The sequence below is a fragment of the Enterobacter sp. R-1.6.2 genome (assembly GCF_035064085.1).
Classification (GTDB): Bacteria; Pseudomonadota; Gammaproteobacteria; order Enterobacterales; family Enterobacteriaceae; genus Enterobacter; species Enterobacter asburiae_B.
Map to the genome: position 1 here is coordinate 1 of NZ_JASEYI010000022.1, position 56,987 is coordinate 56,987.

At 56.5% G+C, this 56,987-nt stretch carries 53 protein-coding genes and 5 tRNA genes (1 of these 58 running past the window's edge); 42 read left to right on the plus strand and 16 right to left on the minus strand.

Annotation, left to right across the window (positions count from 1 at the left end):
• Positions 1–123: 123 nt before the first annotated feature.
• A tRNA-Trp gene (locus tag QMN93_RS20080) sits at positions 124–199 on the plus strand.
• A gap of 97 nt (positions 200–296) precedes the next feature.
• Here the strand turns inward: QMN93_RS20080 and hdfR are convergent.
• Positions 297–1,118: an HTH-type transcriptional regulator HdfR gene (gene hdfR, locus QMN93_RS20085; protein ID WP_064673099.1), complete on the minus strand. Its 822-nt coding sequence runs from the start codon at positions 1,116–1,118 to the stop codon at positions 297–299.
• Between the two features lie 118 nt (positions 1,119–1,236).
• Here hdfR and QMN93_RS20090 point away from each other — a divergent pair, with 118 nt between their 5' ends.
• Entirely contained in the window at positions 1,237–1,575 is a 339-nt protein-coding gene (locus tag QMN93_RS20090) for a DUF413 domain-containing protein (protein WP_023309658.1), read from the plus strand.
• A gap of 30 nt (positions 1,576–1,605) precedes the next feature.
• Here QMN93_RS20090 and QMN93_RS20095 read toward each other — a convergent pair whose 3' ends face one another.
• Entirely contained in the window at positions 1,606–3,126 is a 1,521-nt protein-coding gene (locus QMN93_RS20095; RefSeq protein ID WP_193140190.1) for a YifB family Mg chelatase-like AAA ATPase, read from the minus strand.
• 341 nt (positions 3,127–3,467) lie between these two features.
• On the opposite strand from QMN93_RS20095, the gene ilvL reads away from it, so the two are divergent.
• From ilvL to ilvA, 7 genes are all read left to right on the plus strand, one after another.
• On the plus strand, positions 3,468–3,566 hold the full coding sequence (gene ilvL, locus QMN93_RS20100) for an ilv operon leader peptide (RefSeq protein WP_001311244.1): 99 nt from the start codon (positions 3,468–3,470) through the stop codon (positions 3,564–3,566).
• 86 nt (positions 3,567–3,652) lie between these two features.
• The gene (gene ilvX / locus QMN93_RS20105) at positions 3,653–3,703 is read left to right on the plus strand and encodes a peptide IlvX (protein ID WP_166792073.1); all 51 of its coding nucleotides are present in this window, start codon (positions 3,653–3,655) and stop codon (positions 3,701–3,703) included.
• 2 nt (positions 3,704–3,705) lie between these two features.
• Positions 3,706–5,352: an acetolactate synthase 2 catalytic subunit gene (gene ilvG, locus QMN93_RS20110; protein WP_323619935.1), complete on the plus strand. Its 1,647-nt coding sequence runs from the start codon at positions 3,706–3,708 to the stop codon at positions 5,350–5,352.
• On the plus strand, positions 5,349–5,612 hold the full coding sequence (ilvM, locus tag QMN93_RS20115; protein ID WP_024907956.1) for an acetolactate synthase 2 small subunit: 264 nt from the start codon (positions 5,349–5,351) through the stop codon (positions 5,610–5,612). The genes ilvG and ilvM overlap by 4 nt, the downstream gene beginning before the upstream one ends.
• Before the next feature lie 18 nt (positions 5,613–5,630).
• Positions 5,631–6,560 (plus strand): branched-chain-amino-acid transaminase, encoded by a 930-nt coding sequence (ilvE, locus tag QMN93_RS20120; protein WP_023309654.1) that lies wholly within the window; start codon positions 5,631–5,633, stop codon positions 6,558–6,560.
• A gap of 60 nt (positions 6,561–6,620) precedes the next feature.
• Positions 6,621–8,471, plus strand: a complete 1,851-nt coding sequence (ilvD, locus tag QMN93_RS20125) for a dihydroxy-acid dehydratase (RefSeq protein ID WP_033146918.1) — start codon at positions 6,621–6,623, stop codon at positions 8,469–8,471.
• Positions 8,472–8,473: 2 nt separating this feature from the next.
• On the plus strand, positions 8,474–10,018 hold the full coding sequence (gene ilvA, locus QMN93_RS20130) for a threonine ammonia-lyase, biosynthetic (RefSeq protein WP_023315026.1): 1,545 nt from the start codon (positions 8,474–8,476) through the stop codon (positions 10,016–10,018).
• A 45-nt stretch (positions 10,019–10,063) separates the two neighbouring features.
• Here the strand turns inward: ilvA and ilvY are convergent, their stop codons facing one another.
• Positions 10,064–10,954 carry an HTH-type transcriptional activator IlvY gene (ilvY, locus tag QMN93_RS20135; protein ID WP_032641403.1) on the minus strand — a complete coding sequence of 297 codons (891 nt, stop codon included), beginning with the start codon at positions 10,952–10,954 and terminating at the stop codon, positions 10,064–10,066.
• Between the two features lie 152 nt (positions 10,955–11,106).
• Between ilvY and ilvC the strand changes: the two genes are divergently transcribed.
• Positions 11,107–12,582 (plus strand): ketol-acid reductoisomerase, encoded by a 1,476-nt coding sequence (gene ilvC / locus QMN93_RS20140; protein WP_023333828.1) that lies wholly within the window; start codon positions 11,107–11,109, stop codon positions 12,580–12,582.
• Positions 12,583–12,674: 92 nt separating this feature from the next.
• On the opposite strand, the gene ppiC (QMN93_RS20145) is transcribed toward ilvC, so the two are convergent.
• Both ppiC (QMN93_RS20145) and ppiC (QMN93_RS20150) read right to left on the minus strand, forming a co-directional pair.
• On the minus strand, positions 12,675–12,956 hold the full coding sequence (gene ppiC / locus QMN93_RS20145; protein ID WP_023309650.1) for a peptidylprolyl isomerase PpiC: 282 nt from the start codon (positions 12,954–12,956) through the stop codon (positions 12,675–12,677).
• Between the two features lie 50 nt (positions 12,957–13,006).
• Positions 13,007–13,288, minus strand: coding sequence for a peptidylprolyl isomerase PpiC (ppiC, locus tag QMN93_RS20150; RefSeq protein ID WP_048979297.1), 282 nt, complete (start codon positions 13,286–13,288; stop codon positions 13,007–13,009).
• A 112-nt stretch (positions 13,289–13,400) separates the two neighbouring features.
• Between ppiC (QMN93_RS20150) and rep the strand changes: the two genes are divergently transcribed.
• A complete protein-coding gene (gene rep, locus QMN93_RS20155) occupies positions 13,401–15,425 on the plus strand; it encodes a DNA helicase Rep (protein ID WP_023309648.1) in 2,025 nt (674 codons plus the stop codon).
• Positions 15,426–15,483: 58 nt separating this feature from the next.
• Here the strand turns inward: rep and gppA are convergent, their stop codons facing one another.
• Positions 15,484–16,968, minus strand: a complete 1,485-nt coding sequence (gene gppA, locus QMN93_RS20160) for a guanosine-5'-triphosphate,3'-diphosphate diphosphatase (protein ID WP_048975637.1) — start codon at positions 16,966–16,968, stop codon at positions 15,484–15,486.
• A 6-nt stretch (positions 16,969–16,974) separates the two neighbouring features.
• Entirely contained in the window at positions 16,975–18,243 is a 1,269-nt protein-coding gene (gene rhlB / locus QMN93_RS20165) for an ATP-dependent RNA helicase RhlB (RefSeq protein ID WP_023309646.1), read from the minus strand.
• 144 nt (positions 18,244–18,387) lie between these two features.
• Here rhlB and trxA point away from each other — a divergent pair, with 144 nt between their 5' ends.
• The 17 genes from trxA (at position 18,388) to QMN93_RS20250 (ending at position 33,548) form a co-directional block, all read left to right on the plus strand.
• Complete coding sequence (trxA, locus tag QMN93_RS20170) at positions 18,388–18,717, plus strand: thioredoxin TrxA (protein ID WP_006179218.1); 330 nt, start codon at positions 18,388–18,390, stop codon at positions 18,715–18,717.
• Positions 18,718–19,062: 345 nt separating this feature from the next.
• Positions 19,063–20,322, plus strand: coding sequence for a transcription termination factor Rho (rho, locus tag QMN93_RS20175; RefSeq protein ID WP_008501566.1), 1,260 nt, complete (start codon positions 19,063–19,065; stop codon positions 20,320–20,322).
• Positions 20,323–20,564: 242 nt separating this feature from the next.
• Positions 20,565–21,668 (plus strand): UDP-N-acetylglucosamine--undecaprenyl-phosphate N-acetylglucosaminephosphotransferase, encoded by a 1,104-nt coding sequence (wecA, locus tag QMN93_RS20180; RefSeq protein WP_023309645.1) that lies wholly within the window; start codon positions 20,565–20,567, stop codon positions 21,666–21,668.
• A 13-nt stretch (positions 21,669–21,681) separates the two neighbouring features.
• Positions 21,682–22,728: an ECA polysaccharide chain length modulation protein gene (wzzE, locus tag QMN93_RS20185; protein ID WP_033146914.1), complete on the plus strand. Its 1,047-nt coding sequence runs from the start codon at positions 21,682–21,684 to the stop codon at positions 22,726–22,728.
• A 56-nt stretch (positions 22,729–22,784) separates the two neighbouring features.
• A complete protein-coding gene (gene wecB, locus QMN93_RS20190; protein WP_039264262.1) occupies positions 22,785–23,915 on the plus strand; it encodes a non-hydrolyzing UDP-N-acetylglucosamine 2-epimerase in 1,131 nt (376 codons plus the stop codon).
• Positions 23,912–25,174 (plus strand): UDP-N-acetyl-D-mannosamine dehydrogenase, encoded by a 1,263-nt coding sequence (wecC, locus tag QMN93_RS20195; protein WP_182382891.1) that lies wholly within the window; start codon positions 23,912–23,914, stop codon positions 25,172–25,174. Before wecB ends, wecC begins: the two co-directional genes overlap by 4 nt.
• Positions 25,171–25,848: a dTDP-4-amino-4,6-dideoxy-D-galactose acyltransferase gene (gene rffC, locus QMN93_RS20200; protein WP_182382892.1), complete on the plus strand. Its 678-nt coding sequence runs from the start codon at positions 25,171–25,173 to the stop codon at positions 25,846–25,848. Before wecC ends, rffC begins: the two co-directional genes overlap by 4 nt.
• A 4-nt stretch (positions 25,849–25,852) precedes the next feature.
• Complete coding sequence (gene rffA, locus QMN93_RS20205; protein WP_182382893.1) at positions 25,853–26,983, plus strand: dTDP-4-amino-4,6-dideoxygalactose transaminase; 1,131 nt, start codon at positions 25,853–25,855, stop codon at positions 26,981–26,983.
• A 1-nt stretch (position 26,984) separates the two neighbouring features.
• Positions 26,985–28,235: a lipid III flippase WzxE gene (wzxE, locus tag QMN93_RS20210; RefSeq protein WP_094935541.1), complete on the plus strand. Its 1,251-nt coding sequence runs from the start codon at positions 26,985–26,987 to the stop codon at positions 28,233–28,235.
• Positions 28,232–29,311, plus strand: coding sequence for a TDP-N-acetylfucosamine:lipid II N-acetylfucosaminyltransferase (locus tag QMN93_RS20215; protein WP_045888449.1), 1,080 nt, complete (start codon positions 28,232–28,234; stop codon positions 29,309–29,311). The genes wzxE and QMN93_RS20215 overlap by 4 nt, the downstream gene beginning before the upstream one ends.
• Positions 29,308–30,660 (plus strand): ECA oligosaccharide polymerase, encoded by a 1,353-nt coding sequence (gene wzyE / locus QMN93_RS20220; RefSeq protein ID WP_033146908.1) that lies wholly within the window; start codon positions 29,308–29,310, stop codon positions 30,658–30,660. The genes QMN93_RS20215 and wzyE overlap by 4 nt, the downstream gene beginning before the upstream one ends.
• A gap of 12 nt (positions 30,661–30,672) precedes the next feature.
• Positions 30,673–31,413, plus strand: a complete 741-nt coding sequence (gene wecG / locus QMN93_RS20225; protein WP_029739560.1) for a lipopolysaccharide N-acetylmannosaminouronosyltransferase — start codon at positions 30,673–30,675, stop codon at positions 31,411–31,413.
• 197 nt (positions 31,414–31,610) lie between these two features.
• Positions 31,611–32,996 carry an amino acid permease gene (locus QMN93_RS20230; RefSeq protein WP_182382894.1) on the plus strand — a complete coding sequence of 462 codons (1,386 nt, stop codon included), beginning with the start codon at positions 31,611–31,613 and terminating at the stop codon, positions 32,994–32,996.
• 102 nt (positions 32,997–33,098) lie between these two features.
• Positions 33,099–33,175, plus strand: a tRNA-Arg gene (locus tag QMN93_RS20235).
• Positions 33,176–33,242: 67 nt separating this feature from the next.
• Positions 33,243–33,318: transfer RNA gene (locus tag QMN93_RS20240), tRNA-His, on the plus strand.
• Positions 33,319–33,340: 22 nt separating this feature from the next.
• Positions 33,341–33,426 (plus strand) — tRNA-Leu (locus QMN93_RS20245).
• A gap of 45 nt (positions 33,427–33,471) precedes the next feature.
• Positions 33,472–33,548: transfer RNA gene (locus QMN93_RS20250), tRNA-Pro, on the plus strand.
• 507 nt (positions 33,549–34,055) lie between these two features.
• Here the strand turns inward: QMN93_RS20250 and QMN93_RS20255 are convergent.
• The 5 genes from QMN93_RS20255 to hemC all read right to left on the minus strand — a co-directional run bounded on the left by QMN93_RS20255 (position 34,056) and on the right by hemC (position 39,537).
• Positions 34,056–35,267, minus strand: coding sequence for an MFS transporter (locus QMN93_RS20255; protein WP_182382895.1), 1,212 nt, complete (start codon positions 35,265–35,267; stop codon positions 34,056–34,058).
• 172 nt (positions 35,268–35,439) lie between these two features.
• Entirely contained in the window at positions 35,440–36,639 is a 1,200-nt protein-coding gene (gene hemY, locus QMN93_RS20260) for a protoheme IX biogenesis protein HemY (RefSeq protein WP_008501551.1), read from the minus strand.
• 2 nt (positions 36,640–36,641) lie between these two features.
• On the minus strand, positions 36,642–37,838 hold the full coding sequence (gene hemX, locus QMN93_RS20265; protein ID WP_033146905.1) for a uroporphyrinogen-III C-methyltransferase: 1,197 nt from the start codon (positions 37,836–37,838) through the stop codon (positions 36,642–36,644).
• A gap of 20 nt (positions 37,839–37,858) precedes the next feature.
• Positions 37,859–38,599 carry a uroporphyrinogen-III synthase gene (gene hemD, locus QMN93_RS20270; RefSeq protein ID WP_193140188.1) on the minus strand — a complete coding sequence of 247 codons (741 nt, stop codon included), beginning with the start codon at positions 38,597–38,599 and terminating at the stop codon, positions 37,859–37,861.
• Positions 38,596–39,537 carry a hydroxymethylbilane synthase gene (gene hemC, locus QMN93_RS20275; RefSeq protein WP_047059116.1) on the minus strand — a complete coding sequence of 314 codons (942 nt, stop codon included), beginning with the start codon at positions 39,535–39,537 and terminating at the stop codon, positions 38,596–38,598. The genes hemD and hemC overlap by 4 nt, the downstream gene beginning before the upstream one ends.
• A 351-nt stretch (positions 39,538–39,888) precedes the next feature.
• Between hemC and cyaA the strand changes: the two genes are divergently transcribed.
• Positions 39,889–42,432, plus strand: a complete 2,544-nt coding sequence (gene cyaA / locus QMN93_RS20280) for a class I adenylate cyclase (protein WP_023309629.1) — start codon at positions 39,889–39,891, stop codon at positions 42,430–42,432.
• A gap of 95 nt (positions 42,433–42,527) precedes the next feature.
• Here cyaA and cyaY read toward each other — a convergent pair whose 3' ends face one another.
• On the minus strand, positions 42,528–42,848 hold the full coding sequence (cyaY, locus tag QMN93_RS20285) for an iron donor protein CyaY (RefSeq protein ID WP_023333807.1): 321 nt from the start codon (positions 42,846–42,848) through the stop codon (positions 42,528–42,530).
• A 135-nt stretch (positions 42,849–42,983) separates the two neighbouring features.
• Between cyaY and QMN93_RS20290 the strand changes: the two genes are divergently transcribed.
• From QMN93_RS20290 to corA, 8 genes are all read left to right on the plus strand, one after another.
• On the plus strand, positions 42,984–43,187 hold the full coding sequence (locus tag QMN93_RS20290) for a lipoprotein (RefSeq protein ID WP_048976899.1): 204 nt from the start codon (positions 42,984–42,986) through the stop codon (positions 43,185–43,187).
• A 35-nt stretch (positions 43,188–43,222) separates the two neighbouring features.
• On the plus strand, positions 43,223–44,047 hold the full coding sequence (dapF, locus tag QMN93_RS20295; protein WP_182383937.1) for a diaminopimelate epimerase: 825 nt from the start codon (positions 43,223–43,225) through the stop codon (positions 44,045–44,047).
• Positions 44,044–44,751 (plus strand): DUF484 domain-containing protein, encoded by a 708-nt coding sequence (locus QMN93_RS20300; RefSeq protein WP_023309626.1) that lies wholly within the window; start codon positions 44,044–44,046, stop codon positions 44,749–44,751. The genes dapF and QMN93_RS20300 overlap by 4 nt, the downstream gene beginning before the upstream one ends.
• Positions 44,748–45,650 carry a tyrosine recombinase XerC gene (xerC, locus tag QMN93_RS20305; RefSeq protein ID WP_064673086.1) on the plus strand — a complete coding sequence of 301 codons (903 nt, stop codon included), beginning with the start codon at positions 44,748–44,750 and terminating at the stop codon, positions 45,648–45,650. The genes QMN93_RS20300 and xerC overlap by 4 nt, the downstream gene beginning before the upstream one ends.
• Complete coding sequence (gene yigB / locus QMN93_RS20310; protein WP_033146900.1) at positions 45,650–46,366, plus strand: 5-amino-6-(5-phospho-D-ribitylamino)uracil phosphatase YigB; 717 nt, start codon at positions 45,650–45,652, stop codon at positions 46,364–46,366. The genes xerC and yigB overlap by 1 nt, the downstream gene beginning before the upstream one ends.
• A gap of 107 nt (positions 46,367–46,473) precedes the next feature.
• Positions 46,474–48,636 (plus strand): DNA helicase II, encoded by a 2,163-nt coding sequence (uvrD, locus tag QMN93_RS20315; protein WP_033146899.1) that lies wholly within the window; start codon positions 46,474–46,476, stop codon positions 48,634–48,636.
• Positions 48,637–48,785: 149 nt separating this feature from the next.
• The gene (gene ysgD, locus QMN93_RS20320; RefSeq protein ID WP_212743980.1) at positions 48,786–48,842 is read left to right on the plus strand and encodes a YsgD/CorL family protein; all 57 of its coding nucleotides are present in this window, start codon (positions 48,786–48,788) and stop codon (positions 48,840–48,842) included.
• Between the two features lie 151 nt (positions 48,843–48,993).
• Entirely contained in the window at positions 48,994–49,944 is a 951-nt protein-coding gene (gene corA, locus QMN93_RS20325) for a magnesium/cobalt transporter CorA (RefSeq protein WP_193140186.1), read from the plus strand.
• Between the two features lie 83 nt (positions 49,945–50,027).
• Here the strand turns inward: corA and rarD are convergent, their stop codons facing one another.
• Positions 50,028–50,924 (minus strand): EamA family transporter RarD, encoded by an 897-nt coding sequence (rarD, locus tag QMN93_RS20330; protein ID WP_023309622.1) that lies wholly within the window; start codon positions 50,922–50,924, stop codon positions 50,028–50,030.
• Positions 50,925–50,975: 51 nt separating this feature from the next.
• Positions 50,976–51,443 (minus strand): acyl-CoA thioesterase YigI, encoded by a 468-nt coding sequence (gene yigI / locus QMN93_RS20335; RefSeq protein WP_008501538.1) that lies wholly within the window; start codon positions 51,441–51,443, stop codon positions 50,976–50,978.
• Positions 51,444–51,606: 163 nt separating this feature from the next.
• Here yigI and pldA point away from each other — a divergent pair, with 163 nt between their 5' ends.
• The 3 genes from pldA to rhtC all read left to right on the plus strand — a co-directional run bounded on the left by pldA (position 51,607) and on the right by rhtC (position 55,078).
• Positions 51,607–52,476: a phospholipase A gene (pldA, locus tag QMN93_RS20340; protein WP_023333803.1), complete on the plus strand. Its 870-nt coding sequence runs from the start codon at positions 51,607–51,609 to the stop codon at positions 52,474–52,476.
• 90 nt (positions 52,477–52,566) lie between these two features.
• Entirely contained in the window at positions 52,567–54,396 is a 1,830-nt protein-coding gene (gene recQ / locus QMN93_RS20345) for an ATP-dependent DNA helicase RecQ (RefSeq protein WP_064673084.1), read from the plus strand.
• Positions 54,397–54,457: 61 nt separating this feature from the next.
• The gene (gene rhtC, locus QMN93_RS20350) at positions 54,458–55,078 is read left to right on the plus strand and encodes a threonine export protein RhtC (RefSeq protein WP_025757538.1); all 621 of its coding nucleotides are present in this window, start codon (positions 54,458–54,460) and stop codon (positions 55,076–55,078) included.
• On the opposite strand, the gene rhtB is transcribed toward rhtC, so the two are convergent.
• Positions 55,075–55,695, minus strand: coding sequence for a homoserine/homoserine lactone efflux protein (gene rhtB / locus QMN93_RS20355; protein ID WP_008501533.1), 621 nt, complete (start codon positions 55,693–55,695; stop codon positions 55,075–55,077). The two genes, rhtC and rhtB, sit on opposite strands and share 4 nt — an antisense overlap.
• A 110-nt stretch (positions 55,696–55,805) precedes the next feature.
• Here rhtB and pldB point away from each other — a divergent pair, with 110 nt between their 5' ends.
• Positions 55,806–56,798, plus strand: coding sequence for a lysophospholipase L2 (pldB, locus tag QMN93_RS20360; protein WP_033146896.1), 993 nt, complete (start codon positions 55,806–55,808; stop codon positions 56,796–56,798).
• Between the two features lie 31 nt (positions 56,799–56,829).
• On the plus strand, positions 56,830–56,987 hold the 5' end (the start) of the coding sequence (yigL, locus tag QMN93_RS20365; protein WP_029741831.1) for a sugar/pyridoxal phosphate phosphatase YigL. The gene runs 643 nt beyond the window's last position; 158 of the gene's 801 nt are visible here — the first part of the coding sequence; it begins with the start codon at positions 56,830–56,832; the stop codon falls past the right edge of the window.

Sequence of the window (56,987 nt, forward strand, 5' to 3'; positions counted from 1 at the left end):
TAGTTCAGTCGGTTAGAATACCTGCCTGTCACGCAGGGGGTCGCGGGTTCGAGTCCCGTCCGTTCCGCCACTTATTAAGACATTAAGCCTGCCTTGTTGGCAGGCTTAATGGCAAAAAACTTTAGGGGCGTAGCTCAGTTGGTAGAGCACCGGTCTCCAAAACCGGGTGTCGCGAGTTCGAGTCTCTCCGCCCCTGCCATATAGAATCCTTTGCTTCGGCAAAGGATTTTTTTTGCCTGAAACACGGCAGATAATTCTCTTCTTAATTTCAGCCAGCATCCCTGCTGGCTGATGCATCAATCCATTACATTGATTTTTAACAGATCTTTTATCTGTGATTGCTTATCACTGTTTTGCAGCCAAATTGCATACAGCGGCCTGGTAAGCGTGGTGGAATCCATCACGGTGTGCAGCCCTGCTTTAGCGTCTGCCCAGCGAACAGGTAACCAGGTACAACCTTTCAGCAGGGGCAGCTGCTGACAGGCGATCTCTGCCGAGCTGGTCGTTAACTGCGGAACATCATCAGGTGCAATCAGTCCCGTCTCGTGCTGCTGAAAATCCGGTCCCCATTCCAGGCGTAAATAGGTCAGGTCTGCCTTCATCATCGAAGGTTCGGACGCATAAAGTGCCAGGCCAAACTGGCCCACAATCTGGCTGCTAAATTCGTCCATCTTGGGGGCTTCGGTTGTGATCAGAAGATCAAGCTGGCGTTCATGAAGTTGCTTAACCAGCGACTGCCGTTGCGCAATCCTGGCTTCAAATTGCAGGTGGCCATGTGAATGATACAGCCGGGTAAGCCACTGACTTAGCATGCATTCCCACAGAGAAGCGCTGGCTCCTATCGAGAACTCATTATGCCTCGAAGTATGTGCCACCTCTTTACGTGCCGCCTGCCAGGTATTCATGAGCGTTTCTGCGTACGGCAGCAGTTTCTCACCGGCAGGCGTTAAGCGAATATTGTTGCGATGGCGGGTAAAAAGATTCACACCCAGTTGATTTTCCAGCTGTCGAATACGAAAACTGACTGCTGACTGCGTCAGGTAAAGGGCTTCAGCTGCTCGCCCAAAGTGACGTGTTCTGCTCACTTCAAGGAAAGTTTTAAGCAATTCCGTATCCACATCTTTCTCCGCAAAATTATTTGTCGTTATGATTTAAATGTTTTGTTTTACACTCTGTCAAGCGTAACTAATACTCCGCGCCATAAATAGCTCGGCCAAAGAATTAGGAGCGTGTAGGATGGCGGAAAGCTTTACGACGACTAATCGTTTTTTCGACAATAAACATTATCCGCGCGGGTTCTCTCGTCACGGCGATTTCACCATCAAAGAAGCTCAACTGCTTGAGCGCCATGGTTATGCCTTTAACGAGCTGGATCTGGGTAAGCGTGAACCTGCAACCGAAGACGAAAAACAGTTTGTTTCTGTTTGCCGTGGTGAGCGTGAGCCGGAGTCTGAAGCTGAACGCGTATGGATCAAGTACATGGCGCGCATTAAGCGTCCTAAGCGCTTCCATACGTTGTCTGGCGGCAAGCCGCAGATGGAAGGTGCAGAAGACTACACCGAGTCTGATGACTAAAATGAAGAGAAGGGGCTACGGCCCCTTTTTTTATGCCAGCAATTTCTGCAAATGCAGCAGCAAACGATCGATAGCGCGGTAGCTCAGCGCCTCCTGCAAATGTTTCCTCTCAATGTCATTGCACCCCTCTACGTCAGCAATGGTTCTGGCCACCTTCAGCAAACGCTGCCACGCACGTATGGACAGCCCGAACCGCGTCAACGTCTCCTCCAGCCATCCCGCATCTTCGACGTTAAGAGAACAAAACTGCCGGATCCCGGCATTATCCAGCCGGGCATTCAGCCTGTTTTGACGAGCGTACTGCCGCGTCTGGGCTGCAATCACCCGTTCGCGTACCTCCGCTGAGCTTTCACCCGTTATGCCCGTTTGCCTGAGGAGACCCGGCGGGGGAAGGGGGATTTCGAGGGATAAATCGAAACGGTCGAGGAACGGGCCGGATAACTTACCCAGATAGCGCAACGTCTGCTCTGGCGTACAGCGGTTATGGTTGCCCTGGTAGTGACCCGTCGGGCTGGGATTCATCGCCGCGATTAACTGAAACTGCGCGGGATAGCTTATTTTCGCTCGTGCGCGTGAGATATGTATCTCACCGGATTCAATGGGCTCTCTCAGTGCATCCAGCACGCGGCGCTCAAACTCAGGCAGCTCATCGAGAAACAGAATGCCATTGTGTGCCAGCGAGATCTCACCCGGCCCGGGGATAGACCCGCCGCCAACCATTGCCGTCAGTGAAGCGCTATGATGCGGCGAACGAAAAGGACGGCGGCGCCACTGTTTTTGCAACGACGTCGAACTGATAAGGCTATATATGGCGGCACTTTCCAGCGCTTCATGATTATTGAGCGGTGGAAGTAACCCACTCAACCTGCTTGCCAGCATGGTTTTACCCGTACCTGGCGGGCCAATTAACAGAAGATTGTGTCCACCTGCCGCCGTAATCTCCAGCGCCCGTTTCCCTTGCTCCTGTCCCATAATCTCGCTGAGATCCTCTGGTGTATCCGCTATAACATCATCACACTCCTCCGGCTCGGACAGTTCATGCCGCCCTTCCAGCCAGGCACAAACTTCCTGTAAATGCCCGGCGATGAGACACCCCTTCTCGGCGATAAGACTCACTTCTGATGCGTTTTCATTGGCGACAATGATTTGCCGCCCTGCTCGTATGGCTTCAAGGGCTCCCGATATCGCACCGGGAACGCCTCTTAACGCGCCTGTGAGCGCGAGTTCGCCAACGAACTCATACGAGCCTAGCCGTGTCGTATTAAGCTGCTCAGAAGCCGCGAGAAGGGCAATTGCGATAGGTAAATCGTATCGTCCCCCCTCTTTAGGCAGATCGGCGGGGGCAAGGTTGATAGTGATCTTCTTCGCGGGGAAGGTATAACCGCTATTTATTATTGCGCTGCGAACGCGATCCCTGGCCTCTTTAACCGTCGTTTCAGGTAACCCGACAAGCGTGAGTCCGGGTAGCCCATTGCTCAAATGAACCTCGACGGAAATAAGCGGTGCCTTTACCCCGAGAGCCGCACGCGTATAAACAACTGACAGTGACATTTGCACTACCTCCTGGTGTGACTATGCCAGCGCCTGTTTTGTCTGTTTAGCGTCATTTTGCGAATTTACGCCGCCTGTTCAGAGATTTTAAACACACAATGAAACCCTTGCATAACCGTGGAAGCCTTCTCGTAGAATGTAAAAAGCCCCGTTTTGACGCTAAGACCGACAGTAAAAAAATGAAAAATATTCATTTTCTAATTTCCGTATATAAAACAACGGTTTTAAGAAATATGATTCGCGGCCTAATCAAATCCGTCATAAATAAATCTTGTGTTTGATTTAAAAACTGTGATAACTCTTTAGGTATTCCTTCGAACAAGATGCAAAAAGAACTGAAAATGACAGCCCTTCTACGAGTGATTAGCCTGGTCGTGATTAGCGTGGTGGTGATTATTATCCCACCGTGCGGGGCTGCACTTGGACGAGGAAAGGCTTAGAAATCAAGCCTTAACGAACTAAGACCCCCGCACCGAAAGGTCCGGGGGTTTTTTTATGACTAAAAAACGTAAATGAGGAGCAGAGAATGACGACTAGCACAAAATTCTGTTTCTCCCGATTTATGACGGGGAACTAACTATGAATGGGGCACAGTGGGTAGTACATGCGTTGCGCGCGCAGGGAGTCGAAACCGTATTCGGTTATCCGGGTGGCGCAATTATGCCGATTTACGATGCACTGTATGACGGCGGCGTGGAACATCTCTTGTGCCGACACGAGCAGGGCGCAGCGATGGCAGCCATCGGTTATGCCCGCGCGACCGGTAAAACCGGCGTGTGTATGGCGACTTCAGGCCCGGGCGCAACGAACCTGATCACCGGCCTGGCTGACGCGCTGCTGGATTCCGTTCCCGTCGTCGCCATCACCGGGCAGGTGGCGTCTCCGTTCATCGGTACCGATGCTTTCCAGGAAGTTGACGTCCTCGGTTTATCGCTGGCCTGCACCAAACACAGCTTCCTCGTCCAGTCTCTGGAAGAGCTGCCGCGCGTAATGGCAGAAGCGTTCGACGTGGCAAACTCCGGTCGTCCCGGTCCGGTTCTGGTTGATATCCCGAAAGATATCCAGGTGGCTCTCGGCGATCTGGAACCGCACTTCTCTACCGTTGAAAGCGACGATGCGTTTCCGGAAGCGGAAGTTGAAGAGGCCCGTCAGATGCTGGCCCAGGCGAAACAGCCGATGCTGTACGTCGGCGGTGGCGTAGGCATGGCGCAGGCCGTTCCAGCCCTGCGCGAATTTATCGCAACAACGCAGATGCCAGCGACCTGCACGCTGAAAGGTCTCGGTGCAGTCGACGCGGACTACCCCTACTATCTGGGCATGCTGGGGATGCACGGCACCAAAGCGTCAAACCTGGCGGTGCAGGAGTGCGATCTGCTCATCGCCGTAGGTGCCCGTTTTGACGACCGCGTCACCGGCAAGCTGAATACCTTTGCGCCGAACGCCAAAGTCATCCATATGGATATCGACCCGGCGGAGATGAACAAGCTGCGTCAGGCGCATGTCGCCTTGCAGGGCGATCTCAACGCGCTGTTACCGGCATTGCAGCAGCCGCTGGATATCAACGCATGGCGTCAGCACACCGCTGATATGCGCGCCGAGCACGCCTGGCGTTACGACCACCCCGGCGAGGCCATCTACGCGCCGCTGCTGTTGAAGCAGTTGTCCGACCGTAAACCGGCTGACAGCGTCGTCACCACCGACGTAGGCCAGCACCAAATGTGGTCCGCGCAGCACATGACCTACACCCGTCCGGAAAACTTCATCACCTCCAGCGGGTTAGGGACGATGGGCTTCGGTCTGCCGGCAGCCGTTGGCGCGCAGGTTGCCCGCCCGAACGACACCGTTATCTGTATCTCCGGTGACGGCTCCTTCATGATGAACGTTCAGGAGCTCGGCACCGTTAAGCGCAAGCAGTTGCCGCTGAAGATCGTGTTGCTCGACAACCAGCGTTTAGGAATGGTTCGCCAGTGGCAACAGCTGTTCTTCCAGGAGCGCTACAGCGAAACGACTCTCACCGATAACCCCGATTTCCTCACCCTGGCCAGCGCCTTCGGCATCCCTGGTCAGCACATCACCCGTAAAGATCAGGTTGAAGCGGCGCTCGACACCATGCTGAACAGCGATGGGCCTTACCTGCTTCATGTCTCAATCGACGAACTCGAGAACGTCTGGCCGTTGGTACCGCCTGGTGCCAGCAACTCACAAATGATGGAGAAATTATCATGATGCAGCATCAGGTCGCCGTACAGGCTCGCTTCAACCCGGAAACCTTAGAACGCGTTTTGCGTGTGGTGCGTCATCGTGGTTTTCAGATTTGCTCTATGAATATGGAGACGGCCACTGACGCCCGGAATATCAGTATCGAATTAACCGTTGCCAGCCCGCGGTCGGTCGACTTACTGTTTAGTCAGTTATCAAAGCTGGTAGACGTTGCCCATGTTGCCATCTGCCAGAGCACAACCACATCACAACAAATCCGCGCTTAAGCGTGACAGGACGAAAAAATGACGACAAAAAAAGCTGATTACATTTGGTTCAACGGTGAGATGGTTCGCTGGGAGGACGCGAAGGTCCACGTGATGTCCCACGCGCTGCACTACGGTACCTCCGTATTTGAAGGCATCCGCTGCTACGATTCTCACAAAGGGCCAGTGGTGTTCCGCCATCGCGAACACATGCAGCGTCTGCATGACTCAGCCAAAATTTATCGTTTCCCGGTTTCTCAAAGCGTCGATGAGCTGATGGAAGCCTGCCGCGACGTTATCCGTAAAAACAACCTGACCAGCGCCTATATTCGTCCGCTGGTGTTTGTGGGCGATGTCGGTATGGGCGTGAACCCGCCAGCCGGCTATACCACAGATGTGATCATTGCCGCGTTCCCATGGGGTGCCTACCTGGGTGCAGAAGCCCTGGAGCAGGGGATCGACGCAATGGTCTCTTCCTGGAACCGCGTGGCGCCAAACACCATCCCGACCGCCGCGAAAGCAGGCGGTAACTACCTCTCTTCTCTGTTGGTCGGTAGCGAAGCGCGCCGCCACGGCTATCAGGAAGGTATCGCCCTCGACGTAAATGGCTACATCTCAGAAGGTGCGGGTGAAAACCTGTTTGAAGTGAAAGACGGCATTCTGTTCACGCCGCCGTTCACCTCGTCCGCGCTGCCGGGCATCACCCGTGACGCCATCATCAAGCTGGCGAAAGATCTGGGTATCGAAGTGCGCGAGCAGGTACTGTCCCGCGAATCCCTGTATCTGGCCGATGAAGTGTTTATGTCCGGTACGGCGGCTGAAATCACGCCGGTACGCAGCGTGGACGGTATCCAGGTGGGCGAAGGCCGCTGCGGTCCGGTCACCAAACGTATTCAGCAAGCGTTCTTCGGCCTCTTCACCGGCGAGACAGAAGATAAATACGGCTGGTTGGATCAGGTTAATCACTAAGCATAAATTTGGGACGGCACGCACCGTCCCATTAAATAGTCAGACGGGAGTCAATAAAGCATGCCTAAGTATCGTTCAGCCACCACCACCCACGGCCGTAATATGGCGGGAGCCCGCGCGCTGTGGCGCGCCACCGGAATGACCGACGCCGATTTCGGCAAGCCGATTATCGCCGTGGTGAACTCCTTCACCCAGTTTGTACCGGGCCACGTGCACCTGCGCGATCTCGGTAAGCTGGTTGCCGAGCAAATCGAAGCCTCCGGCGGCGTGGCAAAAGAGTTCAACACCATTGCGGTGGATGACGGTATCGCGATGGGGCACGGGGGCATGCTTTATTCACTGCCGTCGCGCGAGCTGATCGCCGACTCCGTAGAATATATGGTTAACGCCCACTGCGCCGATGCGATGGTCTGCATCTCCAACTGCGACAAAATCACCCCGGGGATGCTGATGGCCTCCCTGCGCCTGAACATTCCGGTGATCTTCGTCTCCGGCGGCCCGATGGAAGCGGGGAAAACCAAGCTCTCCGACAAAATCATCAAGCTCGACCTGGTCGATGCGATGATCCAGGGCGCGGACCCGAAAGTCTCTGACGAGCAGAGCGACCAGGTGGAACGCTCCGCGTGTCCGACCTGCGGCTCCTGTTCCGGGATGTTCACCGCTAACTCCATGAACTGCCTGACCGAAGCGCTGGGCCTCTCTCAGCCGGGCAACGGCTCGCTGCTGGCGACCCACGCCGACCGTAAGCAGTTGTTCCTCAACGCCGGTAAGCGCATCGTTGAGCTGACCAAACGCTACTACGAGCAGGACGACGCCAGCGCGCTGCCGCGCAACATCGCCAGCAAAGCCGCGTTCGAAAACGCCATGACGCTGGATATCGCCATGGGCGGCTCCACCAACACCGTTCTGCACCTGCTGGCCGCCGCGCAGGAAGCCGAAATCGACTTTACCATGAGCGACATCGATAAGCTGTCCCGCAAAGTCCCGCAGCTGTGTAAAGTCGCGCCGAGTACCCAGAAGTACCATATGGAGGACGTACACCGCGCGGGCGGCGTGCTGGGCATTTTGGGCGAGCTGGATCGCGCCGGGCTGCTGAACCGTGACGTGAAAAACGTGCTTGGCCTGACGCTGCCTGAGTCGCTGGACCAGTACGACGTCATGCTGACCAAAGACGACGCGGTGAAAAAGATGTTCCGCGCCGGCCCTGCAGGGATTCGCACCACCCAGGCGTTCTCGCAGGATTGCCGCTGGGACACTCTGGACGATGACCGCGCCGAAGGCTGCATCCGCTCGCTGGAACATGCCTACAGCAAAGACGGCGGTCTGGCCGTGCTGTACGGTAACTTCGCGGAAAACGGCTGCATCGTGAAAACCGCAGGCGTGGACGACAGCATCCTGAAATTCACCGGTCCGGCGAAGGTATACGAAAGCCAGGATGAAGCGGTAGACGCCATCCTCGGCGGCAAAGTGGTGGAAGGCGACGTGGTTGTCATTCGCTACGAAGGGCCGAAAGGCGGTCCCGGCATGCAGGAGATGCTCTACCCAACCACCTTCCTGAAATCTATGGGACTCGGTAAAGCGTGTGCGCTGATCACCGACGGGCGTTTCTCCGGCGGCACCTCCGGCCTCTCTATCGGCCACGTTTCCCCGGAAGCGGCAAGCGGCGGCAACATCGCCATCATCGAAGACGGCGACCTGATCGAAATCGACATTCCGAATCGCGGCATTCAGCTGAAGCTGAGCGACCAGGAAATTGCGGCCCGTCGTGAAGCGCAGGAAGCCCGCGGCGACAAAGCCTGGACGCCGAAAGACCGCCAGCGTGAAGTCTCCTTCGCCCTGCGCGCCTACGCGAGCCTTGCCACCAGTGCAGATAAAGGCGCGGTGCGCGATAAATCTAAACTTGGGGGCTAATGATGGCCGAGTCACAACCCTTATCCGCCGCCCCTGAGGGGGCGGAATACCTGAGAGCGGTGCTACGCGCGCCGGTCTATGAAGCCGTGCAGGTCACGCCCCTGCAGAAAATGGAAAAACTCTCTTCGCGCCTCGACAACGTCATTCTGGTCAAGCGCGAAGACCGTCAGCCGGTGCACAGCTTCAAGCTGCGCGGCGCCTACGCGATGATGGCCGGGCTGACCGACGAGCAGAAAGCGCGCGGCGTGATTACCGCGTCGGCGGGCAACCACGCCCAGGGCGTGGCGTTCTCGTCTGCCCGTCTGGGGCTGAAAGCGCTGATCGTGATGCCGGTTGCTACCGCAGATATCAAAGTCGATGCGGTCCGCGGTTTCGGCGGCGAGGTGCTGCTCCACGGTGCCAACTTTGACGAAGCCAAAGCCAAAGCGATCGAGCTGGCGCAGCAGCAGGGCTTTACCTGGGTGCCGCCGTTCGATCATCCGATGGTGATTGCCGGGCAGGGCACGCTGGCGCTGGAACTGCTGCAGCAGGATGCCCATCTCGACCGCGTCTTCGTCCCGGTAGGCGGCGGTGGCCTGGCCGCAGGCGTGGCGGTGCTGATCAAACAGCTGATGCCGCAGATCAAAGTCATTGCCGTTGAAGCGGAAGACTCTGCCTGCCTGAAAGCGGCGCTGGATGCCGGGCATCCTGTAGACCTGCCGCGCGTCGGGCTGTTTGCCGAGGGCGTGGCGGTGAAGCGCATTGGGGATGAAACCTTCCGCCTGTGTCAGGAGTATCTCGACGATATCGTCACGGTTGATAGCGACGCCATCTGCGCGGCGATGAAGGATCTGTTCGAGGATGTGCGTGCGGTGGCGGAACCGTCAGGCGCGCTGGCGCTGGCGGGGATGAAAAAATACATCGCGCAGCACAACATTCGCGGCGAGCGCCTGGCGCACGTGCTGTCTGGAGCGAACGTGAACTTCCACGGTCTGCGCTACGTTTCCGAGCGCTGCGAGCTGGGTGAACAGCGGGAAGCGCTGCTGGCGGTGACGATTCCTGAAGAGAAGGGCAGCTTCCTGAAGTTCTGCCAGCTGCTGGGTGGCCGTTCGGTGACGGAGTTCAACTACCGTTTTGCCGATGCCAAAGACGCCTGCATTTTTGTCGGCGTGCGTCTGAGCCGCGGCGTGGAGGAGCGCAAAGAGATCCTCAGCCTGCTGCATGAGGGCGGCTACAGCGTGGTCGATCTCTCTGACGACGAGATGGCGAAGCTGCACGTGCGCTACATGGTCGGCGGGCGTCCATCGAAGCCGCTCAGGGAACGTCTGTTCAGCTTCGAGTTCCCGGAATCGCCGGGCGCGTTGCTCAAGTTCCTGCACACGCTGGGCACGCACTGGAACATCTCTCTGTTCCACTACCGCAGCCACGGCACCGACTATGGCCGCGTGCTGGCGGCGTTCGAACTGGGCGAGCACGAGCCGGATTTCGAAACGCGGCTGAACGAGCTGGGCTATGAGTGTCACGACGAAACCCATAACCCGGCCTTCCGCTTCTTCCTGGCAGGCTAAGGGCTGAGCTGCGTGTAGGCCGGGTAAGCGCAGCGCCACCCGGCTTTAGTGGTTTGGCAATATCTGCCAGAACGCATCAATAAGCGGCTCATGCAGCCGCTTTTTTTGTGCGCACACGCCAAGCTCAAACGGCGTCTTCTCGTCGCTGCGCTCCAGAATCATCACGCGATTGCGCACCGGTTCCGGGCTGTTCTCCAGCACCACTTCCGGCAGAAGCGCCACGCCGCAGCCCAGCGCTACCATCGACACCATCGCCTCATGGCCGCTAACCGTGGCGTAAATCGACGGGTTGCTGATCTTCTGACGACGGAACCACAGCTCTATGCGGCGGCGCACCGGCCCCTGATCGGCCATGATAAACGGCACCGTCGACCAGTCCGGTTTTTCCACCGACACCTGGTTACGCACCGGGCAGGGCAGCGCCGGGGCAATCAGTACCACCGCCAGATTCTCCAGCATTGAGAATGCCACCGCGCCCGGCAGGGTTTCGGGTTTCCCTGCTATGGCGAGATCCGCTTCGCCCGTCACCACTTTTTCCATTGCGTCGGAGGCGTCGCCGGTGGTGAGCTTAATTTCAACCGACGGATGCGCCGCGCGGAAGCGGTCAAGGATGGGCGGCAGATGGCTATAGGCGGCGGTCACGGAGCAGAAAATATGCAGCTCGCCGGAAAGCGACGGCCCCTGCTGGTCAATTGAGTGTCGCAGCTGCTGGTACTGTAGCAGCGTCTGCTGGGCAAAAATGCGCAGTTCTTCACCCGCTTCCGTGAGGGTGACGGTGCGGTTATCGCGCACGAACAGCGGCTGGCCGAGGTCCTCCTCAAGGCGCTGGATCTGGCGTGAAAGCGTGGAGGGGCTAACGTGCATCGCCCGGGCGCTGCGGCCAAAATGGCGGCTTTCCGCCAGGTGCAGGAACATTTTCAGATCGCGTAAATCCACCGATTCCACTCCCTCTTTTTACATTGCAAAAATTGCAATATGACGTTGTGAATATATCAATTTCCGCAATAAATTTCCTGTTGTAATGTGGGTACATTCTCGCTGAAACGCGAACCGAACAATAAGACACACAACATCACGAGGTATCACCCATGGCTAACTACTTTAATACACTGAACTTGCGCCAGCAGCTGGCGCAGCTGGGCAAATGCCGCTTCATGGCGCGCGATGAATTTGCCGATGGCGCGAGCTACCTTCAGGGTAAAAAAGTGGTCATCGTCGGCTGTGGCGCACAGGGTCTGAACCAGGGCCTGAACATGCGTGACTCCGGTCTGGATATCTCCTACGCCCTGCGCAAAGAAGCAATTGCCGAGAAGCGTGCTTCCTGGCGCAAAGCGACCGAAAACGGCTTCAAAGTGGGCACCTACGAAGAGCTGATCCCGCAGGCGGATCTGGTGGTTAACCTGACCCCGGACAAACAGCACTCTGACGTTGTGCGTTCCGTACAGCCGCTGATGAAAGACGGCGCCGCGCTGGGTTACTCCCACGGCTTCAACATCGTTGAAGTGGGCGAGCAGATCCGTAAAGACATCACCGTGGTGATGGTGGCGCCGAAATGTCCGGGTACGGAAGTACGCGAAGAGTACAAACGTGGCTTCGGCGTGCCGACCCTGATCGCGGTTCACCCGGAAAACGATCCGAAAGGCGAAGGCATGGCGATTGCCAAAGCGTGGGCAGCGGCGACCGGCGGCCACCGTGCGGGCGTGCTGGAATCTTCCTTCGTTGCCGAAGTGAAATCTGACCTGATGGGTGAGCAGACCATTCTGTGCGGCATGCTGCAGGCCGGTTCTCTGCTGTGCTTTGACAAGCTGGTGGAAGAAGGTACCGACCCGGCCTACGCGGAAAAACTGATTCAGTTCGGCTGGGAAACCATCACCGAAGCGCTGAAGCAGGGCGGTATTACGCTGATGATGGACCGTCTGTCCAACCCGGCAAAACTGCGTGCTTACGCGCTGTCTGAACAGCTGAAAACCATCATGGCACCGCTGTTCCAGAAACATATGGACGACATCATCTCCGGCGAATTCTCTTCCGGCATGATGGCGGACTGGGCGAACGACGATAAAAACCTGCTGACCTGGCGTGAAGAGACCGGTAAAACCGCGTTCGAAACCGCGCCACAGTACGAAGGTAAAATCGGCGAGCAGGAGTACTTCGATAAAGGCGTACTGATGATCGCCATGGTGAAAGCAGGCGTTGAGCTGGCGTTCGAAACCATGGTGGATTCCGGCATCATCGAAGAGTCCGCGTACTACGAATCTCTGCACGAGCTGCCGCTGATCGCGAATACCATCGCCCGTAAGCGTCTGTACGAAATGAACGTGGTGATCTCTGATACCGCAGAATACGGTAACTACCTGTTCTCTTACGCCTGCGTACCGCTGCTGAAAGAGTTTATGACCACTCTGCAGACGGGCGATCTGGGTAAAGCGATTGCGGAAGGTGCCGTGGATAACGCGCAGCTGCGTGATGTGAACGAAGCGATTCGCAGCCACCAGATCGAGAAAGTGGGTCACAAACTGCGTGGCTACATGACCGATATGAAGCGTATCGCGGTAGCGGGTTAACACCTGGTGCGGGCTGATGCCCTCACCCCGCCCCTCTCCCACTGGGAGAGGGTGAAACATTCAAGGCCTTCTCTTAGAGAAGGCCTTGCTGTTTATTTCCGATACAGTACTTTAATAATGTGGTAGCCGAACTGCGTGTGCAGCGGGCCGGTTGGCTCCAGCACCGGGCAGGAGAACACCACTTTATCAAACGCCGGAACCATCTGGCCCTGGCGGAACTCACCCAGATCGCCGCCGCGTTTGCCTGACGGGCAGATGGAGTGCTTCTTCGCCAGCTTGCCGAAGTCGGCACCGTTTTTAATCTGCTCCAGAAGATCTAAAGCCAGTTTCTCTTCTTTAACGAGGATGTGCACTGCTGCTGCTGTTTTTGCCATGATCGTGCCTTGAATAGGTTGAAATAAATCGGGGCGCAATATACCACGCGTCAGCGGCGATAAAGCACCTTAATGATATGGTAGCCAAATTTGGTTTTTACCGGGCCGTAGGGCTTCAGAAGCGGGCAGCTAAAGACCGCCCGATCGAACGGGCCGACCATCGCACCTTGTTGAAACTCGCCGAGATCCCCGCCATTGCGCCCGGACGGGCATTTAGAGTAGCGCTTCGCCAGATGATCAAAGCTGATGCCGCGCTCCAGCTTGACCAGGATCTCCTGAGCCAGTTTCTCTTCTTTTACCAGAATATGCAGGGCTGCTGCGGTCTTTTTCATGGTTCTGCTCTACGGGTTAAACGCGATTTCTCCACTTTATCATTAGCCGGTAAATCTGCGCCCGGCTTTCTGCTACAATCCACACCCCGTTCGAAGATTGAGCAACACTCCCATGCGTTTAAACCCTGGACAACAACAAGCGGTCGAATTCGTTACTGGACCATGCCTGGTGCTGGCAGGGGCCGGTTCGGGTAAAACCCGCGTGATCACCAACAAAATCGCCCATTTGATCCACAACTGCGGATATCAGGCGCGACACATTGCGGCGGTCACCTTTACCAATAAAGCGGCGCGCGAGATGAAAGAGCGCGTCGGCCAGACGCTGGGCCGTAAAGAAGCGCGTGGCCTGATGATCTCCACCTTCCACACGCTGGGGCTGGATATCATCAAACGCGAGTATGCGGCGCTGGGAATGAAGTCCAACTTCTCGCTTTTTGACGATACCGATCAGGTGGCGCTGCTCAAAGAGCTCACCGAGGGGCTGATCGAAGATGATAAAGTGCTGTTGCAGCAGCTGATCTCGACGATCTCGAACTGGAAAAACGATCTGATGACGCCGGCCCAGGCCGCGGCGATCGCCAAAGGCGAACGGGATCGGATTTTCGCCCACTGCTACGGTCTGTACGATGCGCATATGAAAGCGTGTAACGTGCTGGACTTTGACGATCTGATCCTGCTGCCCACGCTGCTGCTGCAGCGCAATGAAGAGGTGCGCGAGCGCTGGCAGAATAAAATCCGCTACCTGCTGGTGGATGAATATCAGGACACCAACACCAGCCAGTACGAGCTGGTGAAGCTGCTGGTGGGGCAGCGCGCGCGTTTCACCGTGGTAGGCGATGACGACCAGTCAATTTACTCCTGGCGCGGTGCACGCCCACAAAACCTGGTGCTGCTGAGCAAAGATTTCCCTGCCCTGCAGGTGATTAAGCTGGAGCAGAACTACCGCTCCTCCGGGCGTATCCTGAAGGCGGCAAACATCCTGATTGCCAATAACCCGCACGTGTTTGAGAAGCGTCTCTTCTCCGAACTGGGCTACGGCACGGAGCTGAAAGTGCTCAGCGCCAACAATGAGGATCATGAAGCGGAGCGCGTGACGGGCGAACTCATCGCTCACCACTTCGTCAACAAAACCGAATATAAGGATTACGCGATCCTCTATCGCGGCAATCACCAGTCGCGCGTCTTTGAAAAGATGCTGATGCAGAACCGCATTCCGTACAAAATTTCGGGCGGCACGTCGTTCTTCTCACGGCCAGAAATCAAAGATCTGCTGGCCTATCTGCGGGTGCTAACTAACCCGGATGACGACAGCGCGTTTCTGCGCATCGTGAATACGCCTAAACGCGAGATTGGTCCGGCGACGCTGCAAAAGCTCGGCGAGTGGGCGATGACCCGCAACAAAAGTATGTTTACCGCCAGCTTCGACATGGGGCTGAGCCAGACGTTAACCGGACGCGGGTATGACTCGTTAACCCGCTTCACCCACTGGCTTGGCGAAGTGCAGCGTCTCGCGGAGCGCGAGCCGGTGGCGGCAGTGCGCGATCTCATTCACGGCATCGACTATGAGTCCTGGCTGTATGAAACCTCAGCCAGCCCGAAGGCGGCTGAGATGCGCATGAAAAACGTTAACCAGCTCTTCAGCTGGATGACCGAAATGCTGGAGGGCTCTGAAATCGACGAGCCGATGACCCTGACGCAGGTGGTCACTCGCTTTACCCTGCGCGACATGATGGAGCGCGGCGAGAGCGAAGAAGAGGCCGATCAGGTTCAGCTGATGACGCTGCATGCGTCAAAAGGGCTGGAGTTCCCGTATGTGTATCTGGTCGGCATGGAAGAGGGATTGTTGCCGCACCAGAGCAGCATTGATGAAGACAATGTCGACGAGGAGCGCCGTCTGGCCTACGTGGGGATCACCCGCGCGCAGAAAGAGCTGACGTTTACGCTGTGTAAAGAGCGCCGCCAGTACGGTGAACTGGTTCGCCCGGAGCCGAGTCGTTTCCTGCTGGAACTGCCGCAGGATGACCTGATCTGGGAACAGGAGCGCAAAGTGATTACCGCAGAAGAGCGGATGCACAAGGGTCAGGCTAACGTGGCAAACATCCGCGCCATGCTGGCAAAAGCCAAAGAGAAAGGATGAGTTCGAAGGGGTTGTAGGCCGGGTAAGGCGAAGCCGCCACCCGGTACTGTTCAGCGTATTACTTTACCTCAAGCACCCAGTGCACGTAGCTCTGCCACTGGCACTCCTGCTCGATCATCTCTGCCCCTAACGGGTGACGATCAATCCAGTTCTCCGGCAGCGTCAGCGAAAGCTTCTCGTCATCGGCCACCAGATTAATGGCCGGCAGCAAATCATCGCGGCGGCGGCTGGCAAACAGGATCGCCAGACGCAGCAGGCGGCACAGATGCTCGGCCACGCGGGGCGGTACGGCGTTTTGCTGATGCAAAGAGGAGAGATCGACGGCGTTGGTCTGGTTCAGCAGCAGCGTGGCCAGCAATTTTTTCTGCGCAGGCGTATAGCCCGGTAAATCCAGGTTTCGCACCAGATACGCTGCATGAGCAGGTGCCTGCTTAAAATCAATGCTCAGCCCCACTTCATGTAACGCACAGGCGCTCAGCAGTAAATCCCGGCTCAGATGGTCAAGATCCCAGACGTTAGCAACCTGATCGGCGAAGCGTGACGCCAGCTGCGATACGCGTCCTGCCTGATCGATATCAACCAGAAAACGACGCTGAACGTTGCGCAGGGTACGGCTGCGGATATCCTGATCGACCGACAGATGTAACATCCCGTAGACCAGACCTTCGCGCAGCGCGCCGCCGGCCAGGGTCATACACTGGATGTTCAGCTCAGTGAAAATGGCGATAAGAATAGCCAGCCCGCTCGGGAAGACCAGCGCGCGTTCCAGCGTCAGGCCTTCAATTTCCAGCTCTTCCAGGCGTCCGCACTGAATAGCGCGCTGTTTCAGCTGCTGAAGTTTGGCAAGCGTAATCCGCTCGTCCATTCCCTGCGCCATCATGATTTCCTGCAGAGCCTGCACGGTACCCGAGGCACCCACGCAGACTTTCCAGCCGTGATAGCGCAGCTCGTCCATCACCGGGCGTAATACCTCGCGCGCGGCGTTTTCTGCCTCGTCGAAGTTCTCTTTCGCCAGGTTCCGATCGGTAAAGTAGCGCTCAAGCCAGGTCACGCAGCCCATCGACAGGCTGAACAGCGACGTTGCCTGCGCGCCGGTGCCGGTCACAAGCTCGGTACTGGCACCGCCGATATCCACCACCAGACGGCGATCGTCACCTCCCGTGGTGTGCGCAACGCCCTGGTAAATCAGGCGAGCCTCTTCTTCACCGCTGATAACCTGTACCGGACAACCCAGAATTTCCTGCGCTCTGGCGATGAAATCCACGGCGTTGACCGCCAGGCGGAGTGTCGCAGTGGCGACCACGGTGATTTGGGCGTGCGGGATATCCTGCAGACGTTCGGCAAAGAGCCGCAGACACTGCCAGCCACGTTCCATGGCTTCAGGGGAGAGGTGATTATCGCTGCTCAGGCCCGCCGCGAGGCGGACCTTGCGCTTGATGCGCGTCAGCGTTTGTATGCTTCCCGCCACCTCGCGCACAACCAGCATATGAAAACTATTCGAACCGAGATCAATTGCCGCATAAAGCGAGGTGGAGCTGAGCATATTTTCTTAACCTGAACGACGACGATTACGCGGCGCGCCACCTGAACGACGCGGACCATTGCCGGAGCGTGGGCGGGTTAGACGCTTAGGCGGCGGCAGTTCGCTTAACAGCGCTTCCGGATTGTATTTGCTCTGCGGAATAGAGTGACCGATATACGTCTCAATGGCTGGAAGATTCAGCGCATACTCTTCACACGCAAGGCTAATCGAGTGACCGCTTGCGCCCGCACGACCGGTACGACCGATACGGTGTACGTAGTCTTCGCAGTCGTCTGGCAGATCGTAGTTAAAGACGTGCGTCACGGCCGGAATGTGCAGACCACGAGCAGCAACGTCGGTTGCGACCAGAATATCGAGATCGCCACGGGTAAACTCTTCAAGAATACGCAGGCGTTTTTTCTGCGCCACGTCGCCGGTCAGCAGACCAACACGGTGACCGTCTGCAGCCAGATGGCCCCAGATGTCTTCACAACGGTGTTTGGTGTTCGCGAAGATAATGGCGCGATCTGGCCACTCTTCTTCAATCAGCGTTTGCAGCAGACGCATTTTCTCTTCATTGGAAGGGTAGAAGAGCTCTTCTTTAATGCGGTGACCCGTTTTCTGCTCCGGTTCCACTTCTACATATTCGGCGTTGTTCATCTGTTCGAACGCCAGCTCGCGTACGCGATAAGAAAGGGTAGCGGAGAACAGCATGTTCAGACGCTGATTGGCCGGCGGCATGCGGCGGAACAGCCAGCGAATGTCTTTAATGAAGCCCAGATCGTACATGCGGTCAGCTTCATCGAGCACCACAACCTGGATTGCGCCGAGGTTAATGTGGTTCTGTTTGGCGTAATCGATAAGACGGCCGGTGGTACCGATCAGGATATCCACACCGCTTTCCAGCACTTTCAGCTGCTTATCGTAGCCGTCGCCGCCATAGGCCAGGCCAAGCTTCAGTCCGGTAGACTGCGCCAGGGGTTCAGCGTCTGCGTGGATCTGTACCGCCAGTTCTCGCGTCGGGGCCATAATTAGCGCGCGCGGCTGGTTAACTTTGCGGTCTGCAATCGCTGGGTGAGAAAGTAAATAATGAAACGTTGACGTTAAAAACGCCATCGTTTTGCCGGTACCGGTTTGCGCCTGCCCGGCAACATCGCGACCGGCCAGCGTCAGCGGCAGCGCGAGGGCCTGAATGGGCGTGCAGTTATGAAACCCTTTATTTTCAAGGGCTTCAATCACCTTCGGGTGCAGCGCGAAGTCGGAAAACTTCTGTTCTGTTAAATGTGTTTTGCTCATAGTGTGGTAGAATATCAGCTTACTATTGCTTTACGAAAGCGTATCCGGTGAAATAAAGTCAACCTTTAGTTGGTTAATGCGACATCAACACGTCGTTGGTGGAGACAAAACCAACGTACCAGGCTTATTCCTGTGGAGTTATATATGAGCGATAAAATTATTCACCTGACTGACGACAGTTTTGACACGGACGTACTTAAGGCTGACGGGCTGATCCTCGTCGATTTCTGGGCTGAATGGTGTGGTCCTTGCAAAATGATCGCCCCGATTCTGGATGAGATCGCTGACGAATATCAGGGCAAACTGACCGTTGCCAAGCTGAACATCGACCAGAACCCGGGCACCGCACCAAAATACGGTATCCGTGGCATCCCAACCCTTCTGCTGTTCAAAAACGGCGAAGTGGCAGCGACCAAAGTGGGCGCACTGTCCAAAGGTCAACTGAAAGAGTTCCTGGACGCTAACCTGGCGTAAGGTTTCTCCGCTGTGCGTTCAGGGCTCCCGGCTAAATGATGTGGAACTCTGGACGCCCGGCTGAAGTCGTGCTAAGTTAGCTATGACTTCGTTTTAAACATATCTTGTTGTTTGAATCTTGTTTTACCCGATACTTCCCGTTGTTAACATGAACAGTGCGTGAAGTGGCTAAATTCCGGGCTTGTCACTCAATCCGTCTTGTCGTTTCAGTTCTGCGTTCTTTCCCTGTGACCAGACAGCGAACAGACATGAGTTGATGGCCGCTAAACAGGCATGGATGACCCTGCCATACCATTCACAACATTAAGTTCGAGAATCACCCCGAGTTTAAGAACCCACACCATTATGAATCTTACCGAATTAAAGAATACGCCGGTTTCTGAGCTGATCACTCTCGGCGAAAATATGGGCCTGGAAAACCAGGCCCGTATGCGCAAGCAGGACATCATTTTCGCCATCCTGAAGCAGCACGCTAAGAGTGGCGAAGATATCTTTGGCGACGGTGTGCTGGAGATATTGCAAGACGGATTTGGTTTCCTCCGCTCTGCAGACAGCTCCTACCTCGCCGGCCCTGACGACATCTATGTATCCCCCAGCCAAATCCGCCGTTTCAACCTCCGCACTGGTGACACCATTTCAGGTAAGATTCGTCCTCCTAAAGAGGGTGAACGCTACTTTGCGCTGTTGAAAGTCAATGAAGTTAACTTCGACAAACCGGAAAACTCGCGTAATAAGATCCTCTTTGAGAACTTAACGCCGCTGCACGCGAACTCTCGCCTGCGCATGGAGCGTGGTAACGGTTCAACTGAAGACTTAACCGCGCGTGTTCTGGATCTGGCATCACCAATTGGTCGCGGCCAGCGTGGTCTGATTGTGGCACCGCCGAAGGCGGGTAAAACCATGCTGCTGCAGAACATCGCGCAGAGCATTGCCTATAACCACCCAGACTGCGTGCTGATGGTGCTGCTGATTGACGAACGTCCGGAAGAAGTGACCGAGATGCAGCGTCTGGTTAAAGGTGAAGTGGTTGCTTCTACCTTCGACGAACCGGCATCTCGCCACGTTCAGGTTGCGGAAATGGTTATCGAGAAGGCGAAACGCCTGGTTGAGCACAAGAAAGACGTGATCATCCTGCTTGACTCCATCACCCGTCTGGCGCGTGCCTATAACACCGTCGTTCCTGCGTCAGGTAAAGTACTGACCGGTGGTGTGGATGCTAACGCCCTGCATCGCCCGAAACGCTTCTTCGGTGCCGCACGTAACGTGGAAGAGGGCGGCAGCCTGACCATCATCGCGACGGCGCTGATCGATACCGGTTCTAAAATGGACGAAGTAATTTACGAAGAATTTAAAGGTACAGGTAACATGGAACTGCATCTTTCTCGTAAAATCGCTGAAAAACGCGTCTTCCCGGCTATCGACTACAACCGTTCCGGTACCCGTAAAGAAGAGCTGCTCACCACGCAGGAAGAGCTGCAGAAAATGTGGATCCTGCGCAAAATCATCCATCCAATGGGTGAAATTGACGCGATGGAGTTCCTCATTAACAAACTGGCGATGACCAAAACCAACGACGATTTCTTCGACATGATGAAACGCTCGTAACGCAAATAAAGCCAGCGAACGCCACGTTTTTACGTGGCGTTTTTCTTTTATGGACTATACGCTAGTACCATCTACTCCCAATTTTGACCGGTCGGTGCGACAATAGGGTCGTTTGTGCAGCTAAAGAAATAATTGATTGAAAAATATACAAAGGGAGTAGTCAGAAGCCATCTTTATTACTTCTGAGGCTGTGGCTTCATGGTTATACTTCCGGGACTAACATTTGTTGAGAGCAATCCATTGTGAATCTATTCACCGCCGTTACTGAACTGATCAGTATTTTTTTATTCACAACCTGTTTTTTGTTCATTGCGCGCAAGGTGGCAAAACGAATAGGGTTGGTGGATAAGCCAAATTTTCGTAAACGCCATCAGGGACTTATTCCTTTAGTCGGCGGGATTTCTGTTTACGCAGGGATTTGCTTCACGTTTGGTATTGCCGATTATTATATCCCGCATGCCGCCCTCTACATTGCCTGCGCCGGTGTTCTGGTGTTAGTCGGGGCCCTTGATGACCGGTTCGATATTGCGGTGAAAATACGCGCTACCGTTCAGGCGGCGATTGGCGTGGTGATGATGGTAGTGGGCGGACTGTATCTGCGAAGCCTAGGCTATGTATTTGGCCCCTGGGAGCTAGTCCTGGGTCCATTTGGCTTCTTCCTGACACTCTTTGCCGTCTGGGCGGCAATCAATGCTTTCAACATGGTGGATGGCATTGACGGCCTGCTCGGTGGGTTGTCATCCGTCTCGTTCGCCGCTATCGGCATTATTTTATGGTTTGATGGTCAGTACAGTCTGGCAATGTGGTGTTTTGCCATGATTGCCGCCATTCTGCCTTATATCCTCTTAAATCTCGGTGTGCTGGGCCGTCGCTATAAAGTCTTTATGGGAGACGCGGGCAGTACGCTGATTGGTTTTACGGTTATCTGGATCCTGCTTGAAACCACACAGGGCCAAACCCATCCGATAAGTCCCGTAACCGCGCTGTGGATTATTGCCATTCCATTAATGGATATGGTGGCGATTATGTATCGCCGCCTGCGCAAAGGGATGAGTCCTTTCTCTCCTGACCGCCAACATATTCATCATCTCATCATGCGTGCGGGTTTTACTTCTCGTCAGGCGTTTGTGCTGATTACTCTGGCCGCCGCTATTTTGGCCGCGATTGGTGTAGCTGCAGAATATTCTCATATTATTCCTGAGTGGGTTATGTTGGCATTATTCTTGCTGGCATTTTTCCTGTACGGCTACTGCATTAAACGCGCATGGAAAGTGGCGCGATTTATTAAACGTCTTAAACGCAGGATGCGTCGTAACAGTGGCAAAAACACAACATTAACTAAGTAAAACCGGGACTATGATGACTCAACCGTTGGCGGGAGCGAAATCAGTGGTAACTGAGAATGAACTGGATATTCGGGGTTTGTTTCGCGTGTTATGGGCAGGCAAACTTTGGATTGCGGGGATCGCGCTGGGGTTTGCACTGTTAGCGCTGGCCTATACGTTCTTTGCAAAACAAGAGTGGAGCGCCACGGCAATCACAGACAAGCCAACGGTTAACATGCTCGGGGGATACTATTCCCAGCAGCAATTCCTGCGTAACCTGGACATCAAAGCCAGTCTTGCAACGCCAGACCAGGCTTCCGTTATGGATGAAGCCTATAAAGAGTTTGTGATGCAGCTGGCTTCGTGGGATACCCGACGCGATTTCTGGTCCCAGACGGATTACTACAAGCAGCGTCGGGTTGATAATACAAAAGCCGACGCCGCCCTGCTGGACGATCTGATTAACAATATTCAGTTTATGCCGGGCGACGCGCTGCGTAACGTGAATGACAGCGTCAAGCTGATTGCAGAAACCGCGCCGGATGCCAACAACCTGTTGCGTCAGTACGTCGCGTTTGCCAGCCAGCGTGCCGCAAGCCATCTTAACGAAGAGCTTAAAGGTGCCTGGGCGGCTCGTACCATCCAGATGAAAGCCCAGGTGAAACGTCAGGAAGAGGTGGCGAATACCATTTTCGGTCGCCGTGTGCATAACATTGAGCAGGCGCTGAAAATTGCGGAACAGCGCAATATTTCCCGTACTGAGACTGACGTGCCGGCCGATGAGCTGCCTGATTCAGAGATGTTCCTCCTTGGTCGCCCTATGTTGCAGGCGCGTCTGGAAAACCTCCAGGCCGTCGGTCCTGATTTTGACCTCGATTACGATCAAAATCGCGCGATGCTCAATACGCTTAATGTCGGTCCATCTCTGGACCCGCGTTTTCAGACCTATCGTTATTTGCGAACGCCTGAAGAACCTGTAAAACGCGATAGTCCGCGTCGTGCATTCCTGATGATTATGTGGGGGATTGTAGGCGCACTGACGGGCGCTGGCGTGGCGTTAACGCGTCGTCGCAAAAACTAAGAACGCCGTCTACGATGAAGGCTGCGGCCTTCATCGCCTAATCGAAGAGAATCGATGTGAAAGTACTAACCGTATTTGGCACCAGGCCGGAGGCCATTAAGATGGCACCTCTGGTTCATGCGCTGGCCTGCGATCCTGATATTGAAGCGAAAGTGTGCGTCACTGCCCAACACCGTGAGATGCTCGATCAGGTTTTAACGCTCTTCTCCATCGTCCCGGATTACGACCTTAATATTATGAAACCGGGGCAAGGATTAACGGAAATAACCTGTCGCATTCTGCAAGAGCTAAAGCCGATCCTGGAGTCATTCAAGCCTGACGTGGTGCTGGTTCACGGTGACACCACCACAACCGTGGCGACAAGCCTGGCCGCGTTTTACCAGCGAATTCCCGTGGGGCATGTGGAGGCGGGTCTGCGTACCGGCAATCTTTATTCGCCGTGGCCGGAGGAGGCCAACCGCACGTTAACGGGTCATCTGGCGATGTACCACTTTGCGCCAACGGAAAACTCGCGTCAGAACCTGCTGCGTGAAAATATCGCCGATAACAAAATCTTTGTGACCGGCAATACGGTCATTGACGCGTTAATCTGGGTACGTGACCGCGTCCTGGCAAACAGCGATCTTCAAAAAGAGCTCGCTGCCCGCTATCCGTTCCTTCACAACGGCAAAAAAACCATTCTGGTTACTGGCCACCGTCGCGAAAGCTTTGGCCGGGGTTTCGAGCAAATCTGTCACGCGCTGGCTGAAATCGCCGCGCAGAACGACGATGTGCAAATTGTCTATCCAGTACACCTTAACCCTAACGTCAGCGAGCCGGTTAACCGGATCCTGGGCCATGTCGACAATGTCCTTCTGATTGAACCTCAGGACTACATGCCGTTTGTCTGGCTGATGAACCACGCCTGGCTGATCCTCACCGATTCCGGCGGCATTCAGGAAGAAGCGCCATCCCTCGGCAAACCGGTGCTGGTGATGCGTGAAACGACCGAACGTCCGGAAGCCGTCAAAGCCGGTACGGTGCGGCTGGTCGGCACCAACGCGCAGCTCATCGTCGAAGAGGTCACGCGCCTGCTGCATGACGATGAAGCGTATCAGGCGATGAGCCGGGCCCATAATCCGTACGGAGACGGGCAGGCTTGTGGCCGTATTTTGCAAGCACTTAAACACAATCGGGTATCGCTATGAGTTTTACTACCATCTCTGTCATCGGTCTTGGCTACATTGGCTTGCCTACTGCGGCCGCGTTCGCCTCTCGTCAGAAACAGGTTGTCGGTGTGGATATCAACGCACGGGCGGTAGAAACCATTAACCGTGGCGAGATTCATATTGTGGAGCCCGATCTTGACCGCGTGGTGAAAGAGGCGGTGGAGGGGGGCTTCCTGCGTGCCAGCACGACGCCAGTTGAAGCGGATGCCTACCTGATTGCCGTCCCCACTCCATTTAAAGGCGACCACGAGCCCGACATGGCGTTCGTCGAGGCGGCGGCAAAATCCATCGCGCCTGTGCTGAAGAAAGGGGCGCTGGTGATCCTGGAATCAACATCTCCGGTCGGCGCTACCGAGCAGATGGCACAGTGGCTGGCCGACGCGCGCCCTGATTTAAGCTTCCCGCAGCAGGCGGGGGAGCAGGCGGATATCAACATCGCCTACTGTCCGGAGCGCGTGCTGCCGGGCCAGGTCATGGTCGAACTGATTAAAAACGACCGCGTCATTGGCGGAATGACGCCCGTCTGTTCCGAACGTGCCAGCGCGCTGTACAAGATTTTCCTGGAAGGTGAGTGCGTGGTGACCAACTCCCGCACCGCCGAGATGTGCAAGCTGACGGAAAACAGCTTCCGCGACGTCAATATCGCCTTTGCGAACGAACTGTCGCTGATCTGCGCCGATCAGGGGATTAACGTCTGGGAGCTGATTAGTCTGGCGAATCGCCATCCGCGTGTGAACATTCTCCAGCCAGGTCCGGGCGTGGGCGGACACTGTATCGCCGTCGACCCGTGGTTTATCGTGGCGCAAAATCCGGCGCAGGCGCGTCTGATTCGCACCGCGCGTGAAGTGAACGACAGCAAGCCTCACTGGGTGCTCAATCAGGTTAAAGCGACGGTAGCGGATTGTCTGGCAGAGAGCGGCAAGCGCGCCAGCGAGCTGAAAATTGCCTGCTTTGGTCTGGCATTCAAACCCAATATTGACGATCTGCGTGAAAGCCCGGCGATGGAAATTGCCGAGATGATTGCCGAATGGCACAAGGGTGAAACGCTGGTGGTTGAGCCGAATATCCATGAATTACCGGCAAAACTGGCGGGGCACTGCACGCTGACGGCGCTGGACGACGCGCTGACGACGGCGGACGTGCTGGTGCTGCTGGTAGATCATAAAGAGTTTAAAGCGACGTCCGGCGATGCCGTTCGTCAGCAGTATATTGTGGATACCAAAGGTGTCTGGCGTTGAACAGCCTGAATGGGGTGCTCGAGTCCCTGCAGTGGGAGAGTGCCTTTTTCGGCCTGCCGTCGGCCATCGTGCGTCTGCGCGATGATGCGCCGGTGCTGGCTGAACCGGATTTTATCGCCTGGCAACGGGTGCAGGCTAAGATCCCGGCCGAGCGTGCCGATCTGCTTGATGCGCTCCAGCAACACGGCTTTCAGCTGGTTGAAGGTGAGGTAGACCTTTCCATTACCCTTACCCGGCACGATGCGTCCGGCGCGGAAATTGCAACAGAGCAGGACATCCCCGTGCTGCGTCAGATGGCGGCCCAGGCGTTTGCTCAGAGCCGCTTTCGTGCGCCCTGGTATGCGCCTGACGATAGCGGACGTTTCTATGCCCAGTGGATAGAGAATGCGGTCAAAGGCACCTTTGACCACGTCTGCCTGGTTTTCCGTGCAGGGGACGGTCAAATCCAGGGGTTCGTCTCGCTGCGTAAGCTCAACGAGCGCGAGGCGCGTATCGGCTTATTAGCCGGGCGCGGCATGGGTGAGAAACTCATGCAGGCGGCGCTGCACTGGGCGCAGCAGCAACAGCTTGCGACGCTGCGGGTCGCGACCCAACTGGGCAACACCGCCGCGCTTAAACGTTATATTGCGAGTGGTGCCAACATCGACGCCACCGCCTACTGGTTATACAGGTGACAAGATGATTCCATTTAACGCACCACCCGTTGTCGGAACTGAACTCGACTATATGCAGTCTGCCATGGGCAGCGGCAAACTCTGTGGTGACGGCGGTTTTACCCGTCGCTGTCAGCAGTGGATGGAACAGCGTTTTCGCAGCGCCAAAGTGCTGCTGACCCCATCCTGTACGGCATCGCTGGAAATGGCGGCGCTGCTGCTGGATATCCAGCCCGGTGATGAAGTGATTATGCCGAGCTATACCTTCGTTTCCACCGCAAACGCCTTTGTCCTGCGCGGAGCGAAAATCGTCTTTGTGGATATCCGCCCGGACACCATGAACATTGATGAGATGCTGATTGAAGCGGCGATCACCGACAAAACGCGCGCGATCGTGCCGGTTCACTACGCGGGCGTGGCCTGTGAAATGGACACCATCATGGCCATCGCCAAAAAACATAATCTGTTCGTGGTGGAAGATGCCGCGCAGGGCGTGATGTCCACCTACAAGGGACGCGCGCTGGGCACGATCGGCCACATTGGCTGCTTCAGCTTCCACGAAACCAAAAACTACACGGCGGGTGGAGAAGGTGGCGCGACGCTGATTAACGACCGGGCTCTCGTGGAGCGTGCGGAAGTGATCCGCGAAAAAGGCACCAACCGCAGCCAGTTCTTCCGTGGACAGGTAGATAAATACACCTGGCGCGATATCGGCTCCAGCTATCTGATGGCGGATCTGCAGGCGGCGTATCTGTGGGCGCAGCTGGAAGCGGCGGAACGTATCAACCTTCAGCGTCTTTCCCTGTGGCAAACGTATTATGATGCGCTTGAGCCTCTGGCCAAAGCCGGGCGTATTGAGCTGCCGACCATCCCGGCGGATTGCGTCCACAACGCGCATATGTTCTACATCAAGCTGCGCGATAACGACGACCGCAGCGAGCTCATCGCCTGGCTGAAAGAGGCCGAAATTATGGCGGTGTTCCACTACATCCCGCTGCACTCCAGCCCGGCCGGCGAAGCGTTTGGCACGTTTGCGGGTGAAGATCGTTACACCACCAAAGAAAGTGAGCGTTTGCTTCGCCTGCCACTGTTCTACAACCTCGCGCCTGTTAACCAGCGTACGGTGATTAATACCCTTCTGAGTTATTTCGGCTGATATGTCTCTGGCAAAAGCATCGGTGTGGACCGCCGCGTCCACGCTTGTAAAAATTGGCGCCGGGCTGCTGGTCGTCAAGCTGTTGGCCGTCTCATTTGGCCCCTCTGGTGTCGGGCTGGCAGGTAATTTCCGCCAGCTCGTTACCGTCCTTGGCGTGCTGGCCGGTGCCGGTATCTTCAACGGCGTCACCAAATACGTTGCGCAGTATCACGATGATGCGGCTCAGCTGCGTAGAGTGGTGGGTACCTCTTCGGCGATGGTCACGGGTTTTTCGACCCTGATGGCGATTGTCTTTCTGCTGGCGGCGGCGCCCATCAGCCAGGGATTGTTCGGTCATACCCATTATCAGGGGCTGGTGCGTCTGGTCGCGTTGGTTCAGATGGGTATTGCCTGGGCTAACCTGCTGCTGGCGCTGATGAAAGGTTTTCGTGATGCCGCCGGGAACGCGCTTGCCTTAATCCTGGGCAGCGTCATCGGCGTGATTGCCTATTACTTTTGCTATCGCCTGGGCGGCTATGAAGGCGCACTGCTGGGGCTGGCGCTGGTCCCGGCACTGGTTGTTGTACCTGCGGCATTTATGCTGATGCGTCGGGGCGTCATCCCTCTGAGCTACCTGAAACCGCAATGGGACACGATGCTTGCCAGCCAGCTGGGTAAATTTACCCTGATGGCGCTCATCACCTCCGTCACGCTGCCGGTAGCCTACGTGATGATGCGAAATTTGCTGGCGGCGCATTATAGCTGGGATGAAGTGGGGATCTGGCAGGGCGTAAGCAGTATTTCCGACGCCTATCTCCAGTTTATTACGGCTTCCTTTAGCGTTTACCTGCTGCCAACCTTATCGCGTCTGACGTCCAGACAGGATATTACCCGTGAGATTTTCCGATCGCTGCGCTTTGTGCTGCCAGCCGTCGCGGCGGCCAGCTTTACCGTCTGGTTACTGCGCGATGTCGCCATCTGGCTGCTGTTCTCGGCGAAGTTCACCGCCATGCGCGATCTCTTTGCCTGGCAGCTGGTGGGTGATGTACTGAAAGTGGGGGCTTACGTTTTCGGCTATCTGGTGATTGCAAAAGCGTCCCTGCGGCTGTATATCCTGGCGGAAATTAGCCAGTTTGCGTTACTGACAGCATTTTCACACTGGCTGATACCCGCGCACGGTGCGCTGGGGGCGGCTCAGGCCTACATGGCAACCTATATCGTTTATTTCGCCGCCTGTTGCGGCGTATTTTTATTGTGGCGTAAACGCGCATGACTGCACTGATTCACATCCTGGGATCGGATATCCCACACCATAACCAGACCGTTTTGCGGTTCTTCAACGACGAGCTCGCATCGGGTAATCCTGATGCGCGTGAGTTTATGGTTGCAGGTCAGGATAAGGGCCTGAGCGAGGCGTTTCCGGCGCTGACGATTCGCTTCTGGCCGGATAAGGCCGCGCTGGCGAAGGCGGTCGTTGCCAGAGCCAAGGCGGATCGTAAGCAACGTTTCTTTTTCCACGGGCAGTTCAATACTGGCCTGTGGCTGGCGCTGCTTAACGGGGGGATTAAACCCTCCCAGTGCAGCTGGCATATCTGGGGAGCCGATCTCTACGAAGTCTCCCGCGGCTGGAAATTCCGTCTTTTCTATCCGCTGCGCCGCATGGCGCAGGGGCGCGTGGGCTGTGTGTTTGCCACCCGTGGCGATCTCAACTATTTTGCTAAACAGCACCCGAACGTGCGCGGAGAACTGCTCTATTTCCCAACCCGCATGGATCCGGCGCTGAACGCCATGGCGAATGACGCGGTGCGTGAAGGCAAGCTGACGATCCTGGTGGGGAATTCCGGCGATCGCAGTAACGAACACGTCGCGGCGCTCAGGGCGGTGCATCAGCAGTTTGGCGACACGGTGAACGTGGTGGTGCCGATGGGCTATCCTGCCAACAACGACGCCTATATTGCTGAGGTTCGCCAGCAGGGACTTGCGCTGTTTAGTGCAGAAAATCTGCACATCCTCAGCGATAGGCTGGAATTTGATGAGTATCTTGCGCTGCTGAGAAAATGCGATCTTGGCTATTTCATCTTTGCCCGACAGCAGGGAATCGGCACGCTGTGTCTGCTGATTCAGGCGGGTGTACCGTGCGTGCTCAACCGCGACAACCCGTTCTGGCAGGACATGGCCGAGCAGCATATTCCGGTGCTGTTTACCTCAGACACGCTGAATGTCGAGGTGGTACGGGAAGCCCAACGCCAGCTCACGCTGGTGGATAAAAATAGCATCGATTTTTTCAGCCCGAATTACCTCACGCCGTGGCATCGCGCGCTGCGTATCGCTTCAGGAGACAAAGCATGAGTCAGTTGCAATTCAGCGGCTTACTGGTTGTCTGGCTTCTGAGCGCCCTGTTTATCGCCACGCTTACCTGGTTTGAATTCCGCCGGGTGCGGTTCAACTTTAACGTATTCTTCTCGTTACTGTTTCTGCTGACCTTCTTTTTCGGCTTCCCGCTGACCAGCATTCTGGTCTTCCGTTTTGACGTGAGCGTCGCACCGCCGGAAATCCTGCTCCAGGCGCTTCTGGCGGCGACCTGCTTCTATGCCGTCTACTACGTCACCTATAAAACGCGTCTGCGTTCAGCGCAGGCTGCTGTCCCGCGTCGGCCGCTTTTTACCATGAATCGGGTGGAAACCCACCTGACGTGGGTGATGCTGATGACCATCGCCCTGGTCAGCGTCGGTATCTTCTTTATGCATAACGGCTTTCTGCTGTTTAAGCTCCACTCCTACAGCCAGATTTTTTCGGCCGAAGTCTCGGGCGTGGCGCTTAAGCGTTTCTTCTACTTCTTCATCCCGGCGATGCTGGTGGTCTTTTTCCTGCGCCAGGACAGCAAAGCGTGGCTGTTCTTTCTGGTCAGCACCGTCGCGTTTGGCATTCTGACCTACATGATTGTGGGCGGCACGCGCGCGAACATCATCATCGCCTTCGCCATATTCCTGTTTATCGGCATCATCCGCGGCTGGATCTCGCTGTGGATGCTGGTTGCGGCAGGCGTGTTTGGCATTGTCGGGATGTTCTGGCTGGCGCTGAAGCGCTACGGGATGAACGTGGCGGGCGATGAGGCGTTTTACACGTTCCTCTACCTGACGCGTGATACCTTCTCGCCGTGGGAAAACCTGGCATTGCTGCTGCAAAACTACGACAAGATTGATTTCCAGGGGCTGGCGCCGATTGTTCGCGACTTCTACGTCTTTATCCCTTCCTGGCTATGGCCGGACCGGCCCGGCGTGGTGCTTAACACGGCGAATTACTTTACCTGGGAAGTGCTGAACAACCATTCCGGTCTGGCAATCTCGCCAACGCTGATTGGTTCCCTGGTGGTGATGGGGGGGGCGTGGTTCATTCTGCCCGGGGCGGTTGCCGTGGGGCTGATTATCAAGTGGTTCGACTGGCTTTACCTGCGCGGCAACGAAGAGACCAACCGCTATAAAGCCGCCATTTTGCACAGTTTCTGCTTTGGTGCCATTTTCAATATGATCGTTCTGGCGCGCGAAGGGCTGGACTCGTTCGTTTCGCGCGTGGTGTTCTTCATGGTCGTTTTCGGCCTCTGCCTGTTGCTGGCCAAACTGTTGTACTGGCTGTTTGACAGCGCAGGTCTTGTGCACAAGCGCGAGCGGCAGGGCAGCACAACGCTGTCGCAAGTCTGAGTAAGGATAGTAATGACTGATAAAATTTCTGCACCGCGCTACGCGCTACGTGGCCTGCAGCTTATTGGCTGGCGCGACATGCAGCACGCGCTGGACTTTCTGTTCGCCGACGGCCAGATGAAATCCGGTACGCTGGTGGCCATCAACGCGGAAAAAATGCTGGCGGTTGAGGATAATGCGGAAGTCAAAAGCCTGATTGAAGCGGCTGAATTTAAATACGCGGACGGGATCAGCGTGGTCCGCTCTATCCGTAAAAAGTATCCTGACGCTAATGTATCCCGCGTGGCGGGGGCCGATCTCTGGGAGCAGCTTATGGCCCGGGCAGGTGCGCAGGGTACGCCCGTGTTCCTGATTGGCGGAAAGCCGGAGATACTGGCCCAGACGGAGGAGAAACTGCGTCGTCAATGGAATGTTAATATTGTCGGCAGCCAGGATGGTTACTTCAAACCGGAAGATCGACAGGCTCTGTTTGAGCGCGTTCGTGACAGCGGGGCGAAAATTGTCACCGTGGCGATGGGCTCCCCGCGCCAGGAGATCCTGATGCGCGACTGCCGTCTGGTCTGTCCTGATGCCCTCTACATGGGCGTCGGCGGCACGTACGACGTCTTTACTGGCCACGTTAAGCGTGCGCCAAAGGTCTGGCAAAATCTGGGGCTGGAGTGGCTGTACCGCCTGCTATCGCAACCGACGCGCATTAAACGACAGATCCGTCTGCTTCGCTACCTCGCCTGGCATTACACCGGAAAAATGTAATCAAAATGTAGCGCGATATGCTATTCGCGCTGCAACTCGCCTGCAAAACTGCTGATAATCTGTGCAATGCATTCATTTTTTTAATGCATCGTTTGCCATTTGGCAGATTTTAGGAAACCATTCGCTCCGTATTTTAGTACCCCTAAAAAACAATACCCGGTATTAAGCCGGGAAACAGCAAACACAATCGAGGATCTATGGCAGAGAAACAACCGGAGCTACAGCGTGGGCTGGAAGCTCGTCATATTGAACTGATAGCGCTGGGCGGCACTATCGGCGTGGGCCTGTTTATGGGCTCCGCAAGCACGCTCAAATGGGCAGGCCCTTCCGTATTACTGGCGTATATTATCGCCGGGCTGTTTGTTTTCTTCATTATGCGTTCCATGGGCGAAATGCTCTTCCTGGAGCCGGTAACCGGCTCGTTCGCCGTTTACGCGCATCGCTATATGAGCCCGTTCTTCGGCTACCTGACGGCCTGGTCATACTGGTTTATGTGGATGGCGGTGGGCATCTCAGAGATCACCGCGATAGGGGTCTACGTCCAGTTCTGGTTCCCGGACATGGTCCAGTGGATACCCGCGCTCATTGCCGTGGGGCTGGTGGCGCTGGCAAACCTGGCCGCCGTGCGCCTTTACGGTGAAATTGAGTTCTGGTTCGCAATGATCAAAGTCACCACGATTATCGTGATGATTGTCGTCGGCCTGGGCGTGATTTTCTTCGGCTTTGGCAACGGTGGGCACGCTATCGGCTTTGGCAACCTGACCGAAAACGGCGGCTTCTTCGCCGGCGGCTGGAAGGGCTTCCTGACGGCGCTGTGTATCGTTGTGGCCTCGTATCAGGGCGTGGAGCTGATCGGTATTACCGCCGGTGAAGCGAAAAACCCGCAGGTCACGCTGCGTAGCGCGGTGGGCAAAGTGCTGTGGCGTATCCTGATTTTCTATGTGGGCGCGATCTTCGTCATCGTGACCATCTTCCCGTGGAACGAAATTGGCACGACGGGTAGCCCGTTTGTTTTAACCTTCGCCAAAATTGGTATCACGGCGGCGGCGGGTATTATCAACTTTGTGGTCCTGACGGCAGCGCTGTCAGGCTGTAACAGCGGGATGTACAGCTGCGGGCGTATGCTCTATGCGCTTTCGAAGAATAACCAGCTGCCTGCGGCGATGAGTAAAGTCTCACGTGCCGGCGTACCGGTGGCGGGTGTGGCGGTCTCCATCGTAATCCTGCTGATTGGCTCTTGCCTGAATTACATCATTCCTAACCCGCAGCGCGTGTTCGTTTACGTCTACAGCGCCAGCGTACTGCCGGGCATGGTGCCGTGGTTTGTTATCCTCATCAGCCAGCTGCGTTTCCGCCAAGCGCATAAAAAAGCGATTGAAAGCCATCCGTTCCGCTCAATTCTGTTCCCCTATGCGAACTATTTGACGATGGCGTTCCTGATTTGCGTATTAATCGGCATGTACTTTAATGAAGATACCCGCATGTCGCTGTTTGTCGGGATGATCTTCCTGGCGGCTGTAACGGCTGCATATAAGCTTTTTGGCCTTGGTCGCCGCGGCACCACGCAGAAAGTGGAGGAATAAGCGGCAAAATGTGCAAACCATAACCAAACGCGCATTTTTTTCAAAAAAGCACTAGACAGCGGGGACGGAGGTACGTAATATCCAGCCCCGCAACGGCGCTAAGCGCCCGTAGCTCAGCTGGATAGAGCGCTGCCCTCCGGAGGCAGAGGTCTCAGGTTCGAATCCTGTCGGGCGCGCCATTTTAGTCCCGGCGCTAGAGCTGCGGTGGTCTGAGAAGTAGTCAGTACCGCGTGAAAGAATACAGTGGTGGCTATAGCTCAGTTGGTAGAGCCCTGGATTGTGATTCCAGTTGTCGTGGGTTCGAATCCCATTAGCCACCCCATTATTTGAAAGAGTTGTGAATTGCGAAGGTGGCGGAATTGGTAGACGCGCTAGCTTCAGGTGTTAGTGTCCTTTGGATGTGGGGGTTCGAGTCCCCCCCCTCGCACCACGACTTTTTAAATGAATTGAACTAAAAATTCAAAAAGCAGTACATCGGCGAGTAGCGCAGCTTGGTAGCGCAACTGGTTTGGGACCAGTGGGTCGGAGGTTCGAATCCTCTCTCGCCGACCAATTTTGAACCCCGCTTCGGCGGGGTTTTTTGTTTTCTGCGAGTTCTCATCCCTGTAGTCATGCCCCGACAGCGCCCTTTTTCTTTGTCGCAATCCAGCGACATGCAACTCATTGAAAATTAAATAAATAACTATTTATGGGTTTTGCTGTCTCCTCCTGGCGACATATTCCCGCCTTTTCCCGATACGTTGTAGAGCCTAAGACGGTGCCAGGCAGCATAATTTCCTTTTATCTTAAAATGTTGCGTCATGTAAAAGTTCTGGGTGTCATGTTGGCACGTTACGTGCAATAATATGCGTGTAGATGCTCATTCCATCTCTTATGTTCGCCTTAGTGCCTCATAAACTCAGGAATGACGCAGAGCCATTTACGGTGCTTATCGTCCACTGACAGATGTCGCTTCGGCCTCATCAGACACCATGGACACAACGTTGAGTGAAGCACCAAATATGTTGTCTTACAGACCTGTTTTAACGCCTGCTTTTATAGCAGGCGTTTTTTTATGCCTTATTCCCGATACAGGCGCATGATCAGGGCAACCATCAGCAGCGCCGATGCAGAGACAGCATAGAGCGCCTGTACGGAGCCAAACCCTGAAGCTACCGCCGCTGCAATGCCGGTGAAAAGAGAGGCGCTGAGCGTTTGCCAGCGCCAGGCTTTACCGCTGGCCGAAGCGGTTTGCGTGAGAGGAAAACTACTGAGTACCCCAAACGTGCCCGCTGCGAAGAGAACATTCGAGGCCAGATGCGCGATAAAGATCATCCCCAGCGCGCATATCGTCCACCCGGACAAAAAAGGCAGCATGCCATAAGCGGCCAGAAAGATGCTGAGGCAAACGATTATTCGCGGCGTGTAGGCCGCAAAGCGCGTCAGGCTCTCTTTTTTTAGCAGCAGGGGGCCACAAAGCTGCCCCAGACTCCTCGCGAAAAGCAGAGGCAAAGCAAGGCCTGCCGCATCCTGAGGACGGAGCTGCTGGGCCAGTGCCGGAAGAAGCGCCATCGCCGGTGAGCCGACGGCAGCCAGCGCCGGCAGGATGAGCAGGCTGCGTTTTTGCCGAACGGTCAACGCCTGCCAGCGTAATGTTGCAGAAACTCCCCTTTCCATAGCGGTGGGATGTGGTGCCGGAGAAAACCGGCGCCCAGCCAGCCATAGCAGTACTAATGAGCCCAGAAAGCTGGCGGCATCAATGGCCAGCAGGGTAAACACGGATGTCTTCTGAAACAGCACCACGCCGAGTCCGGTCCCTAACAACACCTGAGAAGCAAAAATCACATTTTCCAGACAGGTTGCAGCGGGCAACTCCGCTTCGCTGAGACCGCGCTTAAAGAGCAATGTCAGCGCGGGCCAGCTCATCCCGCTGAGCAGGGCTTCGGTGGATTGCACGGTGAGCAATGCGGCAACGCTGTGGTAACCCACACCAAGCAGGGGAAAGAGCAGGGCGAGCAGGCCCAGCCCCTCGGTCAGTATCAGCAGGGATATCGGCGAAAAGCGTGAGCATAGCTTTTCGCCAAAGATACTGCCGATGAACCCTGGTACCGTAGCGAAAAGAAAAGCGAGTGTGAGCAGAGCGGGCGGGGCTGACCACGCCAGCAGCAAACCGAAGACCACGACCTGGGTTAAGCCATTCCCCAGTGAAGAAAAGATAAAAGCACAGGCAAGCAGGCGCAGCCAGCGGTGGCAGCGCAGCGCCTGGATAAGCGCATACAAAAGCGAGTTCATTGAGATTTCCTTTCAAAAACGATTTAGTCCACGCTGCAAAATGTGCGCGTGTGTGAAAAAAGGTTAATGAAAAGACATCGTTACATTGGCGGATTCGTTTGCGGATGTGGGTGCAAAGAATGTAGCAGGAGAAAGGCGATAAAAAAAGGAGACCCTCTGGCCTCCTTTTTATTTACTGCTGCGTACCGTTATTTTGCAGCGTTAGCAGCAATCCGTCACGCCGCATGGCGGCTGCCTCTTCCGGCTTGTGCTGCTTGTCCAGCGTATCGGCAAGCCACGCGTAGTCAAACGCGTCCGGACGCTGCTTCAGCGCCGCGCGGAAGGCGAGGCTCGCCTCCTGCCATTCTCCGTGCTTCATCAGCGACTGACCGAGCGTGCTCCACAGCAGCGGGCGGTCACCGACGGTTTTAATCTGCTGACGCAGCACTTTTTCGATTTGCTCAGGATTATTGGTTTTCAGACGCGGGATCACCATCACCAGACGATCGTCATACTGGCGCTTCAGGCCATCGAGGAGGATCTCCTGAGCCGTGTCATGATCGTCACATTCAATAAGATGTTCCGCCATGGCGACCTGCAGAGGAACCTGCTGGCGCGTCTTACGGCTCTGATTCTTCCACCACGTTTTCAGACCGTCGCTGCCCAGGTCGGCGCGCGCCTGATCCATCAGGCCAATCCATGCCAGACGCTGAAGCTCATCACGATGTTCATCGTCGCCCACCTCGGCCTTCGCCATCGACGGAATGATGTCCAGCAGCGAGCCCCAGGCGCCGGTACGAATATACGCCTGCTCGGCAAGACGCAGCACTTCCGGATGACGTGGCGCAACTTCCAGCAGGCGATCGATACCGTGACGCGCCGCGTGATTTTCATTGCGCGCCAGCTGCAGGCGAACGCGCGTGATTTCTACAGGAATCGGGTCGCCGTGAGCCAGCTCTGCCGCCCGCTCCAGATGCTGATTGGCGCGGGCTTCGTCACCGCGCTGCTGCGCCGCTTCGGCAGCGAGCAGATAATTCACTACCGGCTGTTCGGCATGGTCGGCGTTTTTCGACATCAGCTTTTCAACCTGCTGATAGTCACCCTCGGCAAGCTTAAGCAGCGCCTGTTCGGTCTGCTTGCGGGCGCGGCGGCGTTTACGACCAACGAACCAGCCGCGCGTGTGGGCACCGGTGCGGAAAATACGGCGCAGGATCCACTCGATCGCAAACAGCACCACCACGCCGAGGATCAGAATGATCGTCAGGCCGGTTACGCTGGTTTCAATGTTGTAGTTATCCGTCTGGATCAGGACGTAACCCTGATGACCCGCAAGCATAGGTCCCAGCACGATCCCGGCGATCAGCAGGATGAAGAGTAAGAGAACTTTTAGCATCATTACTCTCCTTGTGGTGCGCTTTCAGGCGCCGGAGCCGGAGCAGGTGCCGCTCCGTCCGTCGGCTCTGCCGGTACGCCCGGCTGCGCCAGCAGGTTACGTACGCGCGTCTGCATCAGTTTCTCCAGAATCGGCTGGCTGGCCAGCTTATCCGGCACGTTCATGGTGATGTTCTGCTGGCTCAGCTTATCAATGTCTTCGAGGAAGGCGGTGGTCGTCGCATCATCGGTGTTGTAGTAGGCGCGTACCCACGTCGAGACGTTATCCAGCGCCTGTTTGTATGTCTCTTCCTGATGACGCGGCACGGCCTGAGCCGCCACCAGCAGGCGGGAACGAATGTTCTCGCGCAGATAGATATCCTGGTTCGGCGCCAGCAGCGGCACGGCGGTTTCGTCGCGACGGCGGATAGTGATGAAGCTGTCCATAAAGTTCTGCCAGCTTTTCTGCAGGTTTATGCGCCATTCGCTCAGGGAGCTGGAAAGCTCGGTACCGTCGGAATCCATCGGGGAATCGTCGTCGTTGTTATCCGCCAGCTGCAGGTTATCAATCTGATTCGACAGCTGGTTCACCTTGAGGATAATGCCGTCGTAATCCACCTGCGAGACGGCGGAGAGGCTGGCGATGTCCTCGGTGATCGCGCGTCGCGCGGTGATAAGGCTCGGGTCGTTCATGTCTGCCAGGCTCGCATCGGCGCTTTTCAGCAGCGCGGCGGCAGTGGTGACGTCCTGATCGCTCCAGAGCTTACGTCCGGCGAGCTTCACCAGGAAGTCAGCCTGCGAGAGCAGCCAGGTTTTGGCATCGGTACCGGAAATCGTGGCGACTTTCTGCTGCACGTCGCCCAGCTGTTTAGCCAGCTCTTCCTGTTTGCTGTTCGCCTCGGCAAGCGCGGCGGCCTGCTGCTTAATCACCGTTTCGAGCTCGGTTTTCTGCGTCTCCTGCGCTTTTTGCAGGGCAGTGAGCTGATTCACCAGCGCATCGCTGGTGGACGTCTGGTTAGCACCCTGTTGCTTCACCAGGCCGTAAAGGCCAACCCCTGCTGCCAGCGCAATGGCAATGGCAATCGCGCTCAGCGCGAGGCTCGTTTTGTTGCTGCCGTTTTTCTTCTCAGCGGTTTTCTCAGTCGTCTCTGGCTGTGGCGTCGTCTCCACAGTCTCCCTGGTCTCTTCAACCACGGCGGAGGATTTGTCGTGTTCCGTCATTATGGCTTCCCATTTGAGAGTTATTGTAATGCGCGCAGCAGCGCATCGTTGTCGGCGTTATCAGCGATCCGAATATCCTGCCAGCCCAGTTCCCGGGCCTGGTTCGCCAGACGCTCACTGACGACCAGAAGCCGACAGCGGAGTAACCAGTTTTCGCGATACCAAAGCGGTATCAGCGACCAAAGCTGTTGTAACATTTCACCGCTGGTGACCACCAGCGTATTAATGCCGCGCGCGTGCCAGCGCATCGCCTCTTCCGCGCCATCGTAGTGTTTTGCACAGCGCTGATAGCACTCAACGAACGTTACGTCTGCACCGCGTTCACGCAGCGTTTCGCCCAGCAGTTCGCGGCCACCGTTGCCGCGCAAAATGAGCGCACGCTTTCCGGCAATAGTTTGTAATTCAGGTAATTGTAGCAAGACTTCGCTGATTTCCCGATCTAACGGGTAACGAACGTCCGCGCTGCTTACGGTATGCAGCGCCAGTGCCGTTGTGCGGCCAATCGCGAAATAGCGGGGGGCAAGTGACCAGGCTAAACCCTGCTGTTGCAGCTGCGCGTGGGCAAATTCCACGGCATGTTGCGACAGCGCAAACAGCAGGTCGCCTTCCTGAAGGGTATTCATCTGGTCGGCGAGCGCAGAGAGCTCCCGACCGGGGGAGAATTCAATGAGCGGAAAACTCCAGGCCACCTGCCCCAGTGTGCGCAGACGGCTCACTAACTGCTCTCCTGCGGGAGAAGGGCGGGTGACAAGAATACTCATGCAGGGGGCTCTCCATTATAAACGTCAGCCAGAATCTCGCGGGCGCCGTTATCCAGCAGCTCTTCCGCCAGCGACACGCCAAGCTGCTCGGCATCTTGCGCTTTACCGCGACGTTCGCCGCGTACCATCTGGGAACCGTCCGGAGCGCCCACCAGCGCGCGCAGCCACAGTTCACCTTCTGTTAATTCAGCATAGCTGCCAATCGGTACCTGACATCCTCCTTCGAGGCGGGTATTCATCGCACGCTCGGCTTTTACGCGGATAGCGGTCTCGTCATGGTTCAGCGGTGCGAGCAGTTCGCGGGTACGCGCATCGTCCAGACGGCACTCGATGCCGACGGCACCCTGGCCCACGGCCGGCAGCGACAGCTCTGGCGGCAACGCCACGCGAATGCGCGACTCCAGCCCCAGACGCTTCAGGCCGGCAACGGCGAGGATAATGGCATCGTAATCGCCGTTATCCAGCTTGCCCAGACGCGTGCCGACGTTACCGCGCAGCGAGCGAATGATCAGGTCAGGACGGCGCTCTGCCAGCTGACACTGACGGCGTAAACTGGACGTGCCAACCACGCTACCCTCCGGCAGCGCGTCGAGCGAGTCAAAGTGGTTAGAGACAAACGCATCGCGCGGATCTTCGCGCTCGCAGATGGTCACCAGCCCCAGCCCTTCCGGGAACTCGACGGGCACGTCTTTCATTGAATGTACGGCGATATCGGCGCGGTTCTCAAGTAATGCCAGTTCCAGTTCTTTGACAAACAGGCCTTTGCCGCCCACTTTCGCCAGGGGCGTATCGAGGATCACGTCACCGCGCGTGACCATCGGCACCAGCTCGACGCGCAATCCACTGTGGCAGGCTTCAAGGCGCTGCTTCACATAATGTGCCTGCCAGAGCGCGAGGGGGCTTTGGCGTGTGGCAATTCTCAAAACATTGTCTAACATGCTTGTTACCGTCATTATCAATCGCTAACCATCCTAACATTGTTGACTCTGGGATGGCAGTTTTACGGTTGATGAAGCGTGAGAGGGACAAGGCGGCGTATTCGTCAGCCATAGCCGTATTCAGGAATTTACACGTACAGAACGGTGCTACACTTGTATGTAGCGCATCTTTCTTTACGGTCAACCGGCAAGGTGTTAAATTGATCACGTTTTAGACCATTTTTTCGTCGCTACCACCAAAAATGATAAGGGCGAAAAAGGGTAACGGTTATCTTATTTGAAATACTGCGGGTCCGCTGTTATTCGTGTTTTGAATAGCTTGCGACACCCGGAAACATCAGGCGATACGTCTTGTACCTCTATATTGAGACTCTGAAACAGAGACTGGATGCCATTAATCAACTGCGTGTGGATCGCGCGCTTGCTGCCATGGGCCCTGCTTTCCAGCAGGTATACAGTCTGCTGCCGACATTATTGCACTATCACCATCCGCTGATGCCTGGCTACCTTGACGGTAACGTTCCCCAGGGCATTTGCCTTTTCACGCCTGATGAAACCCAACAGCATTACCTGAACGAGCTGGAACTCTACCGCGGCATGCCGCCACAGGAGTCTCCAAAAGGTGAACTGCCGATTACCGGCGTTTACTCTATGGGGAGCACCTCATCGGTAGGGCAAAGCTGTTCTTCGGACCTGGACATCTGGGTCTGCCATCAGTCCTGGCTCGATAACGACGAGCGTCAGCTGCTGCAACGCAAGTGCAGCCTGCTGGAGAGCTGGGCGGCCTCGCTCGGCGTGGAAGTAAGTTTCTTCCTGATTGATGAAAACCGTTTCCGCCATAATGAAAGCGGCAGTCTGGGTGGTGAGGACTGCGGCTCGACCCAGCACATCTTATTGCTGGATGAATTTTACCGTACTGCTGTGCGTCTGGCCGGGAAGCGTATTCTGTGGAATATGGTCCCTTGCGAAGAAGAAGAGCATTACGATGACTACGTCATGTCGCTTTACGCGCAGGGCGTACTGACGCCAAACGAATGGCTGGATCTTGGCGGTCTGAGCTCTCTGTCAGCAGAAGAGTATTTTGGCGCAAGCCTCTGGCAGCTCTATAAAAGTATCGACTCACCGTACAAAGCGGTGCTGAAAACGCTGCTGCTGGAAGCCTATTCCTGGGAATACCCTACGCCGCGCCTGCTGGCGAAAGATATCAAGCAGCGTCTGCACGACGGGGAGATCGTCTCCTTCGGGCTGGACGCCTACTGCATGATGCTGGAGCGCGTGACCGAATACCTGAAAGCTATTGATGACACCACGCGTCTTGACCTGGTGCGTCGATGTTTCTATCTCAAAGTCTGTGAGAAATTGAGTCGCGAGCGCGCCTGCGTGGGCTGGCGTCGTGAAGTGGTCAGTCAGTTAGTGAAAGAGTGGGGATGGGACGAAGCACGTCTGTCCATGCTCGACAACCGGGCCAACTGGAAAATCGATCAGGTGCGTGAAGCGCACAACGAACTGCTCGATGCGATGATGCAAAGCTACCGTAACCTGATCCGCTTTGCGCGCCGTAACAACCTCAGCGTTTCCGCCAGTCCGCAGGACATCGGGGTATTGACCCGTAAGCTGTACGCCGCGTTTGAAGCGCTGCCGGGTAAAGTCACCCTGGTTAACCCGCAGATTTCGCCAGACCTGTCAGAACCGAACCTGACCTTTATCTACGTGCCGCCGGGCCGCGCAAACCGCACCGGGTGGTATCTGTATAACCGTGCGCCAAGCATGGACTCAATCATCAGCCATCAGCCGCTGGAGTATAACCGCTACCTGAACAAGCTGGTGGCCTGGGCCTGGTTTAACGGCCTGCTGACCTCGCGCACGCGCCTGTTTATCAAAGGTAACGAGGTGGTAGATCTCGCTAAGCTGCAGGAGATGGTCGCGGATGTGTCCCACCACTTCCCGCTGCGTCTGCCTGCCCCAACGCCGAAAGCGCTCTACAGCCCGTGCGAAATTCGCCATCTGGCGATTATCGTCAACCTGGAATACGACCCGACGGCGGCCTTCCGCAATCAGGTGGTTCATTTTGACTTCCGCAAGCTGGACGTCTTCAGCTTTGGCGAGCAGCAAAACTGCCTGGTGGGCAGCGTCGATCTGCTGTACCGCAACTCGTGGAACGAAGTGCGTACCCTGCATTTCAACGGCGAGCAGGCGATGATCGAAGCGCTGAAAACGATTCTCGGCAAGATGCACCAGGATGCCGCACCGCCGGACAGCGTTGAGGTGTTCTGCTACAGCCAGCACCTGCGCGGTTTAATTCGTACCCGCGTGCAGCAGCTGGTTTCTGAGTGTATCGAACTGCGTCTCTCCAGCACCCGCCAGGAAACCGGACGCTTTAAAGCGCTACGCGTCTCCGGCCAGACCTGGGGGCTGTTCTTCGAACGTCTGAACGTGTCGGTACAGAAGCTGGAAAACGCCATCGAGTTCTACGGCGCGATTTCGCACAACAAGCTGCATGGCCTGTCGGTGCAGGTGGAAACCAACCACGTTAAGCTCCCGCAGGTGGTGGACGGATTCGCCAGCGAAGGGATTATTCAGTTCTTCTTTGAAGAGTCGGGCGACGATGCCGGGTTCAACATCTACATTCTGGATGAAACCAACCGCGCCGAGGTGTATCACCACTGTGAAGGCAGTAAAGAGGAGCTGGTGCGCGACGTCAGCCGCTTCTACTCCTCTTCGCACGACCGTTTCACCTATGGCTCAAGCTTTATCAACTTTAACCTGCCGCAGTTCTACCAGATTGTGAACGTCGACGGTCGTACGCAGGTGATCCCGTTCCGCACCCAGGCCGTAACGCCTGCCGCGCCTGCCAATCAGGACACCGCGCCGCTGTTGCAGCAGTATTTCTCCTGAGCCTTTTCGCTCGCCCAGTGGCGGCTACGCCTTACCGGGCCTACAACAGCTCGAACCCGTTGGCCGGGTAAGCGCAGCGCCACCCGGCAACAAAACTATCTGAAACTCACAGCCTCACCCGCCTGCGCGGTCGCCGCCTGTTCCAGCAGATCCCAGAACGGTACGCCGCTACGGTCGCAAACCCATTCCCCGTCCTTCAGATCGAAATGATAGCCGCCCTGTTTCGCGGCCAGCCACACCTGGTGAAGCGGCTCCTGGCGGTTAATAATAATTTTGCTGCCATTTTCGAAGCTCAGGGTCAGAATGCCGCCGTTGATTTCACAATCGATATCGCTGTCGCCGTCCCAGTCGTCAAGACGCTCTTCGATGGTCATCCACAGGTTGTCGGCAAGGCGATGGAATTCACTGTCGTTCATGGTTTTGTTCCTGTTTTTCGTGATGCCGGCAGTATAACCCTAAATAATTCCCGTTGCAGGAAAGCGGCAAACTCTTGCTTTTGTGTCTTCTCCTGCGATGATAGAAACAGATTTGAACTTACGGGCTACTTTATAATGAAAAACGCTTTCCGAACGCTTGCCGTTCTCATCTCGCTGTTTAGCCTGACTGGCTGCGGACTGAAGGGACCACTGTACTTCCCACCTGCGGATAAAACCGCGCCGCCGCCGACGAAACCCGTGCAAAGCGGCATTGAGTCCACCACGCCAAATACTAACGATCGTGGCGACAACGGTGGCCCGACTCAGGTTAATCTCTGACGACAACGTTCTGTACCCGCGCAATGGAGCAAATGATGCAGTTCTCTAAAATGCATGGCCTTGGCAACGATTTTATGGTCGTCGACGCGGTAACGCAGAATGTGTTTTTCTCCCCGGAACTGATCCGTCGCCTGGCGGATCGGCATCTGGGCGTGGGGTTCGATCAGCTGCTGGTGGTCGAGCCACCGTACGATCCCGACCTCGATTTCCACTACCGTATTTTTAACGCGGACGGCAGCGAAGTTAACCAGTGCGGCAACGGCGCGCGCTGTTTTGCCCGCTTTGTCCGCCTGAAAGGGCTGACCAACAAGCGTGATATTCGCGTCAGCACGGCCAATGGCCGCATGGTGCTCAGCGTCACCGATGATGAGCTGGTGCGCGTGAACATGGGCGAGCCTAACTTCGAGCCCTCCGTCGTGCCGTTTCGCGCAAACAAAGCGGAAAAGACCTATATTATGCGTGCGGCCGAGCAGACAGTATTGTGCGGCGTCGTCTCAATGGGTAACCCACACTGCGTGGTTCAGGTTGATGATGTGGAAACCGCCGCGGTTGAAACGCTCGGCCCGGTTCTGGAAAGCCATGAACGTTTTCCGGAGCGCGCGAACATCGGCTTTATGCAGGTGGTGAAGCGCGAGCACATTCGCCTGCGGGTTTACGAGCGCGGCGCGGGCGAGACTCAGGCCTGCGGAAGCGGTGCCTGTGCTGCGGTGGCCGTGGGCATCTCCCAGGGGTTACTGGCTGAAGAGGTTCGCGTGGAGTTACCGGGCGGTCGGCTTGATATCGCCTGGAAAGGACCGGGTCATCCACTGTATATGACTGGCCCGGCGGCACATGTCTATGACGGGTTTATCCATCTATGAAACAACCAGGGGAAGAACTGCAGGAAACAGTGACGGAACTGGACGACAGAGCTGTTGTTGATTATCTGCTGCGCAATCCTGAGTTTTTTATTCGTAATGCACGCGTCGTCGAAGAGATGCGCGTGCCGCATCCGGTTCGCGGGACCGTGTCGCTGGTCGAATGGCACATGGCGCGCTCGCGCAACCACATCAATCAGCTAGAAGAGAACATGACGCTGCTGATGGAGCAGGCCAGCACCAACGAAAGCCTGTTCTATCGTCTGCTGCATCTGCAGGCGCGTCTGGCGTCGGCGCACAGTCTTGACGAGTTCCTCAGCCGCTTCCACCGCTGGGCTCGCGAGCTGGGGCTGGCGGGCGCAACGATTCGCCTTTTCCCTGATCGCTGGCGCATTGGCGCACCGTCGGGGTTCACCCATCTGGCGCTCAGCCGTCAGGCGTTTGAACCGCTGCGCATTCAGCGTCTGGGCCATGAGCACCACTATCTGGGGCCGCTGAACGGGCCTGAGCTACTGGTGGTGTTACCGGAAGCCAAAGCGATTGGCTCGGTGGCGATGTCGCTGATGGGGCGCGATGGCGATCTGGGAGTCATGTTATTTACCAGCCGCGATGCGCATCACTATGAGCAGGGGCAAGCCACGCACCTGCTGCAGGAGATCGCCCTGATGCTGCCCGAGCTGCTGGAGCGCTGGATTGAGCGCGTATGATGGACGGACTGCTCGCCACTGACGTCTCGCGCTTTCTGCGCTATTTGGGCGTGGAGCGTCAGCTTAGCCCCATTACCCTGCTCAACTACCAGCGTCAGCTTGATGCCATCATGCAGATCGCCGACGACATCGGCCTGAAAAGCTGGCAACAATGTGACGCTGCGACGGTACGCGGGTTCGTCGTGCGTAGCCGTAAAAAAAATCTCAGCCCGGCGAGCCTGGCGCTCAGGCTCTCAGCGCTTCGCAGTTTCTTCGACTGGCTGGTCAGCCAGGGGGGCTTAAAAGCCAACCCGGCAAAGGGAATCGCCACGCCGAAAGCGCCGCGCCATCTGCCTAAAAATATCGACGTCGACGACGTAAACCGCCTGCTGGATATCGACCTTAACGATCCGCTCGCCGTGCGCGACCGCGCGATGCTGGAGGTGATGTACGGTGCCGGGCTGCGTCTGTCCGAGCTGGTTAATCTTGATATCAAACACCTCGATCTGGAGTCCGGTGAAGTGTGGGTAATGGGTAAGGGCAGCAAAGAGCGCCGCCTGCCGATTGGCCGCAATGCGGTTTCCTGGATTGAGCACTGGCTTGACCTGCGCGGGCTGTTTGGCAGCGAAGAGGATGCGCTGTTCCTGTCGAAGCTCGGCAAACGGATCTCGGCGCGTAACGTCCAGAAGCGCTTTGCGGAGTGGGGCATTAAGCAGGGGCTGAACAGCCACGTTCACCCGCACAAGCTGCGCCACTCCTTTGCGACACACATGCTTGAGTCGAGCGGCGATCTGCGCGGCGTGCAGGAACTGCTTGGCCACGCGAACCTGTCGACCACACAAATTTATACCCACTTAGACTTCCAACACCTTGCCTCGGTGTATGACGCGGCGCATCCACGCGCCAAACGGGGGAAATAATGCGTTTTTACCGCCCACTTGGTCAGATCTCAGCCCTGACGTTTGACCTTGATGACACCCTTTACGACAACCGCGAGGTGATCCTGCGTACCGAGCAGGAGTCGCTGGCGTTTGTGCAGAACTACCATCCCGCGCTGAAAGCGATACAGAACAAGGACTTTCAGAAGCTCCGTCAGTCCCTGCGGGAAACCGAGCCGGACATTTACCACGACGTGACCGAATGGCGTCGTCGTGCGGTTGAGCAGGCGATGCTCAATGCTGGCCTGAGCGCGCAGGACGCGGCCATCGGTGCCGAAGCGGCCATGGAAAACTTTGCCAAATGGCGCAGCCGTATCGACGTGCCGCAGGAGACTCACGACACGCTGGCGAAGCTTGCCGAAAAGTGGCCGCTGGTGGCCATCACCAACGGCAATGCCCAGCCCGAGCTGTTTGGCCTCAGCGATTACTTTGAATTTGTGCTGCGCGCGGGCCCGCACGGGCGCGCGAAGCCGTTTAATGATATGTACCATCTGGCGGCGGATAAGCTTAACCTGCCGCTGGGTAACATTCTGCACGTGGGGGATGACCTGACCACGGACGTGGCCGGTGCTATTCGCTGCGGGATGCAGGCCTGCTGGATCAAGCCGGAAAATGCGGAGCTGATGACCGCAACCGACAGCCGTCTTCTGCCGCACGTGGAAATTTCAAGGTTGGCATCCCTCACGACGCTGATATAATCACCAGTAATATTGTATAAATTACCAGGGGTTTGCAGTTGTAGGCCCGGTAAGCGAAGCGCCACCGGGCGCTTCGCTGTGTTCCTGAATACTATGTGACGGTGCCAATGGACGTTTCTTACCTGCTCGACAGCCTTAATGACAAACAGCGTGATGCGGTTGCCGCCTCACGCACCAACATGCTGGTGCTGGCTGGGGCGGGCAGTGGTAAGACGCGCGTGCTGGTTCACCGTATCGCCTGGCTGCAGAGCGTGGAGAACTGCTCCCCGTACTCCATCATGGCGGTGACGTTCACCAACAAGGCGGCAGCAGAGATGCGCCACCGTATCGCCCAACTGATGGGCACCAGCCAGGGCGGCATGTGGGTTGGCACCTTCCACGGCCTGGCGCACCGCTTGCTGCGCGCGCACCATATGGACGCCAACCTGCCGCAGGATTTCCAGATCCTCGACAGCGAAGACCAGCTCCGCTTGCTGAAGCGCCTGATCAAGGCGATGAACCTCGACGAGAAGCAGTGGCCGCCGCGTCAGGCGATGTGGTACATCAACGGCCAGAAGGACGAAGGGCTGCGCCCGCACCACATTCAGAGCTTCGGCAACCCGGTCGAGCAGACCTGGCAGAACGTTTACAAGGCCTACCAGGAAGCGTGCGATCGCGCTGGCCTGGTGGATTTTGCCGAGCTGCTGCTGCGCGCTCACGAGCTGTGGCTGAACAAACCGCACATCCTGCAGCACTACCGTGAACGCTTCACCAATATCCTGGTGGACGAGTTTCAGGATACCAACAACATCCAGTACGCGTGGATCCGCCTGCTGGCCGGTGATACCGGCAAGGTGATGATCGTGGGCGATGATGACCAGTCGATCTACGGCTGGCGCGGGGCGCAGGTGGAAAACATTCAGCGCTTCCTCAACGATTTCCCCGGCGCGGAAACCATCCGTCTGGAGCAGAACTACCGTTCAACCAGCAACATCCTGAGCGCGGCCAACGCCCTGATTGAAAACAACAACGGGCGTCTGGGTAAAAAGCTGTGGACCGACGGCGTCGACGGCGAACCGATTTCGATTTACTGCGCCTTCAACGAGCTCGACGAAGCCCGCTTCGTGGTGAACCGCATCAAAACCTGGCAGGACAACGGCGGCGCGCTGGAGCAGTGCGCCATTCTCTACCGCAGCAACGCCCAGTCGCGCGTGCTGGAAGAGGCGCTGCTGCAGGTGAGCATGCCGTACCGCATTTATGGCGGCATGCGATTCTTCGAACGTCAGGAAATCAAAGATGCGCTGTCGTATCTGCGCCTCATTGCGAACCGCAACGACGACGCGGCGTTTGAACGCGTGGTCAATACGCCGACCCGCGGGATTGGCGACCGCACGCTGGACGTCGTGCGTCAGGCCTCGCGCGATCGCCAGCTGACGCTGTGGCAGGCGTGCCGCGAGCTGCTGCAGGAAAAAGCGCTCGCCGGACGTGCCGCCAGCGCATTACAGCGCTTCCTAGAGCTGATTGACGCCCTGGCGCAGGAAACGGCCGATATGCCGCTGCACGTGCAGACCGACCGGGTGATTAAAGACTCCGGCCTGCGAACCATGTACGAGCAGGAGAAAGGCGAGAAGGGCCAGACCCGTATTGAGAACTTAGAGGAACTGGTCACGGCAACGCGCCAGTTCAGCTACAACGAAGAAGACGAAGACCTGATGCCGCTGCAGGCGTTCCTCTCCCACGCCGCGCTGGAAGCGGGTGAAGGGCAGGCGGACACCTGGCAGGATGCGGTTCAGCTGATGACCCTGCACTCCGCCAAAGGCCTGGAGTTCCCGCAGGTGTTTATTGTCGGGATGGAAGAGGGGATGTTCCCGAGCCAGATGTCGCTGGATGAAGGCGGACGTCTGGAAGAGGAGCGTCGTCTGGCCTACGTGGGCGTGACGCGCGCGATGCAAAAGCTGACGCTAACCTACGCCGAAACCCGCCGCCTGTACGGCAAAGAGGTTTATCACCGTCCATCGCGCTTTATCGGCGAACTGCCGGAGGAGTGCGTGGAAGAGGTGCGTCTGCGGGCGAGCATCAGCCGTCCGGTCAGCCATCAGCGCATGGGCTCGCCGATTGCGGAAACCGACACCGGCTACAAGCTGGGCCAGCGCGTGCGCCATTCGAAGTTTGGCGAAGGCACCATTGTGAATCTGGAAGGCAGCGGCGAGCACAGCCGCCTGCAGGTGGCGTTCCAGGGGCAGGGGATCAAATGGCTGGTGGCGGCCTATGCGAAGCTGGAAACAGTCTAACATTCAGAAAAATATCATTATTTTGTAATAATCTGCTAGCCTTATACAGCGAAGGTCAATTAATGCCCTTCAGCGTTCCGTTGCGTGTTGACGCCATAGTTATAGCTGGCGTAACATGCGCGCACGATTACGCTAAGAGGACATTCGCCTTGGACACACCCAGTAGATACTGGCTCAATTCCCTGTCATCCAGGAACAACTCCTAAGGCTATCTCCTCTTGCTGATGGCCTTAGTGGTTGTCAGCGACCTGCATTATTCCCGTCGCGCTGAGTCAGGCTGTTTAATGGTCTGAAACCCAATTTGTTTCTGTGTGCCCACCGAACTGTCCGATATTTTTTGCATTGGGAGTCCCGGTCATGTTGAGCGCATTTCAACTCGAAAATAACCGACTGACTCGGCTTGAAGCCGAAGAGTCACAGCCCCTCATTGATGCCGTATGGGTGGATCTGGTCGAGCCGGACGACGATGAACGCTTTCGCGTACAATCTGAACTGGGGCAAAGCCTGGCAACCCGCCCGGAACTGGAAGACATCGAAGCATCCGCGCGTTTTTTTGAAGACGAAGACGGTCTGCATATTCACTCCTTCTTCTTCTTTGAAGATGCGGAAGACCACGCGGGTAACTCCACCGTGGCGTTTACCATTCGCGACGGCCGTCTGTTTACCCTGCGCGAGCGCGAGCTGCCGGCATTCCGCCTCTACCGCATGCGCGCCCGCAGCCAGGCAATGGTGGACGGTAACGCTTACGAGCTGCTGCTCGATCTGTTCGAGACCAAAATTGAACAGCTGGCGGACGAAATTGAAAACATCTACAGCGATCTGGAAAAGCTGAGCCGCGTGATCATGGAAGGCCATCAGGGCGATGAGTACGACGAAGCGCTCTCCACGCTGGCAGAGCTGGAAGATATCGGCTGGAAGGTGCGCTTGTGTCTGATGGATACCCAGCGCGCGCTGAACTTCCTGGTGCGCAAGGCGCGTCTGCCGGGCGGTCAGCTGGAGCAGGCGCGGGAGATTTTACGAGATATCGAATCCCTGCTGCCGCACAACGAATCTCTGTTCCAGAAGGTGAACTTCCTGATGCAGGCGGCGATGGGCTTTATCAACATCGAGCAGAACCGCATCATCAAGATCTTCTCGGTGGTGTCCGTGGTGTTCCTGCCGCCGACGCTGGTGGCATCAAGCTACGGGATGAACTTTGAGTTTATGCCGGAACTGAAATGGAGCTTTGGTTACCCGGGGGCGATTATCTTCATGATCCTCGCGGGGCTGGCGCCGTATCTCTATTTCAAACGCAGGAACTGGCTGTAAAAATCTGGCGGGTGGCGCTGCGCTTACCCGCCCTACGATCGAATTCCCTCTCCCTGTGGGAGAGGGTTAGGGTGAGGGCAACATCACAGCCCTTTGCGCACCCTGCGCTGGGTATAAATCGCATCGGCAACGAAAATCGCCAGCGCCACCCAGATAAAGGCGAACGTCACCATCTTATCCGCCCCCGGCACCTCGCCGTAAAACACCACCGCCAGCAGGAACATCAGCGTCGGGCCAATGTACTGGAAGAAGCCCAGCGTGGAGAGACGCAGGCGCGTCGCGGCACCGGTGAAGCACAGCAGTGGAATGGTGGTCACCACGCCCGCCGCCATCAGCATCAGGTTCAGCGACCACGGGTTGCTGCCCATATGGCTGGTGGCGCTGTCGGCGATGCCGAAGAGATAAATCGCCGCCACGGGCAGCAGCCACAGGGTTTCAAACAGCATCCCCGTCTGCGCTTCCACCGCAATCTTCTTACGCACCAGGCCGTAGAACGCAAAGCTGAACGCCAGGCCGAGGGCAATAATCGGCAGCGAGCCGAAGGTCCAGAGCTGCACCAGTACGCCGCAGAAGGCCAGAATCACCGCCACCCACTGCATCCGGCGGAAGCGCTCACCGAGGAAAATCATCCCCAGCACGATATTCACCAGCGGGTTAATGAAGTACCCCAGGCTCGCTTCGAGCATGTGATGGTTATTCACCGCCCAGATAAACAGCAGCCAGTTGCCGCCAATCAGCACGGCTGAGAGCGCCAGCAGGAAAATCTTTTTCGGGGTTTGCAGCAGCGTTTTGACGCCCGACCACTGACGGCTGAGGCTCATCAGCGCAATCATAAAGAAGAATGACCAGATCACGCGGTGAGTCAGGATCTCATCGGCCGGAACGTAGGCGATAAGCTTGAAATACGCCGGGGCGATACCCCAAATAAAATAAGCGGCAAGGGCGAGTAAAACGCCCTGCCGCGTCTGTTTAGCATCCATCGGGAAAATCCGTTACAAAAAAGTGAATTAATTTTACCCGATTTTGCCGCCTCAACCCACCATATAAGTGGCGGTTGCGCTGGCGATATATACCTGCTCTTCGTTGTGTAATTCAACGCGTGCCACGGCAACTTTATTTCCCGCGCGCAGTAGGCTGCTGGTACAGGTAAAGCGATTTCCGCGCCCCGGGCGAAGATAGTCGACGCGCAAATCAATGGTGCCCATGCGCGCCAGACGCTGGCGGAGTTCGTCTTCGTTGATGGTGTCATGGCGGGTCAGCGTGCTGCCCACGCAGACCAGACCTGCCGCCACGTCCAGCGCGGAGGCAATCACGCCGCCGTGCAAAATACTTTGCGCCCAGTTACCCACCATCATCGGCTGGTTGTTGAAGCTCAGCTGGGCAAAATCTTTCTCGTAACGCTCCAGCTCCAGTCCCAGCGCGCGGTTAAACGGCATATGGTAAACAAAAATCTCGCCCACGAGTTTTAACACTTCTTCGGCGGTAAGCATGGCTGACATGAGGCATCACATCCTTATTGTTAACGAAATGTTGATTTTATGCCTCAGCAACAAGGAATTCCACTTTCAGAAACGAGGATGCAGCAGTTGTCGCAGAAGTCTGTAGAATGTTCGCCACATAACTATTCAGCTAATTTTACTCTTTTGCAGGAGAACACCACCGATGCGGACGTATCTGGCCTGGTTACTGGCGGCGGTTGCGCTGCCCCTCACAGCATATGCGCAGGAAGCGACGATCAAAGAGGTGCATGATAAACCTGCCGTTCACGGTAGCATTATCGCGAACCTTCTTCAGGAGCATGACAATCCGTTCACGCTCTATCCGTATGACACCAACTACGTGATTTACACCCAGACCAGCGATCTTAACAAAGAGGCGATAAGCTCCTATAACTGGTCTGATAATGCGCGTAAAGATGAGGTGAAGTTCCAGCTCAGCCTGGCGTTCCCGTTCTGGCGCGGTATTCTGGGGCCGAACTCGGTGCTCGGGGCGTCTTACACGCAGAAATCCTGGTGGCAGCTCTCTAACAGCGGAGAGTCCTCGCCGTTCCGTGAAACCAACTATGAGCCGCAGCTGTTCCTCGGTTTTGCAACGGATTATGAGTTTGCGGGCTGGACGCTGCGTGACGTCGAAGTGGGCTTTAACCACGATTCCAACGGTCGCTCTGATCCTACCTCGCGCAGTTGGAACCGTGCCTATACGCGTCTGATGGCGCAGAACGGTAACTGGATGGTGGAAGTGAAGCCGTGGTATGTGGTGGGCGAAACCGATGACAACCCGGATATCACCAAATATATGGGCTACTACCAGCTCAAAGTCGGCTATCAGTTGGGTGATGCCGTGCTCAGCGCCAAAGGCCAGTACAACTGGAACACCGGCTACGGCGGTGCGGAAGTGGGCTTAAGCTATCCAATGACGAAGCATGTCCGTATCTATACGCAGGTGTACAGCGGTTACGGCGAGTCGCTTATCGATTACAACTTCAACCAGACCCGCGTCGGCGTGGGCGTGATGCTGAACGATATTCTCTAGGCTGTTCGAATGTTTTTGCGTTAAACGTTGAAGTTTCTCTCTCAGGCGCTGAAAATAGCGCCTGTTTCATTTCTGGCATATGGGGTTAACGTGGCGCAGGCGGAAGTATTGAATCAGGAGTCGCTGGCTAAACAGGTTTTGCATGAAACCTTTGGCTACCAGCAGTTCCGCCCCGGCCAGGAAACCATCATTGAAACGGTGCTGGAAGGTCGTGATTGCCTGGTGGTGATGCCGACCGGTGGCGGCAAGTCCCTCTGTTATCAGGTGCCCGCGCTGGTGCTTAACGGCCTGACGGTCGTGGTATCCCCCCTTATTTCTCTGATGAAAGACCAGGTTGACCAGCTGCTCGCCAACGGCGTGGCGGCGGCCTGTCTCAACTCGACCCAAACCCGGGAGCAGCAGCAAGAGGTGATGGCCGGTTGTCGTACCGGGCAGATCCGCCTGCTGTATATCGCGCCGGAACGCCTGATGCTGGATAACTTCCTCGATCACCTGGCGCACTGGAACCCGGTCCTGCTGGCGGTGGATGAAGCGCACTGTATTTCCCAGTGGGGGCACGATTTCCGCCCGGAATACGCCGCTCTCGGCCAGCTGCGTCAGCGCTTCCCCGAGCTGCCGTTTATGGCGCTTACCGCCACGGCGGATGACACCACCCGTCTGGACATCGTTCGTCTGCTCGGGCTGAACGACCCCTATATTCAGGTCAGCAGCTTCGACCGCCCTAACATCCGCTATATGCTGATGGAAAAATTCAAGCCGCTGGATCAGCTCCTGCGCTACGTCCAGGAGCAGCGCGGCAAGTCCGGCATCATCTACTGTAACAGCCGTGCGAAGGTGGAAGACACCGCCGCGCGTCTGCAAAACCGCGGCTTTAGCGCCGCCGCCTATCACGCCGGATTAGAGAACCACATCCGCGCCGACGTGCAGGAGAAATTCCAGCGTGACGACCTGCAGATCGTGGTCGCAACGGTGGCGTTTGGGATGGGGATCAACAAGCCCAACGTGCGCTTTGTGGTGCACTTCGACATCCCGCGCAATATCGAATCCTACTATCAGGAAACCGGCCGCGCCGGGCGTGACGGTCTGCCTGCGGAAGCGATGCTGTTTTACGATCCGGCCGATATGGCGTGGCTGCGCCGCTGTCTGGAAGAGAAGCCGCAGGGACAGCTGCAGGATATCGAGCGCCACAAGCTCAACGCGATGGGCGCGTTTGCCGAAGCGCAAACCTGCCGCCGTCTGGTACTGCTCAACTACTTTGGTGAAGGCCGCCAGGAGCCGTGCGGCAACTGCGATATCTGCCTCGATCCGCCGAAACAGTACGATGGCCTGATGGACGCGCGTAAAGCGCTCTCGACCATTTACCGTGTGAATCAACGCTTCGGGATGGGCTACGTGGTTGAGGTGCTGCGCGGCGCCAATAACCAGCGTATCCGCGAAATGGGCCACGACAAGCTGCCGGTCTACGGTATTGGCAAGGAGCAGAGCCACGAACACTGGGTGAGTATCATTCGCCAGCTGATCCACCTCGGCTTCGCCACGCAGAACATTGCCCAGCACTCCGCCCTGCAGCTGACTGAGGCGGCGCGTCCGGTCCTGCGCGGTGACGTTGAACTCAAGCTCGCCGTGCCGCGCGTCATCGCCCTGAAGCCACGCGTGATGCAGAAATCCTACGGCGGCAACTACGACCGCAAGCTGTTCGCCAAACTGCGCAAGCTGCGTAAGGCCATCGCCGACGAAGAAAACATCCCGCCTTACGTGGTGTTCAACGACGCGACGCTGATCGAGATGGCCGAGCAGATGCCGCTCAGCGCCAGCGAAATGCTCAGCGTCAACGGCGTGGGAACGCGCAAGCTGGAGCGCTTCGGTAAAGAGTTTATGGCGCTCATCCGCTCTCACGCCGACGGTGATGATGAGGAGTAGTCAGCCGGGCGAAAAAGTGCCAGGATGATGACTCACTAAATTATTTCCCCGCGAGCTAATTATGTTAATGCTATTTCTCACCGTGGCGTTGGTGCACATCGTTGCGCTGATGAGCCCCGGCCCGGATTTTTTCTTCGTATCACAAACGGCCGTCAGCCGCTCCCGCAAAGAGGCGATGATGGGCGTGCTCGGTATCACCATGGGCGTTATGGTCTGGGCGGCCGTTGCGCTGCTCGGTCTGAACCTTATCCTGGCGAAGATGGCCTGGCTGCATAACATCATTATGGTCGGCGGCGGGCTGTACCTGTGCTGGATGGGCTACCAGATGCTGCGCGGGGCGCTGAAGAAAGAAGAGAAAAAACCGCAAGAGCCGAAGGTGGAGCTGGCTACGGGCGGCCGCAGCTTTGTAAAAGGGCTGCTGACCAATCTGGCGAACCCAAAAGCGATTATCTATTTCGGCTCGGTGTTCTCGCTGTTTGTCGGCGATAGCGTCGGCGCGGGCGCACGCTGGGGCATCTTCCTGCTGATCGTCGTTGAAACCTTTGCCTGGTTTACCATCGTGGCCAGCCTGTTTGCCTTACCGGCGATGCGTCGCGGCTATCAGCGTATCGCGAAGTGGATTGACGGCTTCGCCGGCGCGCTGTTCGCCGGCTTCGGCATTCATCTCATCATTTCTCGCTAAGCATGACGCGCTGACGCAAGCAGCGCGCCAACCAGCATAAACAGCGAACCAAAGACTTTATTCAGGGCCTTCATCTGCTTAGGCCCTTTAATCCATGCCGCAATTCGCTGCGCCAGCGTCGCGTAGCCAATCATCACGATGATATCGACGATAATGGTGGTCGCGCCGAGCACCACGTACTGCATCACCTGCGGCTGATGCGGAACGATAAACTGCGGGAACAGCGCGGCGAGGAAAACGATGCTCTTCGGGTTGGTCAGGTTGACGAACACCGCACGCTTAAACAGATGGCCGCGGTTTTGCGTCTGAGCCAGCGTATTCAGGTTGATGGAGCCTGCCGCGCGCCACTGCTGGATGCCGAGCCAAATCAGATACGCTGCCCCGGCCCATTTCAGCACCTCAAAGGCCAGCACGGAGCGGGAGAACAGGGTCCCCAGACCGATCCCGACCAGCACAATATGAATGCCCAGCCCGGTCTGCAAACCGGCAATCGACGCTGCCGCACCGCGGTAGCCGTGGTTGATGGAGGTGGTCATGGTGTTAATAGCACCCGAACCCGGAGAAAGGCTGAGGATAATGGATGTCAGCAGGTAGGCGAACCACCATTCGAAGGTCATTTGAAACTCCCGAACCGTCTATTTTTATGCCACAATACGCTATTATTGAGTCATTTTGTGACCGGTGACGAAAAAAACGATATTCCCTGGATTACGTGAGTGGAAACCCAATGTTTCAGCAGAAAAAGGACTGGGAAACACGAGAAAACGCTTTTGCTGCTTTCTCTATGGGGCCGCTGACCGATTTCTGGCGGCAGCGTGAGGAAGATGAGTTTACGGGCATCGGGGGCGTCCCGGTGCGTTTCGTTCGTTTCCGAAATGAAAAAAATGACCGGGTGATTGTGGTCTGCCCTGGGCGTATTGAAAGTTACGTTAAATACGCCGAGCTGGCCTATGACCTGGTCCATATGGGGTTCGATGTCCTGATCATCGACCATCGTGGACAGGGGCTGTCCGGACGTATGCTGCCGGACACGCACCGTGGGCACGTCGATCGCTTCAGCGATTACGTCGACGATTTTGCCGCGTTCTGGCAGCAGGACGTTCAGCCCGGCCCCTGGCGCAAGCGGTATATTCTTGCGCACTCCATGGGCGGCGCCATTTCGACGCTGTTTTTGCAGCGTTACGCGCACCAGTGCGACGCCATTGCGCTCACCGCGCCGATGTACGGTATCGTGATCCGTTTTCCTGACTGGATGGTGCGCCATCTTCTTGACTGGGCTGAGGGCCATCAGCGCATTCGTGAAGGTTACGCCATTGGCACAGGACGATGGCGCGCGCTGCCGTTCGCCATCAACGTCTTAACCCACAGCCGGCAGCGTTATCGCCGCAACCTGCGCTTTTATGCCGATGAACCGCGCTTGCGCGTCGGCGGCCCGACCTGGCACTGGGTGCGGGAGGGGATTCTGGCCGGTGAGCAGGTGCTGGCGGGCGTAGGCGATGATGACACGCCGACGCTTCTGATCCAGGCGGAAGAAGAGCGTGTGGTGGATAACCGCATGCATGACCGCTATTGTGAACTGCGCGCTGCAGCCGGTCACCCTTGTGAAGGGGGTAAACCGCTGGTCATTAACGGCGCGTTCCATGAGATCCTTTTTGAAAAGGACGCTATGCGCTCAGTCGCGCTTAACGCCATTGTTGAATTTTTCAACAGGCATAATTGATTCTTGTTTTCCACCAGAGGTTGAAATCCCTATGTACCAGGTTGTTGCATCTGATTTAGATGGCACGCTGCTTTCCCCCGACCACACCCTGTCGCCTTACGCGAAAGAGACCTTAAAACTCCTGACTGCCCGTGGCGTGAACTTTGTGTTCGCCACCGGCCGCCACCACGTGGACGTGGGGCAGATCCG

Bases quoted from the DNA above. Each gene is read 5' to 3' on its own strand.
- trxA (WP_006179218.1), top strand. From the start codon at position 18,388: ATGAGCGATAAAATTATTCACCTGACTGACGACAGTTTTGACACGGAC.
- hemC (WP_047059116.1), bottom strand. From the start codon at position 39,537: ATGTTAGACAATGTTTTGAGAATTGCCACACGCCAAAGCCCCCTCGCG.
- pldA (WP_023333803.1), top strand. From the start codon at position 51,607: ATGCGGACGTATCTGGCCTGGTTACTGGCGGCGGTTGCGCTGCCCCTC.
- xerC (WP_064673086.1), top strand. From the start codon at position 44,748: ATGATGGACGGACTGCTCGCCACTGACGTCTCGCGCTTTCTGCGCTAT.
- wzyE (WP_033146908.1), top strand. From the start codon at position 29,308: ATGAGTCAGTTGCAATTCAGCGGCTTACTGGTTGTCTGGCTTCTGAGC.
- QMN93_RS20255 (WP_182382895.1), bottom strand. From the start codon at position 35,267: ATGAACTCGCTTTTGTATGCGCTTATCCAGGCGCTGCGCTGCCACCGC.
- QMN93_RS20090 (WP_023309658.1), top strand. From the start codon at position 1,237: ATGGCGGAAAGCTTTACGACGACTAATCGTTTTTTCGACAATAAACAT.
- hemD (WP_193140188.1), bottom strand. From the start codon at position 38,599: ATGAGTATTCTTGTCACCCGCCCTTCTCCCGCAGGAGAGCAGTTAGTG.
- rhtC (WP_025757538.1), top strand. From the start codon at position 54,458: ATGTTAATGCTATTTCTCACCGTGGCGTTGGTGCACATCGTTGCGCTG.
- QMN93_RS20290 (WP_048976899.1), top strand. From the start codon at position 42,984: ATGAAAAACGCTTTCCGAACGCTTGCCGTTCTCATCTCGCTGTTTAGC.
- ilvM (WP_024907956.1), top strand. From the start codon at position 5,349: ATGATGCAGCATCAGGTCGCCGTACAGGCTCGCTTCAACCCGGAAACC.
- QMN93_RS20215 (WP_045888449.1), top strand. From the start codon at position 28,232: ATGACTGCACTGATTCACATCCTGGGATCGGATATCCCACACCATAAC.
- cyaY (WP_023333807.1), bottom strand. From the start codon at position 42,848: ATGAACGACAGTGAATTCCATCGCCTTGCCGACAACCTGTGGATGACC.
- QMN93_RS20300 (WP_023309626.1), top strand. From the start codon at position 44,044: ATGAAACAACCAGGGGAAGAACTGCAGGAAACAGTGACGGAACTGGAC.
- gppA (WP_048975637.1), bottom strand. From the start codon at position 16,968: ATGCTCAGCTCCACCTCGCTTTATGCGGCAATTGATCTCGGTTCGAAT.
- rffA (WP_182382893.1), top strand. From the start codon at position 25,853: ATGATTCCATTTAACGCACCACCCGTTGTCGGAACTGAACTCGACTAT.
- dapF (WP_182383937.1), top strand. From the start codon at position 43,223: ATGCAGTTCTCTAAAATGCATGGCCTTGGCAACGATTTTATGGTCGTC.
- ppiC (WP_048979297.1), bottom strand. From the start codon at position 13,288: ATGAAAAAGACCGCAGCAGCCCTGCATATTCTGGTAAAAGAAGAGAAA.
- rhtB (WP_008501533.1), bottom strand. From the start codon at position 55,695: ATGACCTTCGAATGGTGGTTCGCCTACCTGCTGACATCCATTATCCTC.
- rho (WP_008501566.1), top strand. From the start codon at position 19,063: ATGAATCTTACCGAATTAAAGAATACGCCGGTTTCTGAGCTGATCACT.
- QMN93_RS20230 (WP_182382894.1), top strand. From the start codon at position 31,611: ATGGCAGAGAAACAACCGGAGCTACAGCGTGGGCTGGAAGCTCGTCAT.
- pldB (WP_033146896.1), top strand. From the start codon at position 55,806: ATGTTTCAGCAGAAAAAGGACTGGGAAACACGAGAAAACGCTTTTGCT.
- hemY (WP_008501551.1), bottom strand. From the start codon at position 36,639: ATGCTAAAAGTTCTCTTACTCTTCATCCTGCTGATCGCCGGGATCGTG.
- yigB (WP_033146900.1), top strand. From the start codon at position 45,650: ATGCGTTTTTACCGCCCACTTGGTCAGATCTCAGCCCTGACGTTTGAC.
- ppiC (WP_023309650.1), bottom strand. From the start codon at position 12,956: ATGGCAAAAACAGCAGCAGCAGTGCACATCCTCGTTAAAGAAGAGAAA.
- ilvG (WP_323619935.1), top strand. From the start codon at position 3,706: ATGAATGGGGCACAGTGGGTAGTACATGCGTTGCGCGCGCAGGGAGTC.
- rarD (WP_023309622.1), bottom strand. From the start codon at position 50,924: ATGGATGCTAAACAGACGCGGCAGGGCGTTTTACTCGCCCTTGCCGCT.
- rep (WP_023309648.1), top strand. From the start codon at position 13,401: ATGCGTTTAAACCCTGGACAACAACAAGCGGTCGAATTCGTTACTGGA.
- wecC (WP_182382891.1), top strand. From the start codon at position 23,912: ATGAGTTTTACTACCATCTCTGTCATCGGTCTTGGCTACATTGGCTTG.
- rhlB (WP_023309646.1), bottom strand. From the start codon at position 18,243: ATGAGCAAAACACATTTAACAGAACAGAAGTTTTCCGACTTCGCGCTG.
- ilvE (WP_023309654.1), top strand. From the start codon at position 5,631: ATGACGACAAAAAAAGCTGATTACATTTGGTTCAACGGTGAGATGGTT.
- corA (WP_193140186.1), top strand. From the start codon at position 48,994: ATGTTGAGCGCATTTCAACTCGAAAATAACCGACTGACTCGGCTTGAA.
- wzzE (WP_033146914.1), top strand. From the start codon at position 21,682: ATGACTCAACCGTTGGCGGGAGCGAAATCAGTGGTAACTGAGAATGAA.
- wecG (WP_029739560.1), top strand. From the start codon at position 30,673: ATGACTGATAAAATTTCTGCACCGCGCTACGCGCTACGTGGCCTGCAG.
- ilvD (WP_033146918.1), top strand. From the start codon at position 6,621: ATGCCTAAGTATCGTTCAGCCACCACCACCCACGGCCGTAATATGGCG.
- ilvA (WP_023315026.1), top strand. From the start codon at position 8,474: ATGGCCGAGTCACAACCCTTATCCGCCGCCCCTGAGGGGGCGGAATAC.
- uvrD (WP_033146899.1), top strand. From the start codon at position 46,474: ATGGACGTTTCTTACCTGCTCGACAGCCTTAATGACAAACAGCGTGAT.
- yigI (WP_008501538.1), bottom strand. From the start codon at position 51,443: ATGTCAGCCATGCTTACCGCCGAAGAAGTGTTAAAACTCGTGGGCGAG.
- ilvL (WP_001311244.1), top strand. From the start codon at position 3,468: ATGACAGCCCTTCTACGAGTGATTAGCCTGGTCGTGATTAGCGTGGTG.
- hemX (WP_033146905.1), bottom strand. From the start codon at position 37,838: ATGACGGAACACGACAAATCCTCCGCCGTGGTTGAAGAGACCAGGGAG.
- QMN93_RS20095 (WP_193140190.1), bottom strand. From the start codon at position 3,126: ATGTCACTGTCAGTTGTTTATACGCGTGCGGCTCTCGGGGTAAAGGCA.
- wzxE (WP_094935541.1), top strand. From the start codon at position 26,985: ATGTCTCTGGCAAAAGCATCGGTGTGGACCGCCGCGTCCACGCTTGTA.
- ilvC (WP_023333828.1), top strand. From the start codon at position 11,107: ATGGCTAACTACTTTAATACACTGAACTTGCGCCAGCAGCTGGCGCAG.